The 57671-nt window shown below is 52.8% G+C and carries 53 protein-coding genes, 3 tRNA genes, 2 pseudogenes and 1 other annotated feature (1 of these 59 running past the window's edge); of the genes and pseudogenes, 23 read left to right on the top strand and 35 right to left on the bottom strand.

What is annotated here, in order from left to right; genetic code table 11:
* Together tssC and tssB are read right to left on the bottom strand one after the other, a co-directional pair.
* Window positions 1-1115, bottom strand: the 5' portion of a protein-coding gene (gene tssC, locus IM304_RS07980) for a type VI secretion system contractile sheath large subunit (protein WP_193355819.1). The gene continues 421 nt to the left of window position 1, outside the view; the window shows 1115 of its 1536 coding nt (coding positions 1-1115); it begins with the start codon at window positions 1113-1115; its stop codon lies off the left edge, out of view.
* Between the two features lie 42 nt (window positions 1116-1157).
* On the bottom strand, window positions 1158-1649 hold the full coding sequence (gene tssB / locus IM304_RS07975; protein WP_193355820.1) for a type VI secretion system contractile sheath small subunit: 492 nt from the start codon (window positions 1647-1649) through the stop codon (window positions 1158-1160).
* 638 nt (window positions 1650-2287) lie between these two features.
* On the opposite strand from tssB, the gene IM304_RS07970 reads away from it, so the two are divergent.
* The 5 genes and pseudogenes from IM304_RS07970 (at window position 2288) to IM304_RS07950 (ending at window position 4496) form a co-directional block, all read left to right on the top strand.
* Complete coding sequence (locus IM304_RS07970) at window positions 2288-2509, top strand: AlpA family transcriptional regulator (protein WP_193355821.1); 222 nt, start codon at window positions 2288-2290, stop codon at window positions 2507-2509.
* Window positions 2502-3182 carry a ParB family protein gene (locus IM304_RS07965; protein ID WP_193355822.1) on the top strand — a complete coding sequence of 227 codons (681 nt, stop codon included), beginning with the start codon at window positions 2502-2504 and terminating at the stop codon, window positions 3180-3182. Before IM304_RS07970 ends, IM304_RS07965 begins: the two co-directional genes overlap by 8 nt.
* Window positions 3183-3504: 322 nt before the next feature.
* Window positions 3505-3933 carry a hypothetical protein gene (locus IM304_RS07960; protein WP_193355823.1) on the top strand — a complete coding sequence of 143 codons (429 nt, stop codon included), beginning with the start codon at window positions 3505-3507 and terminating at the stop codon, window positions 3931-3933.
* A pseudogene (locus IM304_RS07955) lies at window positions 3930-4278 on the top strand (STY4526/YPO1902 family pathogenicity island replication protein); the annotation flags it as partial. The gene IM304_RS07960 and the pseudogene IM304_RS07955, both read left to right, overlap by 4 nt.
* A 38-nt stretch (window positions 4279-4316) precedes the next feature.
* Window positions 4317-4496 carry a hypothetical protein gene (locus IM304_RS07950; protein ID WP_193355824.1) on the top strand — a complete coding sequence of 60 codons (180 nt, stop codon included), beginning with the start codon at window positions 4317-4319 and terminating at the stop codon, window positions 4494-4496.
* A 187-nt stretch (window positions 4497-4683) separates the two neighbouring features.
* On the opposite strand, the gene IM304_RS07945 is transcribed toward IM304_RS07950, so the two are convergent.
* From IM304_RS07945 to nac, 4 genes are all read right to left on the bottom strand, one after another.
* A complete protein-coding gene (locus IM304_RS07945; protein ID WP_193355825.1) occupies window positions 4684-4986 on the bottom strand; it encodes a helix-turn-helix domain-containing protein in 303 nt (100 codons plus the stop codon).
* 4 nt (window positions 4987-4990) lie between these two features.
* Complete coding sequence (locus IM304_RS07940; RefSeq protein WP_193355826.1) at window positions 4991-5344, bottom strand: type II toxin-antitoxin system RelE/ParE family toxin; 354 nt, start codon at window positions 5342-5344, stop codon at window positions 4991-4993.
* A 190-nt stretch (window positions 5345-5534) separates the two neighbouring features.
* Window positions 5535-6485 carry an HTH-type transcriptional regulator Cbl gene (cbl, locus tag IM304_RS07935; RefSeq protein WP_193355827.1) on the bottom strand — a complete coding sequence of 317 codons (951 nt, stop codon included), beginning with the start codon at window positions 6483-6485 and terminating at the stop codon, window positions 5535-5537.
* A 96-nt stretch (window positions 6486-6581) separates the two neighbouring features.
* Window positions 6582-7499 (bottom strand): nitrogen assimilation transcriptional regulator NAC, encoded by a 918-nt coding sequence (nac, locus tag IM304_RS07930; protein WP_148418189.1) that lies wholly within the window; start codon window positions 7497-7499, stop codon window positions 6582-6584.
* A 320-nt stretch (window positions 7500-7819) separates the two neighbouring features.
* On the opposite strand from nac, the gene IM304_RS07925 reads away from it, so the two are divergent.
* Window positions 7820-7895: transfer RNA gene (locus IM304_RS07925), tRNA-Asn, on the top strand.
* A 78-nt stretch (window positions 7896-7973) separates the two neighbouring features.
* On the opposite strand, the gene ldtA is transcribed toward IM304_RS07925, so the two are convergent.
* From ldtA to IM304_RS07910, 3 genes are all read right to left on the bottom strand, one after another.
* A complete protein-coding gene (ldtA, locus tag IM304_RS07920; RefSeq protein ID WP_193355828.1) occupies window positions 7974-8870 on the bottom strand; it encodes a L,D-transpeptidase in 897 nt (298 codons plus the stop codon).
* Between the two features lie 63 nt (window positions 8871-8933).
* Window positions 8934-11627 (bottom strand): cation-transporting P-type ATPase, encoded by a 2694-nt coding sequence (locus IM304_RS07915; protein WP_193355829.1) that lies wholly within the window; start codon window positions 11625-11627, stop codon window positions 8934-8936.
* A 46-nt stretch (window positions 11628-11673) separates the two neighbouring features.
* Window positions 11674-12105, bottom strand: coding sequence for a universal stress protein (locus IM304_RS07910; protein ID WP_148418192.1), 432 nt, complete (start codon window positions 12103-12105; stop codon window positions 11674-11676).
* Between the two features lie 469 nt (window positions 12106-12574).
* Between IM304_RS07910 and IM304_RS07905 the strand changes: the two genes are divergently transcribed.
* The 3 genes from IM304_RS07905 to IM304_RS07895 are packed head-to-tail and all read left to right on the top strand — an operon-like array spanning window position 12575 to window position 17684.
* Complete coding sequence (locus IM304_RS07905; RefSeq protein WP_193355830.1) at window positions 12575-13660, top strand: efflux RND transporter periplasmic adaptor subunit; 1086 nt, start codon at window positions 12575-12577, stop codon at window positions 13658-13660.
* The gene (locus tag IM304_RS07900) at window positions 13660-16722 is read left to right on the top strand and encodes an efflux RND transporter permease subunit (RefSeq protein ID WP_193355831.1); all 3063 of its coding nucleotides are present in this window, start codon (window positions 13660-13662) and stop codon (window positions 16720-16722) included. The genes IM304_RS07905 and IM304_RS07900 overlap by 1 nt, the downstream gene beginning before the upstream one ends.
* Window positions 16719-17684, top strand: coding sequence for an acyltransferase (locus IM304_RS07895; RefSeq protein ID WP_193355832.1), 966 nt, complete (start codon window positions 16719-16721; stop codon window positions 17682-17684). The genes IM304_RS07900 and IM304_RS07895 overlap by 4 nt, the downstream gene beginning before the upstream one ends.
* Here the strand turns inward: IM304_RS07895 and pagP are convergent.
* Entirely contained in the window at window positions 17681-18256 is a 576-nt protein-coding gene (gene pagP / locus IM304_RS07890; RefSeq protein ID WP_193355833.1) for a lipid IV(A) palmitoyltransferase PagP, read from the bottom strand. The genes IM304_RS07895 and pagP overlap by 4 nt on opposite strands.
* A 256-nt stretch (window positions 18257-18512) precedes the next feature.
* On the opposite strand from pagP, the gene shiA reads away from it, so the two are divergent.
* Together shiA and IM304_RS07880 are read left to right on the top strand one after the other, a co-directional pair.
* Entirely contained in the window at window positions 18513-19829 is a 1317-nt protein-coding gene (shiA, locus tag IM304_RS07885) for a shikimate transporter (RefSeq protein WP_176609964.1), read from the top strand.
* A gap of 76 nt (window positions 19830-19905) precedes the next feature.
* Window positions 19906-21360 (top strand): AMP nucleosidase, encoded by a 1455-nt coding sequence (locus tag IM304_RS07880; protein WP_148418197.1) that lies wholly within the window; start codon window positions 19906-19908, stop codon window positions 21358-21360.
* Window positions 21361-21468: 108 nt separating this feature from the next.
* Here the strand turns inward: IM304_RS07880 and IM304_RS07875 are convergent.
* Together IM304_RS07875 and emmdR are read right to left on the bottom strand one after the other, a co-directional pair.
* Window positions 21469-21544: transfer RNA gene (locus IM304_RS07875), tRNA-Asn, on the bottom strand.
* Window positions 21545-21647: 103 nt separating this feature from the next.
* Window positions 21648-23131: pseudogene (gene emmdR / locus IM304_RS07870) on the bottom strand (multidrug efflux MATE transporter EmmdR).
* Between the two features lie 161 nt (window positions 23132-23292).
* Here emmdR and IM304_RS07865 point away from each other — a divergent pair.
* Window positions 23293-23368 (top strand) — tRNA-Asn (locus IM304_RS07865).
* Window positions 23369-23505: 137 nt separating this feature from the next.
* Here IM304_RS07865 and IM304_RS07860 read toward each other — a convergent pair.
* The 4 genes from IM304_RS07860 to dacD all read right to left on the bottom strand — a co-directional run bounded on the left by IM304_RS07860 (window position 23506) and on the right by dacD (window position 26897).
* On the bottom strand, window positions 23506-23841 hold the full coding sequence (locus IM304_RS07860) for a DUF496 family protein (RefSeq protein WP_000450410.1): 336 nt from the start codon (window positions 23839-23841) through the stop codon (window positions 23506-23508).
* A 147-nt stretch (window positions 23842-23988) separates the two neighbouring features.
* Window positions 23989-25047 (bottom strand): FUSC family protein, encoded by a 1059-nt coding sequence (locus IM304_RS07855; protein WP_148418200.1) that lies wholly within the window; start codon window positions 25045-25047, stop codon window positions 23989-23991.
* 91 nt (window positions 25048-25138) lie between these two features.
* Complete coding sequence (gene sbmC / locus IM304_RS07850; protein WP_148418201.1) at window positions 25139-25612, bottom strand: DNA gyrase inhibitor SbmC; 474 nt, start codon at window positions 25610-25612, stop codon at window positions 25139-25141.
* A gap of 118 nt (window positions 25613-25730) precedes the next feature.
* On the bottom strand, window positions 25731-26897 hold the full coding sequence (gene dacD, locus IM304_RS07845) for a serine-type D-Ala-D-Ala carboxypeptidase DacD (protein ID WP_193355835.1): 1167 nt from the start codon (window positions 26895-26897) through the stop codon (window positions 25731-25733).
* Between the two features lie 197 nt (window positions 26898-27094).
* On the opposite strand from dacD, the gene sbcB reads away from it, so the two are divergent.
* Window positions 27095-28531: an exodeoxyribonuclease I gene (gene sbcB, locus IM304_RS07840; protein ID WP_370627159.1), complete on the top strand. Its 1437-nt coding sequence runs from the start codon at window positions 27095-27097 to the stop codon at window positions 28529-28531.
* Window positions 28532-28590: 59 nt separating this feature from the next.
* Here sbcB and IM304_RS07835 read toward each other — a convergent pair whose 3' ends face one another.
* The 4 genes from IM304_RS07835 to IM304_RS07820 all read right to left on the bottom strand — a co-directional run bounded on the left by IM304_RS07835 (window position 28591) and on the right by IM304_RS07820 (window position 32016).
* The gene (locus tag IM304_RS07835; RefSeq protein WP_193355836.1) at window positions 28591-29949 is read right to left on the bottom strand and encodes an APC family permease; all 1359 of its coding nucleotides are present in this window, start codon (window positions 29947-29949) and stop codon (window positions 28591-28593) included.
* Entirely contained in the window at window positions 29939-30001 is a 63-nt protein-coding gene (gene yoeI, locus IM304_RS07830) for a membrane protein YoeI (RefSeq protein WP_099458931.1), read from the bottom strand. Before yoeI ends, IM304_RS07835 begins: the two co-directional genes overlap by 11 nt.
* Before the next feature lie 219 nt (window positions 30002-30220).
* Complete coding sequence (locus IM304_RS07825) at window positions 30221-31150, bottom strand: LysR substrate-binding domain-containing protein (RefSeq protein ID WP_193355837.1); 930 nt, start codon at window positions 31148-31150, stop codon at window positions 30221-30223.
* A 41-nt stretch (window positions 31151-31191) separates the two neighbouring features.
* Window positions 31192-32016: an SDR family oxidoreductase gene (locus tag IM304_RS07820; protein ID WP_148418206.1), complete on the bottom strand. Its 825-nt coding sequence runs from the start codon at window positions 32014-32016 to the stop codon at window positions 31192-31194.
* 174 nt (window positions 32017-32190) lie between these two features.
* Here IM304_RS07820 and hisL point away from each other — a divergent pair, with 174 nt between their 5' ends.
* The 9 genes from hisL to hisIE all read left to right on the top strand — a co-directional run bounded on the left by hisL (window position 32191) and on the right by hisIE (window position 39407).
* Window positions 32191-32241 (top strand): his operon leader peptide, encoded by a 51-nt coding sequence (gene hisL, locus IM304_RS07815; RefSeq protein ID WP_099516347.1) that lies wholly within the window; start codon window positions 32191-32193, stop codon window positions 32239-32241.
* Window positions 32217-32340, top strand: a sequence feature (His leader region). (Overlaps the previous gene by 25 nt.)
* A gap of 45 nt (window positions 32341-32385) precedes the next feature.
* On the top strand, window positions 32386-33285 hold the full coding sequence (gene hisG, locus IM304_RS07810) for an ATP phosphoribosyltransferase (RefSeq protein ID WP_148418207.1): 900 nt from the start codon (window positions 32386-32388) through the stop codon (window positions 33283-33285).
* A gap of 5 nt (window positions 33286-33290) precedes the next feature.
* Entirely contained in the window at window positions 33291-34595 is a 1305-nt protein-coding gene (gene hisD, locus IM304_RS07805) for a histidinol dehydrogenase (RefSeq protein WP_193355838.1), read from the top strand.
* Window positions 34592-35653: a histidinol-phosphate transaminase gene (hisC, locus tag IM304_RS07800; RefSeq protein WP_193355839.1), complete on the top strand. Its 1062-nt coding sequence runs from the start codon at window positions 34592-34594 to the stop codon at window positions 35651-35653. The genes hisD and hisC overlap by 4 nt, the downstream gene beginning before the upstream one ends.
* The gene (gene hisB / locus IM304_RS07795) at window positions 35650-36717 is read left to right on the top strand and encodes a bifunctional histidinol-phosphatase/imidazoleglycerol-phosphate dehydratase HisB (protein WP_193355840.1); all 1068 of its coding nucleotides are present in this window, start codon (window positions 35650-35652) and stop codon (window positions 36715-36717) included. The genes hisC and hisB overlap by 4 nt, the downstream gene beginning before the upstream one ends.
* Window positions 36717-37307 carry an imidazole glycerol phosphate synthase subunit HisH gene (gene hisH, locus IM304_RS07790; RefSeq protein WP_193355841.1) on the top strand — a complete coding sequence of 197 codons (591 nt, stop codon included), beginning with the start codon at window positions 36717-36719 and terminating at the stop codon, window positions 37305-37307. Before hisB ends, hisH begins: the two co-directional genes overlap by 1 nt.
* On the top strand, window positions 37307-38044 hold the full coding sequence (hisA, locus tag IM304_RS07785; RefSeq protein ID WP_193355842.1) for a 1-(5-phosphoribosyl)-5-[(5-phosphoribosylamino)methylideneamino]imidazole-4-carboxamide isomerase: 738 nt from the start codon (window positions 37307-37309) through the stop codon (window positions 38042-38044). Before hisH ends, hisA begins: the two co-directional genes overlap by 1 nt.
* Complete coding sequence (hisF, locus tag IM304_RS07780; RefSeq protein WP_193355843.1) at window positions 38026-38802, top strand: imidazole glycerol phosphate synthase subunit HisF; 777 nt, start codon at window positions 38026-38028, stop codon at window positions 38800-38802. Before hisA ends, hisF begins: the two co-directional genes overlap by 19 nt.
* Window positions 38796-39407 carry a bifunctional phosphoribosyl-AMP cyclohydrolase/phosphoribosyl-ATP diphosphatase HisIE gene (gene hisIE, locus IM304_RS07775; protein ID WP_176609952.1) on the top strand — a complete coding sequence of 204 codons (612 nt, stop codon included), beginning with the start codon at window positions 38796-38798 and terminating at the stop codon, window positions 39405-39407. The genes hisF and hisIE overlap by 7 nt, the downstream gene beginning before the upstream one ends.
* Window positions 39408-39445: 38 nt before the next feature.
* Here the strand turns inward: hisIE and wzzB are convergent, their stop codons facing one another.
* Entirely contained in the window at window positions 39446-40426 is a 981-nt protein-coding gene (gene wzzB / locus IM304_RS07770) for an LPS O-antigen chain length determinant protein WzzB (protein ID WP_193355844.1), read from the bottom strand.
* Window positions 40427-40621: 195 nt separating this feature from the next.
* On the opposite strand from wzzB, the gene IM304_RS07765 reads away from it, so the two are divergent.
* Window positions 40622-41626, top strand: coding sequence for an NAD-dependent epimerase (locus IM304_RS07765; protein ID WP_193355845.1), 1005 nt, complete (start codon window positions 40622-40624; stop codon window positions 41624-41626).
* Between the two features lie 50 nt (window positions 41627-41676).
* Here IM304_RS07765 and ugd read toward each other — a convergent pair whose 3' ends face one another.
* The 14 genes from ugd to cpsG all read right to left on the bottom strand — a co-directional run.
* Window positions 41677-42843 (bottom strand): UDP-glucose 6-dehydrogenase, encoded by a 1167-nt coding sequence (gene ugd / locus IM304_RS07760; RefSeq protein ID WP_148418217.1) that lies wholly within the window; start codon window positions 42841-42843, stop codon window positions 41677-41679.
* Between the two features lie 239 nt (window positions 42844-43082).
* Window positions 43083-43964: a glucose-1-phosphate thymidylyltransferase RfbA gene (gene rfbA, locus IM304_RS07755; RefSeq protein ID WP_193355846.1), complete on the bottom strand. Its 882-nt coding sequence runs from the start codon at window positions 43962-43964 to the stop codon at window positions 43083-43085.
* Window positions 43965-45050 carry a dTDP-glucose 4,6-dehydratase gene (gene rfbB / locus IM304_RS07750; RefSeq protein WP_193355847.1) on the bottom strand — a complete coding sequence of 362 codons (1086 nt, stop codon included), beginning with the start codon at window positions 45048-45050 and terminating at the stop codon, window positions 43965-43967.
* 91 nt (window positions 45051-45141) lie between these two features.
* Window positions 45142-46548, bottom strand: coding sequence for an NADP-dependent phosphogluconate dehydrogenase (gene gndA, locus IM304_RS07745; protein ID WP_006811221.1), 1407 nt, complete (start codon window positions 46546-46548; stop codon window positions 45142-45144).
* Window positions 46549-46660: 112 nt separating this feature from the next.
* Window positions 46661-47059, bottom strand: coding sequence for a WbuC family cupin fold metalloprotein (locus IM304_RS07740; protein ID WP_193355848.1), 399 nt, complete (start codon window positions 47057-47059; stop codon window positions 46661-46663).
* Window positions 47046-48257: a glycosyltransferase family 4 protein gene (locus IM304_RS07735; RefSeq protein ID WP_193355849.1), complete on the bottom strand. Its 1212-nt coding sequence runs from the start codon at window positions 48255-48257 to the stop codon at window positions 47046-47048. The genes IM304_RS07740 and IM304_RS07735 overlap by 14 nt, the downstream gene beginning before the upstream one ends.
* On the bottom strand, window positions 48257-49387 hold the full coding sequence (gene wecB, locus IM304_RS07730; RefSeq protein ID WP_193355850.1) for a non-hydrolyzing UDP-N-acetylglucosamine 2-epimerase: 1131 nt from the start codon (window positions 49385-49387) through the stop codon (window positions 48257-48259). The genes IM304_RS07735 and wecB overlap by 1 nt, the downstream gene beginning before the upstream one ends.
* Window positions 49387-50490, bottom strand: coding sequence for an NAD-dependent epimerase/dehydratase family protein (locus tag IM304_RS07725; RefSeq protein WP_193355851.1), 1104 nt, complete (start codon window positions 50488-50490; stop codon window positions 49387-49389). Before IM304_RS07725 ends, wecB begins: the two co-directional genes overlap by 1 nt.
* Before the next feature lies 1 nt (window position 50491).
* Window positions 50492-51526, bottom strand: a complete 1035-nt coding sequence (fnlA, locus tag IM304_RS07720; RefSeq protein WP_193355852.1) for a UDP-N-acetylglucosamine 4,6-dehydratase/5-epimerase — start codon at window positions 51524-51526, stop codon at window positions 50492-50494.
* 182 nt (window positions 51527-51708) lie between these two features.
* Window positions 51709-52812 carry a glycosyltransferase gene (locus IM304_RS07715; protein WP_193355853.1) on the bottom strand — a complete coding sequence of 368 codons (1104 nt, stop codon included), beginning with the start codon at window positions 52810-52812 and terminating at the stop codon, window positions 51709-51711.
* A complete protein-coding gene (locus IM304_RS07710) occupies window positions 52809-53834 on the bottom strand; it encodes a hypothetical protein (protein ID WP_193355854.1) in 1026 nt (341 codons plus the stop codon). Before IM304_RS07710 ends, IM304_RS07715 begins: the two co-directional genes overlap by 4 nt.
* Window positions 53835-53851: 17 nt before the next feature.
* Window positions 53852-55087: an oligosaccharide repeat unit polymerase gene (gene wzy, locus IM304_RS07705; protein ID WP_193362876.1), complete on the bottom strand. Its 1236-nt coding sequence runs from the start codon at window positions 55085-55087 to the stop codon at window positions 53852-53854.
* Entirely contained in the window at window positions 55084-56337 is a 1254-nt protein-coding gene (locus IM304_RS07700; RefSeq protein WP_193356767.1) for an MATE family efflux transporter, read from the bottom strand. The genes wzy and IM304_RS07700 overlap by 4 nt, the downstream gene beginning before the upstream one ends.
* A 13-nt stretch (window positions 56338-56350) precedes the next feature.
* On the bottom strand, window positions 56351-57671 hold a 1321-nt coding region (gene cpsG, locus IM304_RS07695; protein WP_193362875.1), incomplete at its 5' end, for a phosphomannomutase CpsG.

Here is a 57671-nt window from a genome sequence, read left to right as displayed (position 1 = left end):
TTGTAATACGAGAGCGGGATAAAGCCGAGGTTCGCGAATTCAAATTCGCGGGTTTCCGGGATCATCACCTCAGACGGGATTTTCACCTGATTGCCGGTGCCGAGATCGTACAGATGGATAGGCAGGTCTTTCACCGCCCCGCCCGCCTGCGGGCCACGGATCTGCACGCACCAGCCGTTGTTGATGAAGCTCTTCACCATGTTGGACGCGAAGGCAAACGATGCGCTGGTCCACAGGTATTTTTCATGATCCGTGCCTTTCACCTGCTCGACGTAGTTGAAGCTGCGCACCGGTACGGTGTCCGGGCCATACGGCAGGCGGCCGAGCACGCGCGGCATCACCAGGCCGATATAGCGGGCATCGTCGGTATCACGGAAGGATTTCCACTTGATATATTCGGCGCGGTCGAAGTAGTTGCCGATATCCTTAATTGCCGCAACCTCTTCCATAGAGTCTTTCAGGAAGAATTTCGGACCCACGGCACCGATAAACGGCATATGCGCGGCGGCGGAGACTTTCGAGATATTGCGCAGCAGCGCCACGTCCTGTGCAGACGCATCAAACTCATACGCCGAAATCACCGAGCCAATCGGCTCACCGCCCGGGGTGTCGTACTCGGCAGTGTAGGTGTGCCAGTAGAGGCCGCTCTGGATAAGCTCCGGCGCATCCTCAAAGTCCTGACGCAGGTCGTCCTTGGAGACATCCAGAATCTCGGTTTTCACGTTCTGGCGGTAGTCGGTGTTATCCACCAGCTGCTTCAGGCCACGCCACAGGGATTCCACCTTCTGGAACTCCGGATGATGCATTACCGCATCCAGCTGGCGGCTGATCTGGAAATCCAGTTCAGCAATATGGTGGTCAATCAGGGTCTTGTCGAGTTTTTCCACGGGCTGGCCAGACTTGCGGATGCAGTCCATAAACACCTGCATCGCCGCCGTCAGGCGCTCGCCCGCCGTGGCGTCCGCCATCGCGGCATCGTCCAGAAACGCATTAATATCGCCCAGGCTGGATGCCGGGGTCAGGTTGATTTTGTCGAACAGGGAGGTGTAGACGCTCTCTTTTTCCAGTACAGTGGTCTGCCCCTGCGCGGAGCCATTTTCAGTATTAACAGACATCAGCATTCTCTCGTTTAATCCATTAAAAGACGCGCCCGGGTTTTATTTCGGGGCCAGGGCACTCATTTCGTCGCGTAATTCCTGAGACAGCGCCGGATCCCTGAGAATTTTCTCAAGCTCTTTTCTGAAAGTGGCGTTATCAAGGAGATTGGATTTGAGGTCGCGTAATAAATTACGCATGGCCAGCATGGCACGGAGTTGAGGGATCTGGCGGGCCACCTGTTCAGGTTCGAAATCTTTAATATCGGAGAAATTCAGTTTCACGCGTTCTTCCGAACCATCACCGGCCATGGTGTTCGGAACCGTCAGGTTCACTTCCGGGTTAAATTCCGAAAGTACGCTGTTGAAGTTATTTTTATTGACGTTGATTTTCTCTCTTTCAGATAATGGGCGGTCTTCTTTGCCATTACTGAAATCACCGACGGTGAGTAGCTTAAGCGGTAATTCAACTTTCTTCTGCGCGCCACCTGTGTGCAATGCAAGCTTTAAATTAATGCGTGCCTTAGGCACCTCGTTCTGGAACGTATCGGCCATAGTGATCCCTTTCCTTTTAAGGAATGATTGTTAAGTGAACGACATTTCTTTACAAAAACATGTTAGTGTAAAATGCCACTCAAGATCAACTATTCAGATCAAAATTCCAATATTGGACTTTATTAAGTGTTTTAATCTAAAATTAAGTAGCAAACAACACTGTTTTTGATACAGCCTTACGTCGCGCTGACCATTCTATGAAGGAAAAGAAAGCGGAGATCCTGATGACAGGAGAAATGCTGGATGATTGTTTTGTTTTCCGTTTCTAATTGATCCAAATCATTGCCATCCTGGCATGACAGGAATGCATTCCGCGTGTGTCATGTTTCTGGATGAAATAGATCAAAAATGAATTCTTTATTTACAACTTACTTCCTGCAACACAGTCCTTTTCTGGACAAGTTCCCTTTCAAAAAATGTGATGTATATATCATAACTATTTATAACAATAATGTATTCACCAACCAGCCATATAGTCAGAAACTTATTTTTAGCTACAAATCATTCATCACATAAATAAGTATCAAGACTGAAAACATCCCGACGTAATTTTCATACTGAAAATGTATTTAAACCTGTTATCAGCGCTGACTGACAGGTAATAAAGCTCTCCCCGTCCGACTAAACCGAAGAGACTGATGGCACCGTACCATTTACTGCGCATAAAAAAGGTTGAGGCCAGAACCGGGCTCCATCGCTCACAAATCTATCCCTTGATGAAAGAAGGCCATTTTCCCCAGTCCATAAAAATAGGACCCGCCAGTGTAGCATGGCTTGAAAAGGAGATTGACGAATGGGTTGAGAAAAAATTAAACCTGCGACAGTTGCGCCCATCGCACAGGAGCAACAACCATGAATAACAATATACATACGCTGATTACCCTCCCCCTGAAAGATCTGCACCCGTTTAATATGAATCCGCGCCTCACCCGCAACCCGGACTATGAGGAAATCAAAGCCTCAATACGTTTACGCGGCCTTGACCACCCTCCGCACATCACTCAGCGCCCGGGCGAGTTGTTCTATATTATCGCCAACGGCGGCAACACCCGGCTGGCCATACTCAATGAACTGTGGCAGGAAACCCGTGAGGAGAGATACCGTAACATCGCCTGTCTCTTTCACCCCTGGCAGACAGAAAAAAGTGTCGGGGAAGGAAACCTGCACTGCCTGCTGGGCCACCTCATCGAAAACGAAATGCGCGGCTCACTGACGTTCATTGAACGTGCGCTTAGGGTGTGTCGCGCCAGGGAGTGTACCAGCAGTCCTCTCCCGCGCCCCTGTCGCAAACCCGACTGGCGCAACTGTTGCGTGATGACGGTTTCCCGGTCACACAATCCGGTATCAGTAAAATGGAATCCGCTGTCGAATGGCTGCTGCCCCATATCCCCGACGTGCTGTACGGTGGTCTTTCCCGCCTGGGCGTTGAAAAAATCCTGCTGTTACGCAGTAACGCTGAACAGTTCTGGCATCAGCACGCCGCGGATAAAACAGGGTTGCCTTTTTTTGACGATATTTTTGCTCTTGCCCTGACGTCCTTTAACGGGTCGCCGGCAACATGAGCATCTCCGGGATGAACTGACGGGCCTGATGAGCCAGGCGCTGAACATTGATTACAAGACCATCGCGCTGGTGACAGACAGCCGGAACCAGAAATGCCAGCTGTTGTTCGGTGCAGCCGTTCCGACGCTTCCCGACGTCACACAGCAACGAACCTGTCAGCCGCCTTCGGAGGAAAAAAAAAGCCCGTCAGTCCGACGACGTCCCAGAGAAGAGCGACACCACCGCTCACAATGCCTCTGATAAGCCCGCCAGGACAGAGGAGCGCGATCCCCGCCCCGTTTCCGGGGCCTCTGTGGATAACAATGCGGATACCCCGACACCGCCACCGCAAAGCCGTGGCAGGCATAGCGATCCCTATATGATCTGGGCAATTGATCCCCTGAATGACACGCCTGAATGTCTGGCGTCGGTTGCTGACCAGACGGCGTGGGAACTGGCTGCCACCGCCGGTCTGGAACACCTTGTCGCGCCTTCAGAAAGTAACGGGTTTGATATTGCCAGCCCGGAAGAAAATATCTCCACGGATGTCAGGCTTCTGTTCCGCTTACTGCCGTTTCTCGCCGGAAAGTTGCCCGGCAACGCAACGGTCTGGCATCAGTTGCTGATTGGCACACCTGCTCAGCCCGCCCTGCTTAATGACACGGTCGTGATCCCGCTGTTCCGGCTGATACGCATATTGCGCCGCCTGCATGAAAAACAGCAGAAAGGAGAATTACCATGATTCCGGCCCTGAATTTTGTCGTACTGACCAATGCCCTGCACGCCCTGAAAAAAGGCAATATCCATCACTGTGAAGCGCTGGGGTTCACCTATGATGAACTCAACGCCATCAATGAACTGTCGCTGGATGAGCTGTTCGCGCTGAGCCGCGCCTCCGCACAGTTTATGAACATCACAATCCATCATGAAAATCTGCGCCCGCCGCCGGTTACAGGGGATCTCGCTCCCGCAGGGACGAACCCAGATACCGGATGAAGATATTGACACCCGGATATGGCGGCGCTGGAAACAACTGCGCCCGGACAATCTCCTTTCCATGGAGGCGCTTGACGCCATGTTGCGCATGTAGGCGATGAGATTTTGCGGCCAGGTCGATGCATCAACATGGCAACAGGGCTCAGTCATCCATGTGATAAAGACATGGCAAAACGAATTTTTTCTGATCTAAAAAAGCAAGGATTCAGAGCAACTGATGAGGCAATCAGACAGTTTGCAGTCAATAACGGCTGGGAACCTGCCAGGGCGAAAGAGTTGGCGAGTTTTGCTAAGAAATATATGGAGTAGTTGAATCTACAAGGCTTACTCATTGTGTGTTCGGTGTTGGCAAAATTGGTGGTCATTCTGGTGGTCTTGACCACCCTGATTTTTAGGTTTAGCTTACCAATCAGCCAGTTAATGGCAAAGGCGATCCCAGTCAGAGGAGCCAAATTTGAAAAGCCTGCGTTTAAAGCAGGCTTTTTGCTTTTCTGGGCTACAGCAAAAAATCGTAATGCGAGCCATCCGGCAGTTCAACATCCAGCCGTAGCTTTCCTCCGGCAGCCTCAACGTAGCGTTTCAGAGAAGAGAGCTTAATATCGCGTCCTGGCTTTTCCATGACGGCGACGGTAGGCTGTTTAATTCCCAACGCCTTAGCCATATCTACCTGCGTTTTTTGCACTTTTTCACGTAGCTCAGCCAGATGGATATTGAGCAAAATATCCGTTGCCATTGCCTGTGCGCTGGCAACAACCTCGGGTTTCTCATCTGCAATTAGCTGCTCCAGGGTTCTGCCCATCGCGTTACTTCCTCTCTTCCAGTGTGTTTAGCCAGCGAGTGTATTCCCGATCCGCAACGAGGAGCATCTCATCGTAAAATCGCCTTTCATTACCGACCTTATTGCCTGCACAAAGCACAATACCCGTACGGTTCGGGTCGAAAGCGAAAAACGCCCGCAGCGGATCGCCCTTATTCTGGATACGCAGCTCTTTCATATTGCTGTGCCGCGAGCCTTTAAGCGTATCGGCATACGGCCTGGACAGGCCGGGCCCCTTCTCCCGTAAAACGAGTAGCGCGGCGAGTACGCTGGCCCTCTCGCTGTCATTTAATGAGGTGAACCAGTCGTCAAACCTGTCCGTCGTTTTAATAGCCCACACGGGACCTCCTTGTGCAATATAGATCAAACGCTATATAGATGCAAAACTATAGTGCCGATTATGCAGACAGATTGGCTGGCATGCAGGTTAAGGATGCAAAATATGGAAGCCGTCTTCAGAAATAAAGGAGAACAGGGTAAAGGAGGAATAACATGCCCGGAAAGCTCGGCGCCACCGGGCAAACGCGTAGTTAAATCTGATAATCAATCGCCACTTCTTCCGGCTCCATCACCTGACGTTTGATCTCGTCTACCGAGAGCCCGGCGTTGCACAACTCAATAAATCGCCAGACGTAGTTGCGCTGGAGCTGCCCGCGTTTCAGGCCCAGCCAGACGGTATTAGCGTCGAACAGATGGCGCGTGTCCAGACGCACCAGGTTCCCGGCTTCACGCTCGCCGCCGGACTGTTCCGCCACCAGGCCAATCCCCAGCCCTAACTCGACGTAGGTTTTGATCACGTCGGAATCCTGCGCGCTCAACACCACGTCAGGCGTGAGCCCTTTACGCTTGAACGCCTCATCAATGCGCGAGCGGCCGGTTATGCCCTGCCGGTAGGTGATGAGCGGCCATTTGCCGATCTCTTCCAGCGTCAGCGGCGAAACCTGAATCAGCGGGTGATCGTCAGGCAACAGCAGGCTGTGATGCCAGCGGAACCACGGGAAAGCCACCAGCAGCGGGTCGTTGCTCAGCCGTTCACTGGCAATGCCGATATCGGCCCCACCGTTATGCAGCAGCACTTCGATTTCCTGCGGCGTGCCCTGGATCAGCTCGAGACGGACGTCCGGGAAGATCTCACGAAAGGCTTTGATCACCGTCGGGAGGCTGTAGCGCGCCTGCGTATGGGTGGTGGCGATGGTCAGCACGCCGGAGGCATCGCTGGTAAAGAGATCCGCCAGCCGGCGCACGTTGCTGGCCTCGTTGAGTATGCGCTCGGCGATGGTCAGCAGCGCCTTGCCGGGCTCCGTCATGCCGAGCAGGCGCTTGCCGCGGCGGATGAAGATCTCAATGCCTAACTCCTCTTCCAGCTCGCGGATGTGTCGGCTGACGCCCGACTGGGAGGTGTAAAGCATGTTGGCGACTTCGGTCAGGTTGTAATCCCGCCTGGCCGCCTCACGAATAATTTTAAGCTGCTGGAAATTCACGATTCACTCCGGCGCATCTGACATAACGCTATTGTTAGAGTCAGCCGGGCTGTAAAACAAATAATAAAAACCAGCATCTTATGCTTATCTGGAATATCAGCTTACGAGCTGCAGTTCGCGATTTTCCAGCGATGGCTTGCTGACCAGAGACATCAGGATCTCTTTCACCGCCTGCGCCTGCGGAGAAAGCGAACCGCGCGCGGACATGTTCAGGGACAGCGGCAGGCTCATGGACGGCGTGGTGATGCGGGCCATCCAGCCGTTCGCCGCGCTGCACAGCGAACGTGCGGCGGACTCGGGCAGTACCGTCACGCCCATCCCGCTGGCAATGGCGGCAGTCAGCGTGGAGATGGAATCAATCTCACCGATAATTTTCGCCGTGAGGCGGCGCAGCGAGAACGCTTCATCGACGCGCACGCGCACCGCGCTGTAGTCACGCGGCAGGAACAGGTTCATCTCCGCCACGGCCGTTAAATCAATGCTCTGCCCCGGGCAGTCACGGGTACCGACCAGATAGAGGTCTTCCTTCAGCAGCGGCTGGCTGGTGATCCCGGCAACCGGTGAGCGATCGTAGAGTACCGCCATGTCCAGCTGGCCGCTGAGCAGTTTGTCATTCAGGACGGCGCCGCTGTTCTCATGCAGGTAAACCAGCACTTCCGGCAGCTCTGCGCGCACCGCCTGAAGCAGCGGCATGGTGACGGACGATGCGGCCGTACCCGGTGCCAGCCCGATGGAGACATGCCCGCTCAGGGTCTGACCAACGTTGTGAACGGCCAGCTGCGCCTGTTCACACTGGCGCAGGATGGTGCGGGCGTGGGTATATAAAATTTTACCTGCTTCGGTAGGCGTTACGCCGCGCTTGGTGCGGATCAACAGCTGCTGGTTCATTTCGCCTTCCAGAGTCGCGACCTGCTGGCTCAGCGCAGGCTGCGCGATGTGCAGCACTTCAGCTGCCTGCGTCAGGCTGCCGATATCGACGATTTTTACGAAGTATTTCAGTCGTCTTAAGTTCATGTTGCCCCCTGTTCGAAAATACCGTGCCGCTAACGGCTGTGTTGTTGAACAGGTTTTGCAATATGAATGCCAGTTTTTGCTGATGGCCCGATATCATCGCTAAGCGGCTGAAAATAAGGAAAGCCAATCGCTGAAGCCCTGTTTCAGGCGCAGGCAACGGTTTCCGATCTGCCCCATTCGGGGTATATCTGCACAATAATGGTGCATTACGTTGGCAAAATCGTCACTTTGCTGTTTTTGTCAGCAAACGAGCGAAAGACGACGATCCATCCTTTGACAAGGCGTACGCGGGTCGATAATATGCGCCCCGTTCACACGATTCCTCTGTAGTTCAGTCGGTAGAACGGCGGACTGTTAATCCGTATGTCACTGGTTCGAGTCCAGTCAGAGGAGCCAAATTTGAAAAGCCTGCTTTTAAAGCAGGCTTTTTGCTTTTCTGCATTTGCGCTGTCGCAGCCGCCCCTCTAAATATCCTCACATGCCGATCTTCACCGGCATCCCCGACCGCCGCTCCAGTTCGGCCTGCGCGCCATCGCTAACGAGCTGCGCCCGCAGCGCGGCGGTTATGGGCAGCGGAACCTTATTCGTGGACTCAAATTCGGCGCGATTGCGCGAAAGCGGCTCGTGCACTTCTACCCAGCGGCTGCCGTCCGGCTCCGCGGTGACCTTTACGGGCATATCGATAAGCTGCACCCGCGTGCCCACCGGGACGTTATCAAACAGGTACTTGATGTCGTCATTGCGCAGGCGAATGCATCCCTGGCTGACGCGCAGCCCGATTCCGAAATTCGAGTTGGTGCCGTGAATGGCATACAGCCTGCCAATATAGATGGCATACAGCCCCATCGGGTTATCCGGCCCCGCGGGTACGAACGCGGGCAGGGTTTTGCCCTCTTTCGCGTAAGCGCGACGCGTGTTGGGCGTAGGTGACCAGGTTGGGCCTTCCTGCTTACGCTCCACGGCGGTTACCCAGTTACGCGGCGTTTCGCGTCCGGCCTGGCCGATGCCGACAGGCAGCACCTCCACCGTATTGCCATCGGGTGGATAATAGTAAAGGCGCATTTCCGCCACGTTCACCACGATCCCCTCACGCACCGTTGGCGGCAGAATCAGCTGCTGCGGCACCACCAGCCGCGTTCCGGCTCGGGGCAGAAACGGATCGACCCCGGGGTTAGCTTCCAGCATATTGCTCAGCCCCTGCCCGTGCTGCGCCGCGAAGGCTTCTAGCGGCAGGGTATTGCCCTCGGGCACGGTAACGGTGACGGGTGCCCCCACCAGCCGGCTTCCTTCTGGGGGGAGCGGATAGGTGACGGCAAACGCCGCGGGCGCCAGGGAACAAAGCGTAAAAACGAACGTGGCAAATCGAATCATAATGTTCTGTGCTCGGTTAAAAGAGAAAGCCTGCCGGTGGGCAGGCTTATCATACTTGCATAGCTATGCTTTTGGCGTGCGCCACTTCCGGGTGAGGACTTTTTCCGCTTCGACAATCATGAACATCGCAAACCCAATCAGGAAGGTAATGATCCAGTAGCGGAAAGGCAGCGCTTCGGTACCGAACAGCATCTGCATGAACGGTGCATAGACGATCAGAAGCTGAAGCATCAGCAGCACGCCGCTGACAATCCATATTCCCTTATTGGCCAGCAGACCTTTGCTCAGGGAGAAACCGTCGGTGGCGCGGCAGTTGAGCATGTAGAACCACTGGGCCGTCACCAGCATCTGCAGCAGCACGGTGCGGATGAATTCCGGCGAGTAACCCCGCGGCTGCAGCCAGGCCTCCAGCACAAAGGCGCTGATGGCAATCATCAGGCCGACAAACGCCACCCGCCAGATGGCGAAACCGTCCATGACGTGCAGATTCGACTTCCGCGGCGGCCGGTGCATGATGTCCTTCTCGCCTGCTTCAAACGCCAGGCCAAACGACAGCGTTGCCGACGTCGCCATGTTCATCCAGAGGATAAGCACGGGCGTTAACGGGATCAGGTTCCCCGCCAGCAGGGCAATAATGATCAGCAACGCCTGGGCGATGTTGCTTGGGATCACAAACAGAATGGTCTTCTTCAGGTTGTCGTAGACCCGCCGCCCCTCGTGCACCGCACTGGCGATGGTGGCGAAGTTATCATCCGTTAGCACCATGTCGGCGGCTTCTTTGGTGACCTCGGTACCTTTGATGCCCATTGCGATGCCGACATCCGCCCGCTTCAGCGCCGGAGCATCGTTCACGCCGTCCCCGGTCATCCCCACCACTTCCTGCTTACTTTGCAGCGCCTGCACCAGGCGGAATTTATCTTCCGGGCTGGTGCGCGCAAAAATATCGTATTTCTGCGCCGCCTCGCTCAGCTGCTGGTCGTCCATTGCCTCCAGCTCGCGTCCCGTGATGGCGCTCGCGGCGTTACCGATACCCAGCATCTGGCCAATACTCATTGCCGTTTGCGGATGATCGCCGGTAATCATCTTCACGCGAATCCCCGCCTGCAGGCAGTCGGCAATGGCCGTAATGGCCTCCGGACGCGGCGGATCCATCATGCCGGCGATACCGAGCAGAATAACGCCCTCCTGCAAATCCGCATGCTCCAGCTCGCGCTGGCCGCTGGCGGCAGGTTTCCAGGCCGCCGCCACCATGCGCAGCCCTTCACGGGCATACGCTTCAATTTTCTCTTCCCAGTAGGGCTGATTGAACGGCTCCAGCCCGCCGTTCGTCTGCTGCTGCTGGCAAAGGCGGAAAAGCACGTCCGGCGCGCCGGTGATCAGTATCACCTCTTCGTCGCCAAGACGATAAAGGGTGGACATGTACTTGTACTGCGAATCAAAGGGGATTTTACCGCGCAGCTCAGAATCGACGGCAGGCAGCGGGATTTTCGCCGCCAGCACCTTCAGCGCACCCTCGGTCGGGCCACCCGTGATTTTCCAAAGCCCCTGCTCATCTTTGATCAGCTGGCTGTCATTACAGAGATCGACGGTGCGCAGATAGCGCTCCAGCACCGAGCCCTGGTCCACGCTCGCTGGCGTCGGGTCGTCAACAGGGTGAATATTCCCTACCGGCTCGTAGCTGTCCCCCTCCACGCGATAGGTGGTATCGGCGGTGATGACCGCTTTTACCGTCATTTCGTTCATCGTCAGGGTGCCGGTTTTGTCCGAGCAGATAACCGTCATCGCCCCCAGCGTTTCCACGGTGGGCAGCTTGCGAATAATCGCCTTGCGCCGCGCCATCGCCTGGACGCCCAGCGAGAGGATGATCGAGATAATGGCCGGTAATCCTTCCGGCACCGCCGCCACCGCCAGGCTTATCAGCGACAGCACCAGCTCTGAAACGGGCATATCCCTGAAGATGAGGCTGAAAACAAACAGCGCCACCATCATCACCAGAATGGTGATGAAAATGGTCTTGCCGAGCCTGTCCATTTGCACCATCAGCGGGGTACGATGCTTTTCAATGTCCGACATCATCTGGTTGATGTGGCCGAGCTCGGTCTCGCCGCCGGTCGCCACCACCAGCCCTTTCCCCCCGCCGGAGCTGACCGTGGTGCCGGAATAAAGCAGGTTGTAACGGTCGCCTAACGGCAGTTCGCCGCTGAGCGCATCGCTGCTTTTCTCCACGACGGTGGATTCGCCGGTGAGGATAGCCTCTTCCACCCGCAGGTTGTGGGCCTCTATCACGCGAAGGTCGGCGGGAATGCGGTCCCCGGCGCGTATCACCACAACGTCTCCCGGTACCAGCGCCGTGGTGGGAATGGTTTCATGGCTGCCCTGCCTGATGACCACCGCCTCGCTGGAGAGCATATTGCGAATGCTTTGCAGCGATTTCTCCGCGTTGCTCTCCTGAATATGGCCGATCAGGGCGTTAATGACGGCGACCCCGAGAATGACAAACATATCCACCCAGTGTCCCATTATCAGCTTCAGCAGCGCCGCCGCCAGCAGAACATAAATAAGGACATCGTTAAAATGGGCTAAAAAGCGCAGCCAGCCGGGTTTACCCGCTTTTTGCGGCAACGCGTTTTCACCATATTGTTCCAGCCTGGCGGTGGCTTCCGTACGGCTAAGTCCGTCGGGGCTGGATTGTATATTTGTCAGGGTTTCTTCAACGGTCTGTTGATAATACGGACGGTGAGGTTTTTCTGTTTTCATCGTGCCTTCCTCGGGTTCTTTTCAGAAATCACCTTGCTTCACGCCATTAACGAATAACGAAAACAGGAACATGCGCGTAACGAACGATACTCGCCGCCTCCGATCCTAATAAGTGGGTTTGAATATTAGGATTGCGCGACCCCACAATTATCGCTCCGGCGTTAAGTTCATCCGCCAGCTTTATTACCTCATCACGAATATTTCCGCTGCGAACGTGGAGATGGACGTGGGCCTCCGGCAGGTTGACTTTTTTTACCAGCGCGGCAAGCTTTTCTTTAGCGTTATTAATCATATATTCATCCATCTTTCTTGCGTCTGCAATAAAGCCGCGCGTCAGTTCAGCGGAGAACTTTGGCATAACGTGCAGCAGGTGGATTTCACCCGACGCGCTTTGCGCCAGGAACTGAGCGTGCTGAAGCGCTTTGTCAGAGAGGGTTGTCTCATAGACGTCCACCGGAACCAGAATATTTTTATACATACCGAGCATCCTTTTTATGACCAACACGACGGTGTGTGAACCAGGAGAGATCGCATAACGCGCAGGGGTATACGCGTGAATGACGTTTAGAGAAAAAAGGGATGAATGCTATTAAACGTAGCACAGGAATATCAGGATGTTATTCAAAGCGAACCAGCTTTCGTTACTAACGTTCAGCCCGAAGGCGACACGCCGCTAATAATGGTTATTTAACATTTATTTATTCACCGACTATGCTCATAGTCAGGCACGCAACGCGCTCACTGATATTTATCCCGCGCCACCTTCCACCTCATGGAGGAATGCATGTACGGTTTAAGCCTGATTCGACTTGGTTTGTTTATCGCGCTTGCCATTATCGCCAGCACGGCAATCGGCTTATTTACCTATGCGGTCGTCTCGGCCCTGGCAGAATAGCGCCGCCTCAGCATTGATGACGAAATAAAATAATTATTTTCAGGGGAATACCGTGAAACGTTACGTCTCTTTTCTGCCCGTCGCTTTACTGCTGCTGACGGCGTGCGACTCCAGACCCGATCCCGCCGCTCCCCTGCCCAAAATGGTAAAAGTCGCGGAGGTGGCTGAAGCCGGCAGCGCGCAGCAGCGGGTTTTCCCCGCCCGCATCGAATCCGGCGACGCCACGGATCTGGCCTTCAAGCGTCCCGGGCAGATTGAGGCGCTCGATATTCGCCAGAGCGCCGTCATCAGGCAGGGGCAACCGCTCGCCAGGCTCAACGCCCGCGAGGCGCAGCAGCGCCTGAACGACAGGCAAACGGCGGCGACGCTGGCCCAGCGGCAGTTCGACCGCTTCCAGACGCTGGCGGGACGCCAGGCCATTTCGAAGGCCGAGATGGACGTTCAGCGCGCGCAGCGCGACTCCGCAAACGCCGCGCTACAGATTGCCCGCGAAGAATTAAGCCAGATGACGCTCGTCGCCCCCTTTAGCGGGACTGCGGCCAGCGTGCACGTGCGAAACCATCAGGTCGTTTCAGCAGGCCAGCCCGTCGTCACGCTGACCCGCACGGACACGCTGGACGTGGTGTTCAGCATTCCTGAGAATCTGTTCAGAACCTTCGATATCCGCAATATGCAGTATCGCCCGGTCGTGAGGATTAACGCCCTGCCCGACCGCGAATTTACCGCCGTCTACAAAGAGCACTCGGGCAGCAGCGACAGCAATACCCTGACCTGGCAGGTAATTTTAACCATGCCCAGGCCGGACGATTTTCCCGCCGTGGGGGGCGTCAGCGGGACGGTCACCGTCAATCTAACCAACCTTCCCGCGGGGGTGGGCACTCAGGCGCTGGTGGTGCCGGTTGAGGCGGTCTTTAACCCCGATAACAGCCCGCGCAATGAGCCGCACGTCTGGGTGGTCAAGGGTGAGGGCGATGCGTTGCACCTGGAAGATCGCAAGGTCAGCGTGGGCCAGGTCAGCACCGAGGGAGTGGTGATCACGCGCGGACTTCATGCCGGCGAGCGCGTGGTGGCCGCGGGCGTGGGGGAATTGCATGCCAACCAGCCGGTTCGCATCTGGACGCGTGAACGGGGACTGTAATGGATATCACTCGTCAGTTTATCAACAACCCGGTTCGCGTCTGGCTGACTATTCTGCTGCTGGGCGTTGGCGGCGTGTTTGCCCTGCTGAATATCGGCAGGCTGGAAGATCCCGCCTTTACCATCAAAACGGCGGTTGTGGTCACCCACTATCCGGGCGCGTCGGCGCAGCAGGTTGAGGAAGAGGTCACCCTGCCGCTGGAAAACGCGCTTCAGCAGCTACCGTACCTGGATAACGTCAGCTCCATCTCCTCCAGCGGCCTGTCGCAAATCACCGTGAATATCGCGTCGCGCTACCATTCAAACGATCTGCCGCAGATCTGGGATGAACTGCGCCGCCGCGTGGGGGATGCCGCGCGCCAGTTTCCGCCGGGCGTAGTGACCCCGTTTGTGAATGACGATTTTGGCGACGTGTTCGGCTTTTTCTTTGCCATTTCCGGAGATGAATTTAGCAATCCGGAACTGGTGCGCTATGCCGAGCAGCTGCGCCGGGAGCTGGTCCTGGTGCCGGGCGTCGGTAAGGTCGCCATCGGCGGGGCCATCAGCCAGCAGATCAACGTGGATATTTCTCTGAGCAAAATGGCCGCGCGCGGAATCACGCTAAACCAGCTCTCCGCGCTGCTGGGCAGGCTGAACGTGGTCTCCAGCGCGGGGGACATTCCCGCCGGAACCGAGTCGATCCGCCTGCATCCTACCGGTGAGTTCGAGAATATTGACGAGCTTGCCGATCTCATCATCTCCCCGTCCGGCACCGGGGCAACTACCCGCCTAAGGGATATCGCCACCCTGTCGCGCGGGCTGAATGCCTCACCGCCCGGCATCTACCATGCCAACGGCAGAAAGGCCGTCACCATGGGCGTCTCTTTTATCCCCGGCGTGAATGTGATCGACGTGGGGCATGCGCTGGAGGTGAAGCTTCAGCAGATGTCCGCTGAAAAACCGGCGGGGATCCATATCGACCTGTTTTACGATCAGGCCGCGGAAGTGGGCCATTCCGTGAACGGGTTTATCGTTAATTTCCTGATGGCGCTGGCAATCGTCGTCGGCGTGCTGCTGATTTTTATGGGCCTGCGCAGCGGGATTATCATCGCCTTCTCCCTCGCGCTCAACGTGCTGGGTACGCTGCTTTTCATGTATCTCTGGGGAATTGAACTGCAGCGCATTTCCCTGGGGGCGCTGATCATCGCCCTCAGTATGCTGGTGGACAACGCCATCGTGATTGTCGAAGGGGTACTTATTGCCCGGCAGCAGGGTTCGCCCCTGTACGGGGCCATTAATCACATTATCCGCCGCTCTGCCCTGCCGCTGCTGGGCGCGACGGTGATCGCTATTCTGGCCTTTGCGCCCGTAGGGCTGTCGCAGGACTCCACCGGCGAGTACTGTAAATCGCTGTTTCAGGTGCTGCTGATTTCGCTCATGCTGAGCTGGTTCTCAGCCCTCACCATTACGCCGGTGCTGATTAAGTGGTGGCTGTTTAAGCATGACGCAGGGCCGCCGAAGGCCGACGAAACGGATCCTTACGACAAACGCATCTATCGGCTCTATCAGGGCTTGCTGAGCGCGCTACTGCGGCGTAAGGCACCGACGCTGATCGTCATGGCCGCCCTGCTGGCCGCTGCGGTCTGGGGCTTTGGTTCGGTCCGCCAGAACTTCTTTCCCTCCTCCAGTACGCCGATTTTCTTTGTCGACCTCTGGCTTCCTTACGGAACCGACATCAAATGGACCGAGAAGATGACCGGGGATATTGAGAAAACCATTAACGGCCAGCCCGGCGTGGAGACCACGGTCTCAACGATTGGTCAGGGAAGTATGCGTTTTATTCTGACCTACAGCGGGCAGCGCCAGTACAGCAACTACGCGCAAATCATGGTGCGGATGGACGATCGGCGTACTATTCCGGCGCTGGCACGCCACGTGGATGAGTACATTGCCCGCCACTACCCGCAGGTTAACGCCAGCACGAAGCGGGTAATGTTTGGCCCCTCCGGCGACAGCGCCATTGAGGTACGCATTAAAGGGCCCGATCCCGACAGGCTGCGCCTGATAGCCAGCCAGGTGGATGATATCCTCGCGCGCGATCCGGCCACCGACAGCGTCAGGAACGACTGGCAAAACCGCAGCAAGGTGATCCGTCCCCAGTACGTTGCCGCGCTCGGCCGCGAGCTTGGCGTGGATAAGCAGGACGTCGATAACGCCCTGGAGATGAATTTCTCCGGCAGCCGGGCGGGACTGTACCGGGAAGGGAGCGACCTGTTACCCGTGGTGGTGCGCCCCCCGGAAAGCGAGCGTCTGGACGCCAATCACCTGAACAACGTGCTGGTCTGGAGCCAGACCCGGCAGCAGTATATTCCGCTGAGTAACGTCGTCAGCAGCTTCTCGCTGGAGTGGGAAGACCCGCTGATCCTGCGTCGCGACCGCTCGCGGGTGCTGACCGTGCAGACCGACCCCGACCCGCTGAGCCAGCAGACCTCCGGCGATATTCTCGCCCGCGTGAAGCCGCACGTTGATGCGCTTCCCCTGCCCCACGGCTACAGCATCGAGTGGGGCGGAGATGCAGAAAACTCCAGCGAAGCGCAGCAGGGCCTGTTCACCACGCTGCCGCTGGGGTATCTGGTGATGTTTGCCATCACGGTTCTGATGTTCAGTTCGCTGAAAAACGCCGTTGCCATCTGGCTGACCGTACCGCTGGCGCTGATCGGCGTCACGCCGGGATTCTTGATCACCGGTATTCCGTTTGGCTTTATGGCGCTGATAGGCCTGCTGAGCCTGAGCGGGATGCTGATCCGCAACGGCATTGTGCTGGTGGAAGAGATCGAGCAGCAGAAAGCGCATAAGGATCAGCACGACGCGATCGTCTGTGCCGCCACCTCGCGCCTGCGCCCTATCCTGCTGACCGCCTTTACCACCGTGCTTGGCCTCGCTCCCCTGCTGCTGGATGTGTTCTTCCAGAGCATGGCCGTTGTGATTATGTTTGGACTTGGGTTTGCTACAATCCTTACGCTTTTGGTACTCCCGGTAATTTATGCGTGTTTTCATCGTAAGGACAAAGCTGAACAACAATGAATGCGACAGGGCTGAACATCATCAAGACGCTGGGCTGTATGACGGCGGTAACCTTTTTCACCATCTACAACACCTGGGATCGTTATGATTATGACTACCACTGGATCCTGGGCTTTTTAACGTTTATTTCGACCATCGCCACGCCGCTGTTTTTTGTGGTTGCAGGTTATCTGGACGGGCAATCCCGTCACGGCACAAGCTGGCAGCTTAATAAGATCAAAAGCCTGGTTATCGTCTTTCTGTTCTGGATAACCATCTACTACCTGTGGGAGCCCTATCAGCGCGGCTATCTGATCCAGCCCTGGTTCGTGTTCGCGTTTGTCGTGATTTACACGTTTCATCCGGCGGTGGAGTGGCTCAGCCAGCGGCGCAGGCTGTTTTGCGGGGTGATTGCCGGCCTGCTGCTTTTCTCGTACGGGTACGATTTGCTGTCAGCGCTCTATCCTGAGGCCCATGTTCTTTCGCTGTCGCCCCAGTACCGGCTGTGGACGTGGCTGCTGTTTTATCTGACGGGGCAGCTTTTTTGCGATCCGCAAATCGCAGCGTGGATCGGCCGCAAAAGCGTGGTCAGGGCAGCGGTAATTGCCATTCCGTTTATCTATCTCTTCACGTGGTTTTACGAGCGCCACTTCTTTTTCGCGCTGTTTAAAGCCGACAGAAACGCCTTTATTCTCACCGGATCGCAAATCTACATTCTGATTATCGCGCTGGTGATTGCGGCAAATGGCGTACGCTTTCGCCGCAATGCGGAGTTTAAGGAGTCCGTGCTGGCCGCCATCAGCAAAACGATGACCGGGGTATATATTATGCACTACTCGGTGTTTCACCTGCTGACGGCCCTTATTCCGGTGACCTCGCTGAGCATCAAGCTTGCCCTGATCGTGCTCACCTTTATAACGTCGGTCCTGTTTTCTCTGCTGATCCTCTCCAACGCGGTGGCTAAAAAAGTGATCACCCTTTAAAAGCCCAGCCGCAGCCAGGCAAACAGCACGTTGCCGTTGTTGTAGGTTCCGGGAATATAGGTGAACTGAACGGTAACGCGCTTGTACCCGGCGGAGAACAGGGGAAAGATAAACGGAAGCGGAACATAGTTAGCAAAGTCGTCGCGGGCCGTGATGCCCGCCGCGGCGCCCAGCCCCAGGCGGAAATCTTTCGCGTTATCGAGATACCACCCTTTTTCCCAGCCGTAGCCCATCGCGGGCTGCCACTCGTTGTGGGAATCTTTAAACATCATGGCAAAGAGCGCGCTCCAGTTGCCCTCGTCGCTGTAGCGAGATATGCCCAGCCCCCCGCCCCACGGCATTTCGTTGTAATTGTCGGTTTTTTCTTTATCGTACATAAAGCGAGCGTGCCAGCTCAGAAACGGCAGATAGAGATCGTAACGATCCGGCTGCTCCCAGGTCTGAGAAATATCGTCCGTCAGCGCGTCCCACCAGCGGTGAATGCGCTGCTCGCCATAAACTTTAGGCTCCGCATGCAGCGGCGAAACCACTAAAAACAGAACGACCCAGAGTGCAGGAAAGAGGCGTTGCATGGTTATTCCCTCAGCTTACGTCACGTTGCGATCGTTATTACTGTAAACCATCCAGACCTAACCGGAGCCAAACAGGCTGATTTATGTTGGGGCGGGGTAAGATGAAATATATTTATTTAGCGCTTTCAGGAAAGATAAAAACGTTTTCTCAGGCCGCCCGTCGCGGTAGTCTCATACGTTCCGTCACTACGACGGCCGCAGTGTGAGTGACCTTTTCTTATACCAATAATTAAAAATCAGTACGGACAGGACAACTATGGACTCAACCCTCATCTCCGCTCGCCCTGACGAGGAGACACCTTCGCTTAACCGCGCCCGCCGCGCCGCTTTAGGGAGCTTCGCAGGCGCCGTCGTCGACTGGTATGACTTTCTGCTCTACGGCATCACCGCCGCGCTGGTGTTCAACCGTGAATTCTTTCCCCAGATCGGCCCCGCCATGGGCACGCTGGCCGCCTTTGCCACCTTCGGCGTCGGCTTCCTGTTTCGCCCTCTCGGCGGGGTGATCTTCGGCCACTTCGGCGACCGCCTGGGCCGCAAGCGCATGCTGATGCTCACCGTGTGGATGATGGGCATTGCCACCGCGCTAATTGGCATATTACCGTCCTTTGACTCCATCGGCTGGTGGGCACCGGTGCTGCTGGTGACGCTGCGCGCCATTCAGGGCTTTGCCGTAGGCGGCGAATGGGGCGGCGCGGCGTTGCTCTCCGTGGAAAGCGCGCCAAAAAACAGGAAAGCCTTTTACAGCAGCGGCGTGCAGGTGGGGTATGGCGTGGGCCTGCTGCTCTCCACCGGGCTGGTGTCGCTGATAAGCCAGCTCACCACCGACGAGCAGTTCCTGAGCTGGGGCTGGCGTATACCGTTTATCTTCAGCATTGTGCTGGTCGTGGTGGCCCTCTGGATCCGCAACGGCATGGAGGAGTCGGCCGAATTTGAACAGCAGCAGCGGGAAAAGCCGGCGGCGAAAAAACGGCTGCCGGTGATGGAAGCGCTGGTGCAGCACCCTGGCGCTTTTCTGAAAATTATCGCCCTGCGCCTGTGTGAACTGTTGACCATGTATATCGTCACCGCTTTTGCCCTGAACTATTCGACGCAAAACCTCGGCCTGCCGCGGGAGCTGTTCCTGAACATTGGCCTGGTGGTCGGCGGAATAAGCTGCCTGACCATCCCCTGCTTCGCCTGGCTCGCCGACCGGTTTGGCCGTCGGCGGGTTTACATCACCGGGGCATTAATCGGCACCCTGAGCGCGTGGCCGTTCTTTATGGCGCTGGAGGCGCAGTCGGTCTTCTGGATCGTCTTCTTCGCCATCATGCTGGCCAATGTCGCCCACGATATGGTGGTATGCGTGCAGCAACCGATGTTTACCGAGCTGTTCGGCGCAAGCTACCGATACAGCGGCGCGGGCGTGGGATATCAGGTTGCAAGCGTGGTCGGCGGCGGGTTTACGCCGTTTATCGCCGCCGCGCTGGTGACCTTCTCCGGCGGCGACTGGCACAGCGTGGCGATTTACCTGCTGGCGGGCTGCCTGCTCTCCGCCGCGACCGCCCTGTTTATGAAGGAAACCGCGCGCGGCTGATCTCCTCACTTTTGTTTCACAGGCGTGTGACATACTATCGGGTATCGCCGCACACCTGTGGAACAAGGAGACAGACATGAATAATAAGGGCTCCAGCCTGACCCCGGCTCAGGCGCTGGAAAAACTCGACGCGCTGTATGAACAGTCCGTCAACGCGCTGCGTAACGCCATCGGCGACTATATCGAAACCGGGAAACTTCCCGATGAAAAGGCCAGAACCCAGGGCCTTTTTGTTTATCCATCGCTCTCTGTCACCTGGGACGGCAGCGCCAGCAGTAATCCGAAAACCCGCGCCTATGCCCGCTTCACCCACTCGGGCTGTTACAGCACGACCATCACCCGTCCAGGGCTGTTTCGGCCCTATCTGGAAGAGCAGCTCACGCTGCTGTACCAGGACTACGGCGCGCATATCAGCGTCGAACCGTCCCTGCACGAGATCCCCTACCCCTACGTGATAGACGGCTCGGCGCTGACGCTGGACCGCTCCATGAGCGCGGGGCTGACGCGCCACTTCCCGACGACCGAGCTGTCGCAGATTGGCGATGAAACGGCTGACGGCATCTACCACCCGGCAGAATTTTCACCGCTGTCGCACTTTGATGCCCGCCGGGTGGATTTCTCGCTGGCGCGCCTGCGCCATTACACCGGCACGCCGGCCGAACACTTCCAGCCGTTCGTGCTGTTTACCAACTACACGCGCTATGTGGACGAATTTGTCCGCTGGGGCTGTAGCCAGATCCTCGACCCGGACAGCCCTTACATCGCCCTCTCCTGCGCGGGCGGGATCTGGATCACCGCCGAAACCGAAGCGCCGGAGGAGGCCATCTCCGACCTGGCGTGGAAAAAGCACCAGATGCCGGCCTGGCACCTGATCACCGCCGACGGCCAGGGCATTACGCTGATTAACATCGGCGTTGGCCCGTCTAACGCGAAAACCATCTGTGACCACCTGGCGGTGCTGCGCCCGGACGTCTGGCTGATGATCGGCCACTGCGGCGGCCTGCGCGAAAGCCAGCTGATTGGCGATTACGTCCTGGCCCACGCCTACCTGCGCGACGACCACGTTCTCGACGCGGTTCTGCCGCCGGACATTCCAATCCCAAGCATCGCCGAAGTGCAGCGCGCCCTGTACGACGCCACGAAAGAGGTGAGCGGTATGCCGGGTGAAGAGGTGAAGCAGCGCCTGCGTACCGGTACGGTCGTCACCACGGATGACCGCAACTGGGAGCTGCGTTATTCCGCCTCCGCGCTGCGCTTCAACCTCAGCCGCGCGGTGGCCATCGACATGGAAAGCGCCACGATTGCAGCGCAGGGCTACCGCTTCCGCGTGCCTTACGGCACGCTGCTGTGCGTGTCCGATAAGCCGCTTCACGGGGAAATCAAGCTGCCGGGTCAGGCGAACCGTTTTTACGAGGGGGCAATTTCTGAACATTTGCAAATCGGCATTCGCGCCATCGATTTGCTGCGCGCGGAAGGCGACAGGCTGCATTCCCGCAAGCTGCGCACCTTCAACGAGCCGCCGTTCCGCTGATAGCAGGGCTTCGCCTTCCCGTCTCTGGGTAAGGCGAAGCCGCTTCCCGACAGGTTTACAGAACGCAGAAAAGCAAAAAGCCTGCTTTAAAAGCAGGCTTCTTAAATTTGGCTCCTCTGACTGGACTCGAACCAGTGACATACGGATTAACAGTCCGCCGTTCTACCGACTGAACTACAGAGGAATCGTGTGAACGGGGCGCATATTATCGATGCGCCCTGAGGATGTCAAAGGGTGAATGCAGATTTTCAATCGTTTGCCGATTTATTCTCCACTTCGCGCATTTGTCAGGCGTTTGCGGTTTCCGAAACCGCCTGTTCCGTTTTTTTGCGCGGGTATTTCCACAGCCAGCGTCCGCTCACCATACGCCAGTAGAACAGCGCGCCGCGCACGGCCCAGTCAAGGAACATCCCCAGCCAGACGCCGACCACGCCCATGCCCAGCATCACCCCCAGCGTGTAGCCCGCCACGACGCGACAGCCCCACATGCCGAGCATGGACACCCACATGGCGAAGCGGGCGTCGCGCGCCCCTTTCAGCCCGGCAGGCAGCACCCACGAGGCAGCCCAAATCGGCATAAACGCCGCGTTGAGCCAAATCAGCACCTTTACCACCTCTTTTACGTCATTTTCATGCGTGTAGAACGAGGCCATCAGCCCTGCAAACGGCGCGGTACCCCACGCGATTGCCATCAGCCCAATGGTTGAAAGCCAGAAGACGTGGCGAAGCTGCCGTTCCGCCTGCCCTATCTGCCCTTTTCCGAGGCGCCTGCCGGTGATGATCGTCGACGCTGACCCCAGCGCGTTACCGGGCAGGTTAATGAGCGAGGCGATGGAGAAGGCAATAAAGTTACCGGCGATTACGTCCGTCCCCATCCCGGCAACAAACATTTGCGTTAACAGCTTCCCGCCGTTGAACAGCACGGATTCAATACTGGCCGGAATACCAATCCCCATCACTTCCCAGATAATGGCGAAGTTAAGCGGACGGAAATAGCTTTTCAGCGTCAGGCGTAGCGATGGCGCGATCCCCGCCATCAGAACGCCGATAATGGCCGCCGCGCCGATATAGCGGGAAATGGTCAGCCCTAGCCCCGCGCCGACAAAACCCAGCCCATCCCAGGAGAAGACGCCGTAGATCAAGATAGTGCTGATGATGATGTTCAGGATGTTCATCCCGCCGTTTATCAGCAGCGGAATTTTGGTATTGCCGGCCCCGCGCAGCGCGCCGCTGCCAATCAGCGCGATGGCTGCCGCCGGATAGCTCAGCACCGTCATTTCCAGATAGGTGAGCGCGAGCGCCTTCACCTCACCGGTCGCTTCACCCGCCACCACGTCGATGATCTCTTTGCCGTAGTAATGGATAACCGCCGCGAGAACGATCGAAAAGAGCGTCATGATCATCAGCGACTGTCTGGCCGCTTCCCGGGCGCGTTTCGGATCGAGCTTGCCGAGGCTGAACGCCACCACCACCGTCGTCCCGAGATCGATAGCGGCGAAGAACGACATCACAACCATGTTGAAGCTGTCCGCCAGCCCTACCCCTGCCATCGCTTCTTTGCCAAGCCAGCTCACCAGGAAGGTGCTCAGCACCCCCATTAACAGGACGCAGGTATTCTCCAGAAAGATGGGCACAGCAAGGGGGGTGATTTCACGCCAGAACAGAACTCGATAGCTTTTACGTTTGGCATACCAGGGCGTGCGCATTATCGCCTGGCGTATGGGGGCGGTGACGTTCAAAATGGACCTTAGCGAGAAAGTTGAAACTCCATTTCAAATGATGGGGCAGAAATGCGTATCCTGCAAAGTATTTTCCATAAAATTATGTCTGGATTAGCAACAAAACGACGACAGAATCATCAATCAGTCACTTTTACCTAAGATCAGGTTTGACAAAAGTTTTTTCGCCGCTAAGATAAGCCTCCACAACGATTCCTCTGTAGTTCAGTCGGTAGAACGGCGGACTGTTAATCCGTATGTCACTGGTTCGAGTCCAGTCAGAGGAGCCAAATTTAAAAAGCCTGCTTTCGAGCAGGCTTTTTGCTTTTCTGCGTTCGCTAAATCTGTAGGAAGCAACCAGGCCTTACCCGACCACGGAACCGCAGGCCCGGCAGGCGAAGCCGCCACCGGGCAGTAAATTGCGCGATTACTCGCCCTTAGCGTCGACGTTTTTAATTTCGCCCATCACCTTCAGCTTCTTGGAGATGTCGCGACGCTCTTTGGACAGCTCGGCGTTTTTGATGATGTAGTCATCAACGCGATCTTCATAGTCGCTCTTCATGCTGGCAATGATGCCCTGAATAGCTTCAACGCTCATGCCCGGCTTGATGTAGTCGCTCAGGTTGTCCAGCAGCAGGACACGTTTCTGGTTGTCACGGATCTTCTTCTCAACGTCCTGGATTTCGCGCTGCAGTTTGTTTTTGCGGCGGAACAGGCGAACGAACTCCAGAACATCCTGGAACGAAGGCTTAGTAGTTTCCATTTTTACACCCCTGATAATGTGAGATTCGGATTCGTTAAGGCAACCGTTTTAACAGACAGCGGCTGCGAATGACAATGAGTATATCGTTTAAAACCATCATAACCCTAATTGTTGCTGAATCGAAGCAGCAGGCGTCACATACGCTTTTTATTTGCGCAGTGCCCGGCAGATCAGCTGCGATAACAGCTCCAGCTGCCGCGCCAGCTCCATGCTCAGCCAGACGTAGCCATGGATGGGCGTTTCCGCCACGCTGTCGACATGCCGTTCATTCATCAGCTGTTTCAGCTCGGCGACGATTTCATTCAGGCGCTCGCTGTTGGCCCGAATCGGCTGGGGGTTCCCTTCGTAGAGCGCGTGGGCAATGGTCAGCAGGGTTTGCTGCGTCATCTGCTGCGTCTCTTTCAGCGTATGCGCGTTGAGCATCAGGAAGTGGCTGGGACGGGAAGCCCAGTGGGCATTGATTTGCAGCTCAAGCATGCAGACCAGATTGCGGCTGACCGTCTGAATGGCCTCAAAAATGGCTTTCTGAATGTGCGTTTCTTTGCTTGCCGGAGTAATCAGCCCGCGCATTTTGACCACATCATTGAGGATTTTTTGCAGGTGCTTTTCCAGCCGCGGACGTTCGATCAGGTTTGGAGAAAAACCGGCCTGGTAAACGCGGTTAAACGCGGTGACGTAGCTGGCCATCTGAATGCGCCAGTGCAGGAAAGCGCGCTGCGGCCAGATGCCGGTAAACAGCATGGCGAGCAGCGAGCCGAGAATAACGTCCCCGCTTCGCCATAGTGCGGTAGTCATGTCCCCCGCCGGGGCACCGACCACGACCGCGAGCGTAATGCCAATCAGCAGGGCCTGGTACGGCCTCTTGCCCAGCGCCAGCCAGCCGCAAAGAAACATCGCCACCGCGCACCACAGCAGCATGACCGGGAAGGAAATCAGCTCCAGCTTGAGGGCGATAAGCCCAAGCGCAGAGCCTAAAACGGTGCCGCCAATGCGTTCGAATGCACGCGGGACAACGTTACCCCAAAAGGAGATAGGCCCCATCACCACCACCAGCGTGATCAGCGGCCACGTTCCTTCCGGAATATTCAGCAAACGAACCAGAACGAAGGTCAGAACAAACGCCAGCGCAATGCGGCAACCGTGCACCACGCGATAATGTTTGTATAACCGAATTTCAAAAGGCGTTAATGATTTGTCGGGGCGCACACCCGTCTCCAGCTTCACGGCAAACCACAATTGTACTGTGTTTTCAGCCGGATTGTTTACATCCGGCTGAAAAACCCTGCATTCCGCAGGCTTAACCCACCTTATGCTCTACCGGAACAAACATCTCAATATCCCAGTAGCCGTCGGCATTGCCATCGTTCAGATAGCGTTCGAAACAGGGCTTTGGCGCAATCTGGAATTTGCTGTCCTCCAGCAGGGAGTTGAAGAACTGATACCACGGGGTGGCGAAGTCATCGTTTTCCACACGCGCGGTGGCGATGGCATAATCACCGGCAGCAATTTCGGTCATCATTACCCCTTCGCTGTTCTCAGGAATGGTGAAATCGTCAGCTACCGTTACGGCGGTATCGCAGCGGAGTTTTTCTGCCGGCACTTGATCCGGATTATCGTAATAAACGGCCACCCACTCCTGCGGCTGGATATGACGTCCGTCTACCCACATGACCAGCTGTTCAAATCCCTGCTTGACCGTTTTCTCCCACGGCCCTACGAGATGAAAGCCTGCGATCGTGCGTTTCTGCTGCTGCCTGATGCTGTAGTCCATGCTGCCTCCGTTTATTACTGTGTATTTATACACTATAAAGCAGAGTAAATATTATCGGCAAACGAGAAGTGTTAATTATGCGAGCAGACTCGCAACGCTGCCAGTCTGCTCGAAAAGGTCAGAATGTATGGTGGAGATAATCACCAAGGCGGGAGAAAACGCCGCCCTTCTCAACGCCTTCCAGCGTAACCAGCGGCCAGTGCGCCACCACCTTGTCCCGATCGTACAGCTGGATTTCCCCTACCCGCTGGTGCGCGGCAATCGGCGCTTCCAGCTCTTTTTTATCCAGCACGTATTTGGCCTTAATGTTCGGTATTTCCGCTTTCGGTAGCGACAGCCAGAAGTCCCGATCCGTGCCCAGCGCGATCTGCTCTTTATTACCGTACCAGACGCGCTCGGTGCCCACCTTCTTCCCGTTATGCAGAATCTGCACCGTATCGAAATTCTGCTGTCCCCAGTGCAGCAGCTTGCGTGCCTGATCCTCGCGCCCTTTCGGGCTGTCTGCCCCCATCACAACGGCAATCAGCCGGCGCTGGCCGTCCACCGCAGAAGCAATCAGGTTGAAGCCCGCGCCCGACGTATGCCCGGTCTTCAGGCCGTCGACGTTCATCGTTTTATCCCACAGCAGGCCGTTGCGGTTCTGCTGGGTGATGCCGTTCCAGGTCAGGCTCTTTTCGCTGTACATATGGTAGAACTCTGGTTCACCGTGAATGATGGCCCTCGACAGCACCGCAAGATCGTAAGCAGAGCTGTGCTGGCCCGGCGCATCCAGGCCATGCACGGTTTCGAAGTGGGTATCGCGCAGGTGCAGCTTTTCCACATAGTCGTTCATCAGTTTGACGAACTGCGGCTGACCGCCCGCGACGTGATCGGCCAGCGCCACGCAGGCGTCGTTGCCGGAGTCAACAATTAGGCCGCGGCTGAGATCGCGTACGGAAACCCTGTCGCCCTCTTTGAGAAACATCAGCGATGAGCCGTCAAAGACCGGGTTGCCTTTTGCCCAGGCGTCACGCCCTACCGTCACAATGTCGTCCGGGCTGATGCGGTGGCTGTCAATAGCGCGATCGACAACGTATCCCGTCATCAGCTTGGTCAGACTCGCCGGATTGCGCTGCTGATGTTCGTTGCCCGCCGTTAAGATTTGACCCGTGGTGTAATCCATCAGTACCCACGATCCTGCCTGGATGGCAGGAGGCTGCGGTGAAAAATCCAGCGGATCGGCAGCCAGCGCGGATGAAATACTCGAAGCGAGTAAAGAAACAGCAATAAACAGACGGCGTTTCAACGGTATATCCTCAGGTCATTAAAAATCGATGACCTTTTTACGGGAGTTCTGATGTCGTTACCTGCCTTAATTGCAAAAAAATGTGACAACGCGCAGGTTTTATCGGAACAGATCTCGCAAATTTCTTGCCCGAGCGTGCTTTTTATTCGGACTGCTCACCCCAATCGTTTACCATAGAGACGTCAATTTTTAACAGGATGAGATTACTGGTGTCTGACTCTGCCGCGCGCCCGACTTTTTTGTTCCACGATTACGAAACCTTTGGCACCCATCCGGCGCTGGACCGACCGGCGCAGTTTGCGGCTATCCGTACCGATGACGAGTTTAATATCATCGGCGAGCCCGAGGTGTTTTACTGCAGGCCCGCCGATGACTACCTGCCGCAGCCTGGCGCGGTGATGGTGACAGGCATTACGCCCCAGGAAGCGCGGGAGAAAGGCGTCAGCGAAGCGGAATTTGCCCGCCGTATTCACGATCTGTTTACCGTGCCCCATACCTGCGTGGTGGGCTACAACAACATCCGTTTCGACGATGAAGTGACGCGCAATATCTTCTACCGCAACTTCTACGATCCCTATGCCTGGAGCTGGCAGAACCGCAATTCGCGCTGGGATTTGCTGGATATCATGCGCGCCTGCTATGCGCTGCGCCCGGAGGGGATTACCTGGCCGGAAAACGACGACGGCCTGCCGAGCTTCAGGCTGGAGCACCTGACTAAGGCCAACGGCATCGAGCACAGCAACGCCCACGACGCGATGGCGGACGTCTACGCGACCATCGCCATGGCGAAGCTGGTGAAAACCGCGCAGCCGCGCCTGTTTGATTACCTGCTGAGCCATCGCAGCAAGCAGAAGCTGATGACGCTGATTGATGTACCGCAGATGAAGCCGCTGGTGCATATTTCGGGAATGTTCGGCGCGTGGCGCGGAAACACGAGCTGGGTGGCGCCACTCGCCTGGCATCCGGACAACCGTAACGCCGTTATCATGGTGGATCTCGCCGGAGATATTTCGCCGCTGCTTGAGCACGACAGCGACACCTTACGCGAGCGGCTGTATACGCCGAAAGAGGCGCTGGGTGACCTGCCCGCTGTGCCGGTTAAGCTGGTGCATATCAACAAATGCCCTGTACTGGCGCAGGCCAACACGCTGCGCCCGGAAGACGCCGACCGGCTGGGGATTAACCGCCAGCACTGCCTCGATAACCTGAAGGTGCTGCGCGACAACCCGCAGGTGCGCGAGAAAGTCGTCGCCATTTTTGCTGAAGCGGAGCCGTTTGTGCCGTCTGAAAACGTGGATGCACAGCTGTACAACGGCTTCTTTAGCGATGCCGATCGGGCGGCGATGAATATCGTGCTGCAAACCGACCCGCGTAACCTGCCCGCGCTGGATATCACCTTTGCGGATAAGCGTATCGAGAAGCTGATGTTTAACTATCGGGCACGTAACTACCCCGGCACGCTGGATGAAGCAGAGCAGGAGCGCTGGTTACAGCATCGTCGTAACGTCTTTACGCCGGAGTATCTGCACAGCTATGCCCAGGAGCTGGAGATGCTGTACGGCCAGTATGAAGGTGATGCCGAGAAGCAGGCGTTGCTGAAGGCGCTGTACCAGTATGCGCAGGAGATTGTCTGAATCGCAGATATAAAAAAGCCGGAGACGATGTCTCCGGCTTTTTTTTAACGCGTTAAAACTTACGCTACGTCTTCGTACTGAGGAACCGGGTTGCGGAAGCTCTTCGTTACGCAGGCCAGGTAAACCAGACCGATACCGCCCCAGATCAGACCCAGAACCATTGAGCTCTCTTCCAGGTTAATCCACAGCGCGCCCACCGTCAGCGCACCGCACACCGGCAGCACCAGGTAGTTGATGTGATCCTTCAGCGTCTTGTTGCGCTTCTCACGGATCCAGAACTGCGAAATCACCGAGAGGTTAACGAAGGTGAACGCGACCAGCGCACCGAAGTTGATAAGCGCAGTTGCTGTAACCAGGTCGAACTTAATCGCCAACAGCGCAATTGCGCCAACCAGCAGCACGTTCCACGCTGGGGTACGCCATTTTGGATGCACGTAACCGAAGAAGCGGGTTGGGAACACACCGTCACGGCCCATCACGTACATCAGACGCGATACGCCCGCATGAGCCGCCATACCGGAAGCCAGTACTGTTACGCTGGAGAAGATCAGCACGCCCCACTGGAAGGTTTTACCCGCCACGTACAGCATGATTTCAGGCTGTGATGCATCCGGATCTTTAAAGCGAGAGATGTCCGGGAAGTACAGCTGCAGGAAGTATGACGCGCCGATGAAGATCAGGCCGCCAATCAGCGCTGTCAGGAAAATCGCTTTCGGGATCACGCGCTCGGCGTCTTTGGTCTCTTCAGACAGAGAAGAGATACCGTCGAAGCCCAGGAACGAGAAGCACAGGATAGTCGCGCCGGTGATCATCGGCACCACGTGCGCGCCTTCAGACCAGAACGGACGGGTGCTGGTCAGCGTACCTGCGCCTTCACCGTGGGAAACGCCGTAGATAATCAGCCCAACGATAACCGCCACAATACCCATCTGAAGAATAACGATCAGGGTATTGAAGTTAGCCACGGTCTTGATGCTGCGCAGGTTAGAGATGGTCATAAAGGCCACCAGCGCCACAACGAAGATCCACGACGGCACGGAAGGCACCAGCGCTTCGAAGTAAATTTTTGCCAGCAGAATGTTGATCATCGGCATGAACAGGTAGTCCAGCAGGGATGACCAGCCCACCATAAAGCCAACCGCCGGGCTAATGGATTTCTGAGCATAGGTGTACGCAGAGCCTGCGGACGGGAAACGGCGAACCAGTTTACCGTAGCTCAGCGCCGTAAAGAGAATGGCGACCAGCGCAAAGGCGTACGCCGTTGCAACGTGACCGTCAGTAAGGCCTGATACGATACCGAATGTATCGAACAGCGTCATCGGTTGCATATAGGCCAGGCCCATCATGACAACCGGAATCAACGTAAGCGTTTTACGTAATTCCACGCGAGAGGTGTTTGGAGTTGCGTTATGCGACATAGTTATTCTCCTTTACGGTGATAACCGCCACGTAAGCGAAAAATTGCCCCATTTCTTTCTTCCTCAGCGACAACAACTGTCGGATTTTAGTAAATATCTATCCGGTACGAAGCCCGGCCTCTTGGTTTTTAGTTTCGTTTCGTACATGCAAAAAAAAATAACCGACGCCTTTTATATCGTCGATTATTCATTTGTTTGCAGCGGCGGCATTTTGCCCTATTCCAGATACAAAACGCAATACATTGAGAAACAAGCCCATAAATTAATTTTTCTAACTGGTTGATTTCCCATCATCTGCCTGAGTGTAAACGGCGGCGATAGCACTATTTGCTAAAATTTCGTCTCGCCACCAGGCGCTGGCAAGCCCTGCGGTTTGTTCATTCCAGCCCACCCAAACCGATTCGTTACTGCGCTGCGCTAAAACCTGTTTTTCCACCAGCGCTCCGCTTTCAATAAACCGCTGCGCTAAATAGCGGGGAAGATAACCGCACCCCAGGCCGCTAATTTGCAGTTCGAGCTTGGTTTTAAAATCAAAAACGGTGATGGCCTCCTGCTCGTCTAGTAGCTGCGATGATATGCCGCACTCCGGACGCGCGCTGTCGCCTACCACAATGGCGCGATGGTTTTTAATCACGCGTCGGGTAACGGGCTCAGGTTCATTTGCCAGCGGGTGATGAGGTGCTACGGCGAAAATCTGCTCCAGAACGCCCAGGCGGGCATAGCCAAATTCACTCAGCTGGGGCGGTTCATGCAGCGCCCCAACGATGATATCCGCCCTGCCCTGCGTTAAGGCGTCCCACGAGCCGCCCAGCACGCCGTTGATAAAAATCAGCCGCGTGACGCTGTGGCGCTGATAAAACGCCTCGATGAGCGGCGTAAGCAGCGAAAAAGGGAACGTGTCATCTACCCCAATGACCAGCTCATTTTCCCAGCCCTGGTGGAGCTTAACGGCCTGTTTTTCCAGCTTGCGCACCGAATGCAGCACGTCACGCCCCTTTTCCAGCAGCATCTGCCCTGTGCGGGTAAAGCGCGCGCGATGCCCGGTACGGTCAAGGATTTGGATATTAAGATCGCTCTCGAGCTTTTGCACGGCATAGCTCAGGGCCGAAGGCGTTTTGTAGAGCTTTGCCGAAGCGGCGGCAAAGCTCCCCTCTTTTTCCAGCGCATCCAGAATAACGAGAACATCCAGCAGCGGTTTCATCTTCGCCCCCTTGCGGTGTGCGATTGTCTCCGCCGGTGCAGTTATTCCATCGGCATAACCAGCGGATCGGGATACTGATACTCAAACCCCAGCTCATGGCAAATGCGATTGCCATCAATAATTTTGCCTTTGCGATCGCCCTGCGCATCGCTGAATACCGGCGGAGCCAGGCCAAGCTGGCGCGCCATCAGCGGATAAAAGGTACTGCGCGGCGGATGCGAAGGCGCACATATATTATAGATGTGCCCCCCTTTTGGAGCCTGTAAAAGCAGCTCTATCGCGCTGACAACGTCCGCCAGATGCACCAGATTGACGCCGTGCTGGCCGTCCGGCGCCGATTTTCCGGCAAAGAAGCGTCCCGGATGACGCCCCGGCCCCACCAGCCCGGCGAGGCGTAAAATATCCACCTGCGTGCCGGGCAGGTTATGCAGCCAGTCCTCCAGCTCTTTCAGCACCCGGCCGCTGGCGGTCACCGGACGGCGCTCGGTGCTCTCCTTCGCCGTGCCGTCGATGTCGCCATAAACCGACGTGGAGCTGGTAAAGATGATGCGCGGAATATGGTGCGCCAGCGCGCTGTCCACAATCTCCTGTACGGCCTGCAGGTAAAACGTCTCTCCCGGCCCGCTGCGCCGCGCCGGCAGGGTAATCACCAGCGCATCCACATTCATCAGCTCATCCAGCTCGTCCGTATCGCAAATAAGCTCGGGTTCGAGACGCAGCTCGACGCCCTCAATGCCGCACATGCGCGCCGCTTCAACCCCGTCCCGCGTGGTCTTACTCCCCGTCACCTGCCAGCCTTTCGCGGCTAATGACATCGCCAGCGGCATTCCTAACCACCCTAAACCGACAATCGCGACCTTTTTCATGTACATTCTCCGCTTAACTCCGCCTTTTATAAGGCTACGCCAGCCTGATGGAACGCACAATTCATAGCATCAATATGAAATGAATTAATGATCAAAAAAAAGCCCTTGCTTTCTGGCGTACAACTGGTTTAGGTTAAAAGACATCAAATGCATAAGCATTCAACGAGAATTTATATGACACGCGTTCCATTTAAAAACCACCATCATCACCATCATCCTGACTAGTCTTTCAGGCGATGTGTGCTGGAAGACGTTTGGATCTTCCAGTGGTGCATGAACGCATGAAAAAGCCCCCGGAAGATCGCCTTCCGGGGGCTTTTTTTTGGACCGCATTCAGACAGGTTATTACAGGTTAATGAGGAACACAGAATGTTAGATAACGCACGTTTACGCATAGCTATTCAAAAATCAGGCCGTTTAAGCGACGATTCACGCGAACTGCTGGCCCGCTGCGGGATTAAAATTAACCTGCACACCCAGCGCCTAATCGCCCTGGCTGAAAATATGCCGATCGATATTCTGCGCGTGCGTGATGACGATATTCCTGGCCTGGTGATGGACGGCGTCGTTGACCTCGGCATCATCGGCGAAAACGTGCTGGAAGAAGAGCTGCTCACCCGCCGCGCTCAGGGTGAAGATCCGCGCTACTTTACCCTGCGCCGCCTGGACTTCGGCGGGTGCCGCCTGTCGCTGGCGACGCCGGTTGATGAAGCGTGGGACGGCCCGGCCGCGCTGAACGGGAAACGTATCGCCACCTCTTACCCTCACCTGCTGAAGCGTTACCTCGATCAAAAAGGCGTTCAGTTCAAATCCTGCCTGCTGAACGGCTCCGTGGAAGTAGCTCCGCGTGCGGGCCTGGCCGATGCCATCTGTGACCTCGTCTCCACCGGCGCCACGCTGGAAGCGAACGGCCTGCGCGAAGTGGAGGTTATCTACCGCTCCAAAGCGTGCCTTATCCAGCGCGACGGCGACATGGCCGACGCCAAACAGCAGCTCATCGACAAACTGCTGACCCGCATTCAGGGCGTGATTCAGGCGCGTGAGTCCAAATACATCATGATGCACGCCCCAACCGAACGTCTGGATGAGGTAATTGCCCTGCTGCCGGGCGCCGAGCGCCCAACCATCCTGCCGCTGGCGGGCGACCAGCAGCGCGTGGCGATGCACATGGTCAGCAGCGAAACCCTGTTCTGGGAAACCATGGAAAAACTGAAGGCGCTGGGGGCAAGCTCTATTCTGGTGCTGCCAATTGAGAAGATGATGGAGTAACGGCCATGCGTTTTAACACAATCATCGACTGGAATACGTGCAGCGACGCGCAGCAGCGCGAGCTGCTGATGCGTCCGGCCATTTCCGCCTCTGAAAGCATCACCCGCACCGTGGCGGAGATCCTCGACAACGTCAAAGCCCGCGGGGACGATGCCCTGCGCGAGTACTGCGCAACGTTTGATAAAACCGAGGTTAACGAGTTACGGGTTACCGCCCAGGAGATCGCCGAGGCGGAAAGCCGCCTTGGGGACGAGATCAAACAGGCGATGGCCGTCGCGGTGAAAAATATTGATACCTTCCACACCGCGCAGTTACTGCAGGCCGTGGACGTGGAAACCCTGCCCGGCGTGCGCTGCCAGCAGGTGACGCGCCCGGTGGCCTCCGTCGGCCTCTATATTCCCGGCGGCTCTGCTCCGCTGTTTTCGACCGTACTGATGCTGGCAACCCCGGCACGCATTGCCGGCTGCCAGAAAGTGGTGCTGTGCTCTCCCCCACCGATTGCCGATGAGATCCTCTACGCGGCAAAACTGTGCGGCGTGCAGGCGGTATATAAGGTGGGCGGAGCGCAGGCGATTTCCGCCATGGCGTTCGGAACGGAGTCTGTTCCCAAGGTCGACAAAATTTTTGGCCCGGGCAACGCGTACGTTACCGAAGCAAAGCGCCAGGTCAGCCAGCGTCTGGATGGCGCCGCGATTGATATGCCTGCCGGGCCGTCTGAATTACTGGTGATCGCCGACAGCGGCGCCACGCCAGACTTCGTGGCCTCTGACCTGCTCTCGCAGGCCGAGCACGGCCCAGATTCGCAGGTGATTTTACTGACGCCGGATGCCGATATGGCAAAACGCGTGGGCGAGGCCATTGAGCGCCAGCTTGCCGACCTGCCGCGCGCGGAAACGGCGCGTCAGGCGCTATCGGCCAGCCGACTGATTGTGGCTCGCGATCTCGACCAGTGTATTGCCATCTCCAACCAGTACGGCCCGGAGCACCTGATTATTCAGACCCGCAACGCGCGCGAGCTGGTTGACGGCATTACCAGCGCCGGCTCGGTGTTCCTCGGCGACTGGTCTCCGGAGTCCGCCGGGGATTACGCCTCCGGCACCAATCACGTGCTGCCGACGTACGGCTATACCTCAACCTGCTCAAGCCTGGGGCTGGCAGATTTCCAGAAGCGCATGACCGTGCAGGAACTCTCCCGCGAGGGGTTTGCCTCGCTCGCGTCGACCATTGAAACCCTGGCCGCCGCCGAGCGCCTGACCGCCCACAAAAATGCCGTGACGCTGCGCGTTGCCGCCCTGAAGGAGCAAGCATGAACATTGAAGAATTAGCCCGCGAAAATGTCCGCCGCCTGACGCCCTATCAGTCCGCGCGCCGTCTGGGCGGAAACGGCGACGTCTGGCTGAACGCTAACGAGTATCCAACGGCGGTGGCCTTCGAGCTGTCGCAGCAGACGCTGAACCGCTACCCGGAGTGTCAGCCGAAAGCGGTGATCGAAAACTACGCGCAGTACGCGGGCGTGAAGCCTGAGCAGGTGCTGGTCAGCCGCGGGGCTGACGAAGGCATTGAGCTGCTGATCCGCGCCTTCTGCGAGCCGGGTAAAGACGCGGTGATGTACTGCCAGCCCACCTACGGGATGTACAGCGTCAGCGCCGAAACCTTCGGCGTGGCCTGCCGCAACGTGCAGGCGCTGGAAAACTGGCAGCTCGACCTGCTGGGCATCGCCGATAACCTCGACGGCGTGAAGGTGGTGTTTGTCTGTAGCCCAAATAACCCGACCGGACAGATTATAGATCCGCAGGACGTTCGCGCCCTGCTGGAGATGACCCGCGGCAAAGCGCTGGTGGTGGCTGACGAAGCGTACATTGAGTTTTGCCCGCAGGCGACGCTGGCGGGCTGGCTTGAAGAATATCCGCATCTCGTCGTGCTGCGCACCCTGTCCAAAGCCTTTGCCCTCGCCGGCCTCCGCTGCGGGTTTACGCTGGCGAATAAGGCGGTTATCGACCTTCTGCTGAAAGTGATCGCCCCTTACCCGCTTTCAACGCCGGTTGCCGACATCGCGGCACAGGCGCTGGCCCCGCAGGGGATTAAAGCGATGCGCGAGCGCGTGGCGCAGATCCTTGAAGAGCGCCAGTATCTGGTCGACGCCCTGAAGGCTATTCCGTGCGTGGAGCAGGTGTTCGATTCGGAAACCAACTACGTCCTCGCGCGCTTCACCGCCTCCAGCGCGATATTTAAATCGTTGTGGGATCAGGGCATTATCTTACGAGACCAGAATAAACAACCTTCCCTGAGCGGCTGCCTGCGTATTACCGTCGGCACCCGTGCAGAGAGCCAGCGCGTGATTGACGCCCTGAAAGCGGAGAAAGTATGAGCCAGAAAACCCTCTTTATCGATCGTGACGGCACCATCATATCGGAGCCACCCAGCGATTTTCAGGTCGACCGCTTCGACAAGCTGGCGTTTGAACCCGACGTGATCCCGGTGCTGCTGAAGCTTCAGAAAGCGGGCTATAGGCTGGTGATGATCACCAATCAGGACGGTCTGGGTACCGCGAGCTTCCCGCAGGCGGACTTCGACGGCCCGCATAACCTGATGATGCAGGTGCTGACCTCGCAGGGCGTGGTGTTTGAAGAGGTGCTGATCTGCCCGCACATGCCTGCCGACGAGTGCGACTGCCGTAAGCCAAAAGTGAAGCTCGTCGAGCGCTATCTGGCGGAAGAAGCGCTTGATAAAGCGAACAGCTACGTCATCGGCGATCGCGTCACGGATATCACCCTGGCGGAAAACATGGGCATCGCGGGCCTGCGCTACAGCCGTGACGCGCTTAACTGGACGATGATTGGCGAACAGCTGACCAGACGCGACCGATACTCACACGTTGAGCGTAACACCAAAGAGACGCAGATCGACGTTAAGGTCTGGCTCGATCGCGAAGGCGGGAGCAAGATCCACACTGGCGTCGGCTTCTTCGACCATATGCTGGACCAGATCGCGACCCACGGCGGCTTCCGGATGGAAATCACCGTTAAGGGCGATCTCTATATTGACGATCACCACACCGTGGAAGACACGGGACTGGCGCTGGGCGAAGCCCTGAAGCTGGCGCTGGGCGACAAGCGCGGCATCAACCGTTTTGGCTTTGTCCTGCCGATGGACGAATGCCTGGCGCGCTGCGCGATGGATATTTCCGGTCGTCCACACCTGGAATACAAAGCCGACTTCACCTACCAGCGCGTGGGCGATCTCAGCACCGAGATGGTGGAGCACTTCTTCCGCTCGCTGACTTACACGATGGGCCTGACGCTGCACCTGAAAACCAAAGGTAAAAACGATCACCACCGCGTGGAGAGCCTGTTCAAAGCCTTTGGCCGTACCCTGCGCCAGGCGATCCGCGTTGACGGTGACGCCCTTCCCTCGTCGAAAGGAGTGCTGTAATGAACGTGGTGATTCTGGATACCGGCTGCGCCAACCTGAACTCCGTGCGCTCGGCAATTATGCGCCACGGCTATGAGCCGGCGGTGAGCCGCGACCCGGACGTGGTTCTGCGCGCGGATAAACTCTTTTTGCCGGGCGTAGGCACCGCCCAGGCGGCGATGGATCAGATCCACGAGCGCGAGCTGGTTGAGCTCATCAAAGCCTGTACCCAGCCGGTGCTGGGCATTTGCCTGGGCATGCAGCTGCTCGGGCGCCGCAGCGACGAGAGCAACGGTGTCGACCTGCTGGGGATTATTGAAGAAGATGTGCCGAAAATGACCGACCACGGCCTGCCGCTGCCACACATGGGCTGGAATCGCGTCTATCCGAAGGCGGGCAACAGGCTGTTTCAGGGTATCGAAGACGGCGCGTACTTCTACTTCGTCCACAGCTACGCGATGCCCGTCAATACGTACACCATTGCCCAGTGCAGTTACGGCGAGGCGTTCACCGCCGCGGTACAGAAAGATAATTTTTACGGCGTGCAGTTTCACCCGGAGCGCTCCGGCGCCGCCGGCGCACAGCTGCTGAAAAACTTCCTGGAGATGTGATGATTATTCCCGCTTTAGATTTAATTGACGGCACGGTGGTTCGCCTCCATCAGGGCGACTACGGCCAGCAGCGCGACTACGGCAACGACCCGCTGCCGCGTCTCCAGGCGTATGCGGCACAGGGGGCTGAGGTGCTGCACCTCGTCGATTTAACCGGCGCGAAAGATCCGGCGAAACGCCAGATCCCGCTGCTGAAAAAACTGGTGGCTGGCGTGGACATTCCCGTGCAGGTTGGCGGCGGCGTGCGTACGGAAGACGACGTTGCGGCACTGCTGGACGCTGGCGTAGCGCGGGTGGTGGTCGGTTCGACCGCCGTAAAAGATCCTGAGACGGTCAAGGGCTGGTTCCGCCGCTTCGGCGCGGATGCGCTGGTGCTGGCGCTGGACGTGCGCATCGACGAGCAGGGTAACAAGCAGGTCGCGGTCAGCGGCTGGCAGGAGAACTCTGGCGTTACCCTGGAGGAACTGGTGGATATTTATCTTCCCGTTGGCCTGAAGCACGTGCTGTGCACAGATATCTCCCGCGACGGCACGCTGGCAGGCTCTAACGTTTCGCTGTACGAAGAGGTCTGCGCGCGTTATCCGCAGGTGGCATTCCAGTCTTCTGGGGGTATCGGTGATATTGGCGACGTGGCCGCGCTTCGCGGGACCGGCGTGAAGGGTGTGATTGTGGGTCGGGCCCTGCTGGAAGGAAAATTTACTGTAACGGAGGCGATTCAATGCTGGCAAAACGGATAATTCCCTGCCTGGACGTGCGCGACGGTCAGGTGGTTAAGGGCGTGCAGTTCCGCAACCACGAAATCATTGGCGACATCGTTCCGCTGGCTAAACGCTATGCCGACGAAGGCGCAGACGAGCTGGTATTTTATGATATCACCGCCTCCAGCGACGGCCGCGTGGTGGATAAAAGCTGGGTAGCGCGCGTGGCGGAGGTGATCGATATCCCCTTCTGCGTGGCGGGCGGGATCAAATCCGCTGACGACGCGGCCAAAATTCTCTCTTTCGGTGCGGACAAAATTTCCATCAACTCCCCTGCGCTGGCAGACCCCGAGCTGATCACCCGTCTGGCCGATCGCTTTGGCGTGCAGTGTATTGTAGTAGGTATCGACACCTTGCATGACGCCGCAACGGGCAAGTATCACGTCAACCAGTACACCGGCGATGAAAGCCGCACGCGCGTGACGCAGTGGGAGACGCTGGACTGGGTGCAGGAAGTGCAGAAACGCGGCGCGGGTGAGATCGTGCTGAACATGATGAACCAGGACGGGGTGCGTAACGGTTACGATCTGGAACAGTTGAAAAAAGTGCGCGCCGTGTGCCGGGTTCCGCTGATTGCCTCCGGCGGCGCGGGCACCATGGAACACTTCCTGGATGCCTTCCGCGATGCAAACGTGGACGGCGCGCTGGCCGCGTCCGTGTTCCACAAGCAGATTATCAATATTGGTGAGTTAAAAACGTACCTGGCCGACCAGGGCGTGGAGATCAGGGTATGTTAACAGAGCAACAACGGGCGCAGCTGGACTGGGAAAAAACTGACGGATTACTGCCGGTGGTTGTACAACATGCTGTATCAGGCGAAGTGCTGATGCTGGGATATATGAACCAGGAGGCACTGGCGAAAACGATCGACAGCGGTAAGGTGACGTTTTTCTCGCGCACCAAACAGCGCCTGTGGACCAAAGGTGAAACCTCCGGTCATTTCCTGAACGCGGTAAGCATTACGCCGGATTGTGATAACGACACCCTGCTGGTGCTGGCAAACCCCATTGGGCCAACGTGCCACAAAGGGACCAGCAGTTGCTTTGGCGAGGCGAGCCACCAGTGGCTGTTCCTGTATCAGCTGGAACAATTGCTGGCTGAGCGTAAAACGGCGGATCCCGAGAGCTCGTATACCGCGAAGCTGTACGCCAGCGGCACCAAGCGCATTGCGCAGAAGGTGGGTGAGGAAGGCGTTGAGACCGCGCTGGCTGCCACCGTGAATGACCGGGAGGAGCTGACGAACGAAGCGTCGGATTTAATGTATCACCTGCTGGTGCTGCTTCAGGATCAGGAGCTGGATTTAACGGCGGTGATTGAGAATTTACGTAAGAGACACAAATAAAAAAGACCGGGGAAACCCGGTCTTTTTTTGTCTGCTAATCAGGCTTTCGGCCTGTAGTTTCTCAGCGCGTTACGGCCAAGAACAACACCAGAACCGATAATCCCACCGAGGAGTACGGCGAGGATCAGGGTGATTGCTTTTTTCGGGCTGTCGCGACGGACAGGCAAATCAGGTTTCATAACGTAACGGTAGACATGGATGGTTTCCGGATTTACGTTCAAGTTCTGAATATCCAGTAAGTTTTGCTTGGTCTGGTAGTAGGTACCTGAGAAAACGAGCGGACGGGATGCCTCGTTATCAATCATTGACTTCAGCGCTACCGTGCCCAGCAGGAACATGGTTTCCTGAGTAACGTCCTGAGTTTGCTGGAGCTGCGGAGTGCTAATTTTCGCGGCTTCCGCGTTTTTATACGCCTCAGTAATCTGCTTAATACGCAGATCTTTTTGCTCCTGAGCCACTTTCTCCTGATTCTGAAGAGAGTCGTTCAGGGTAGTGATCTGCTGCTTAAGGTTATCCTTAAGATCAAGAGTCAGTTCTTTAGCCGTCTGCTCGTCAACCTGCTGAATATACTGTGCAAGTTGCTTTTGCGCCGCTTCTGCCGATTCGGCCTGGTAGCTGACGGTTAATGGCAGCGCCTGTCCTTTAACGGTAGGCTCGATGGACAGTTTTTCAGGAACATCCTGGTTTTCAAGCGCCTGCGCTAAGGCTGAAAAAGAAGAATTGAAACGGCCAATAGCGCGACCTTGAATATCCTGCATTGAGGGTGCGGCACTACCATAGAGAATATTCAATGCATTCGCGTAGGTTGCAATTTGCGCTGCGTCAGGCTGGGCGATAATCGCCGACGAGGTCCACTTTTCTTTTGCAATGGTGATATAAACGCCAGCAAGAACGATAAAAACAGCAATAAACGCTCCAATTACCCACTTGCCGCGCCACAGCTGTAGTACTAAATCCAGTAAATCAATTTGCTCCGGGTCATTGCTGCGAGTGACCAGGCTATTGTTGTTTTGCGTCATACAATCCCTAACAGATCAAAAAAGGGCAAAAAGAAACATGTCTACCTAGTGTATCTGTTGCTACGGATTTTTCTATAAGAATCCGATGAGTTATATCGGAAAGATGGGTTATGTATGTGAAGAACAACGCGCTATCATAGCCGGAATCTGATGTCTTGTGGCATCAACAAGAACACTGTTTTAATGAGGGAAGCTATGAAATTTCTGGTTACGGGCGCAGCGGGGTTTATCGGTTCTCACGTCAGCAAGCGCTTGCTTGATGCGGGGCATGAGGTCGTTGGCATTGATAACCTCAATGATTATTATGACGTCAATCTTAAGCTGGCACGCCTGGACTTACTGAAATCCGAGCGTTTCACTTTCCTCAAGCTGGATTTAGCGGACCGTGAGGGCATGGCTGCGCTCTTCGCTGATGAGAAATTTGACCGCGTCATTCATCTGGCCGCACAGGCGGGCGTCCGTTATTCTCTGGAAAACCCCCACGCCTATGCCGATGCCAACCTTGTGGGACATCTTAACGTGCTTGAAGGCTGTCGCCACAATAAGGTTCAGCATCTTCTGTATGCATCATCCAGCTCCGTTTACGGCCTTAACCGTAAGATGCCGTTTTCCACTGATGATTCCGTGGACCACCCGGTATCCCTGTATGCGGCCACCAAAAAAGCTAACGAGCTGATGTCGCATACCTATTCGCATCTGTACAACCTGCCAACCACTGGCCTGCGCTTCTTCACCGTGTATGGTCCGTGGGGACGCCCGGACATGGCGCTGTTCAAATTCACCAAAGCTATGATTGAAGGTAACAGCATCGACGTATATAACTACGGCAAGATGAAACGTGACTTCACCTATATCGATGATATCGCCGAGGCGATTATTCGCCTGCAGGACGTCATTCCCGAGGCCAATGCCGACTGGACGGTCGAAGCGGGTTCACCTGCAACCAGTTCTGCTCCATACCGCGTATACAACATCGGCAACAGCTCTCCGGTAGAGCTGATGGACTACATCACAGCGCTGGAAGAGGCTCTGGGCAAAGAAGCGGTAAAAAATATGATGCCAATCCAGCCGGGTGACGTGCTGGAGACCAGTGCAGACACCAGGGCGCTGTATGACGTCATTGGGTTTAAACCGCAGACCTCCGTCAAGGAGGGCGTGAAAAACTTCGTCGACTGGTACCGTAGTTTCTATAAGGTTTAAAACAGAAAACCCGGCAAGATGCCGGGTTTTTTATGCGCGACAGTTAGCGCTTAGTCACTACCAAACAGGTCACGGGTATAGACTTTATCTTTGACGTCAGCCAGCTCTTCCGCCATGCGGTTAGAGATAATCACGTCCGCTTCTTTCTTAAACGCATCCAGATCGCGAATTACGCGCGAGTGGAAGAACTCGTCTTCCTGCATGGCCGGTTCATAAATGATGACCTGCACGCCTTTTGCTTTGATACGCTTCATGATCCCCTGAATGGAAGAGGCGCGGAAGTTATCCGAACCGCTCTTCATGATCAGTCGATACACCCCCACCACTTTCGGCTGGCGCGCCAGGATGGAATCCGAGATGAAGTCTTTACGCGTACGGTTAGCATCCACAATTGCGGAAATCAGGTTGTTTGGCACCGCCTGATAGTTTGCGAGCAGCTGCTTGGTGTCTTTTGGCAGACAGTAACCGCCGTAACCGAATGACGGGTTGTTGTAGTGGTTGCCGATACGCGGGTCGAGGCACACGCCTTCAATGATCTGACGTGTGTTCAGGCCTAAGCTCTCTGCATAGCTGTCCAGCTCGTTGAAGTAAGCCACGCGCATTGCCAGATAGGTGTTAGCGAAAAGCTTAATCGCCTCCGCTTCAGTTGAGTCGGTGAACAGAACCGGAATATCTTGCTTGATGGCGCCTTCCTGGAGCAGCGCCGCAAAACGCTCCGCACGTTCGGAACGCTCACCGATCACGATACGGGATGGGTGCAGGTTATCGTATAACGCCCTGCCCTCGCGCAGAAACTCTGGCGAGAAGAAGACATTATCAATACCCAACTCTTCTTTAATCGATTTGGTGAAGCCTACCGGAATGGTCGATTTGATAACCATTACTGCGTTAGGGTTGATCGCTACCACGTCTTTAATAACTGCCTCAACGGTAGAGGTGTTGAAGTAGTTGGTTTTCGGATCGTAGTCGGTTGGCGTGGCGATGATGACGTAATCCGCATCACGATACGCATCTTCTTTATCCGTGGTAGCTCGGAAGTTCAGCGTTTTGTTCGCAAGATATTCCTGGATTTCTTTATCGACAATTGGAGACTGCTTCTGGTTGAGCATATCCACTTTGGCCTGCACGATATCCAGCGCAACCACTTCATGGTTTTGCGCAATCAGGATACCGTTTGAGAGACCAACATAGCCTGTTCCGGAGATGGTTATTTTCATTTATTTGACTTCTACATGTTTGAGTTTTAGGTAGCCTTGAAGCGGCCACCACAATGATTATCTGAGAGTTTTTTAGCGCTAATACTCATTCACTGTCAAGGTTACAGAATTTTTGAAAAATGTTTTTGCTCATCAAAACGGCTTATCACTACACTAAGCAAAGCGCCTGTTTTTCAGCGACAATAAGACCTTAAAGGGGATTCGCCAGTAAGCAGAGGAAAACTGCTTACTGCGTCAAATCAGACTAATCCCTTGGTCAGATTCAAAAGATATTGACCATATCCGGTCTTTTTCAGTGGCTCAGCAAGCACAAGAAGTTGCTCAGCATCGATAAAACCTCGACGGAATGCGATCTCTTCAGGGCAAGAAACCTTGAGCCCCTGTCGCTCTTCGATTGTGGCAATAAAATTGCTCGCCTCGATCATACTCTGGTGCGTACCGGTATCCAGCCAGGCGTAACCGCGTCTCATCATCGCGACAGACAATCGTCCCTGCTGCATATAGATGCGGTTGATGTCGGTAATTTCCAGCTCACCGCGGTCGGACGGGCTTAAACTTTTAGCCATCTCAATCACATCATTGTCGTAAAAATAGAGGCCCGTTATTGCATAATTACTTTTAGGTTTCTGAGGCTTCTCCTCAAGGCCGATTGCTGTACCGTCCTTATCAAATTCAACAACACCATAGCGTTCCGGGTCGCTAACATGATAAGCGAATACGGTCGCCCCCTCCTGCTGGCCAGCCGCGCCTTCAAGCAGTCTGGGGAGGTCGTGCCCGTAGAAAATGTTGTCGCCTAAAACCAGGGCACAGTTATCCTTACCAATGAACTCTTCACCCAGAATAAAAGCTTGCGCCAGGCCATCCGGACTCGGCTGCACTTTGTACTGAATATGTAACCCCCACTGGCTACCATCACCAAGCAGTTGCTCGAAACGGGCAGTGTCCTGCGGGGTGCTGATAATCAGAATATCCCTAATGCCAGCCAGCATTAGCGTAGAGAGCGGATAGTAGATCATCGGTTTGTCGTAAATCGGCAGCAATTGCTTACTTACCGCCATCGTTACGGGGTAGAGGCGTGTACCCGATCCGCCCGCGAGAATAATACCTTTACGGTTCGTCATTTACTTACGTTCCCCATAATTCTGTTCAATCCAGGATTTATAAGCGCCACTTTTGACATTAGAAACCCATTCCTGGTTGTTCAGATACCACTCAACGGTTTTACGAATACCGCTTTCGAACGTTTCCAGAGGTGTCCACCCTAACTCGGCGCTAATTTTGTGAGCGTCTATCGCATAGCGTCTGTCATGCCCAGGCCTGTCCGCTACGTAAGTAATCTGTTCCCGATAGGATGTTTCCTTCGGTACTATTTCATCCAGAAGGTCACAAATGGCGTGCACAACTTCAATATTCTTTTTCTCGTTATGACCACCAATATTATACGTTTCACCGGGTTTACCGGATTTCAAAACGGTATACAGCGCGCGAGCATGATCTTCAACGTACAGCCAGTCACGGATCTGGTCTCCCTTACCGTAAATAGGTAATGCTTTGTTTTCCAGAGCGTTAAGTATGACAAGCGGGATCAATTTTTCTGGGAAATGATACGGTCCGTAGTTATTTGAACAATTTGTCACAATGCCCGGCAGTCCGTACGTTCGGATCCACGCACGAACCAGGTGATCGCTTGACGCTTTCGAGGCTGAATAGGGGCTGCTTGGATGATATGCCGTTTTTTCAGTAAAAAGGGGCAATGGCGTGGATTCATGATATTCATCAGGGTGAGGTAAATCTCCATATACCTCATCGGTTGAAATATGATGAAAACGGAAGGCCAGTTTCCCCGCGTTATCCAGTGCAGACCAGTAGGCACGGCTAGCTTCTAACAGGATATACGTGCCAACGATATTGGTTTCAATAAACGCAGCGGGTCCGGTAATAGATCGATCAACATGGCTCTCTGCTGCCAAATGCATTACAGCATCCGGTTTATGCGTGGCGAAAATACGCGCCATTGCCTCTTTATCACATATATCAGCGTGCTCAAAGTCATAGCGCTCGCTATCGCTTACCTCACGTAAGGATTCCAGATTACCGGCATAGGTCAATTTATCAACGTTTACGACGCTATCCCGAGTATTGCTGATGATATGTCGGATAACTGCAGAACCGATAAAGCCGGCGCCGCCAGTAACAAGAATTTTCACGCAATCTATTCCGTTATAAAGTAAGGAGATTAAATATGATAAAAAAGCCCGGTATCGCTACCGGGCTTGTTGGAATGGCAATACGAGGAAATTAATCCAGCCATTCGGTGTGGAACACACCTTCTTTATCCGTACGCTTATAGGTATGTGCACCGAAGTAGTCACGCTGCGCCTGAATCAGGTTCGCAGGCAGAACGGCAGCACGGTAGCTGTCGTAGTACGCCACAGCGGCGGAGAACGTCGGAACCGGAATACCGTTTTGCACGGCGTAAGCAACTACATCACGCAGCGCCTGCTGGTATTCGTCAGCAATTTGTTTGAAGTAAGGCGCCAGCAGAAGGTTGGCAATACCCGCATTTTCAGCATAGGCATCGGTGATTTTCTGCAGGAACTGAGCGCGAATGATGCAGCCAGCACGGAAAATCTTCGCGATCTCGCCGTAGTTCAGGTCCCAGTTGTTTTCATCTGAAGCTGCACGCAGCTGAGAGAAGCCCTGCGCGTAAGAGACGATTTTACCCAGGTACAGTGCACGACGTACTTTTTCAACGAATTCAGCTTTGTCGCCGGCTGGTTTTGCCTGCGGGCCGGACAGCACCTTAGATGCCGCAACGCGCTGCTCCTTAAGAGAAGAGATATAACGCGCGAATACGGATTCGGTGATCAGAGACAGCGGCTCGCCCAGATCAAGAGAGCTCTGGCTGGTCCATTTACCGGTACCTTTGTTCGCCGCTTCATCCAGAATCACATCGACCAGGTATTTACCCTCTTCATCTTTCTTAGTGAAGATATCTTTGGTGATGTCAATCAGGTAGCTGTTCAGCTCGCCTTTGTTCCACTCGGTAAAGGTCTCAGCGAGTTCTTCGTTAGAGAGGTTCAGGCCGCCTTTTAGCAGGGAGTAGGCTTCGGCGATCAGCTGCATATCGCCGTATTCGATGCCGTTATGAACCATCTTCACGTAGTGGCCAGCACCGTCAGGACCGATATAGGTCACGCATGGCTCACCGTCTTCAGCAACGGCTGCGATTTTGGTCAGGATTGGCGCGACCAGTTCGTACGCTTCTTTCTGGCCACCAGGCATGATAGATGGACCTTTCAAAGCGCCCTCTTCACCGCCGGACACGCCGGTACCGATGAAATTAAAGCCTTCAGCAGACAGTTCACGATTACGACGAATGGTGTCGTGGAAGAAGGTGTTACCACCATCAATAATGATGTCGCCTTTATCCAGATACGGCTTCAGGGAGTCGATGGCTGCATCGGTACCTGCGCCCGCTTTCACCATTAACAGGATACGACGAGGTGTTTCCAGAGACTCAACGAATTCTTTAACCGTATAGAAAGGAACCAGTTTTTTGCCTGGATTCTCAGCGATGACTTCTTCGGTCTTATCACGGGAGCGGTTGAAAACGGAGACGGTATAACCACGGCTTTCGATGTTGAGCGCCAGGTTGCGCCCCATCACTGCCATACCGACAACGCCGATCTGTTGCTTGGACATTACATACTCCTGTCAGGTGTGGTCGCCGCGACTTTTGCGGCTTGAAATGTGGCCTAGATGTTAACTCAGGATGAGCTCTGGTAGATAGCGGAAGATGCGATTCACAGGGGCTTTAAATGAAAGCCTTTGCAAAAGTAGGATCAAATGGCCCCTCTTTAACTTCCATCATTAATGCTCTTGGAGAGAGGCATTCGACACTGTGTATATCTCCCGGAGAAAACTCGACTATGTTTATTGTTGTATTCTCTCCGGCTACAAATTTATTAATAATTTCGCCATCTTTGCCATACAAACAGACCTGCACCTGTCCCTGCATAACGATAAACATCTCCCATTGATGAGGAAGCTCATGGTAATGCGGGTCGACATAACTACCCTTAACCAGGGCTATAAGCAGTCGTTGCACCTTATCCTGGTGGGATTCGTGTAATAACAGGTGAGAACGCAACCGTTCAGATTGCCCGGCTTGATCGTATAAAGTCTCAAGCTGATTCTTATCAATTAATCGCACGGCTCGCCTCCAGTCTCATTTCTATTGTTTGTGCCGCAGATTCAACGGAAAATTGTTCTCTTAATAATGCATTAGCACCCGAGCCGAATTGTTGGCGCGCAGCAACGTCATAGAGCATTAAAAGTGCAGATTCAAGCAGCTTGTCATCCTCGCCATTGATATGAATTAATCCTGCATTATTTTGATTGACGATATCGAGCAAATCGTTACCAGCATTCACACTGCCGAGGATAGGCAAAGACTGAACCATATATCCTAGCAATTTCCCTGGGAAGTTGTGTGAAGAGTGTTTAGCTGAAAGTGAAAATAGACCAACATCCATTTCCGACAGAATAAATTTAAATTCATCCTGATTAACTGAAGCCAAATACGTAAAATTGGGCAACGTCCAATCGGCAGCCAATGTATTGATCAATTCAACTTCATCCCCCTGACCGATAAAAAGAAAGTGGGCATTAGGATGCTTTACCATATTCCGTGCGAGACGCATAAGATTGGCCATATCCTGCGCATGGCCGATATTCCCTCCATAGAAAAAAATGACTTTATCTTCAAGCCTTAGGCGTTGACGCAATGGCACATAGCCTGTGGGTAACACAGCAGGCATGAGGGAAGCCCAGTTACGAAGGACTTCACAAGGATAGCCCTTGTTTGTCATACGAAAGACCTCCAGATTCTTATCAGACATTAGCCCAATACGATTTGCCTGACGATAAGAGGATCTTTCGAAGAGACGGAAATAGCGGTCAACGGGCGAACCCGCTTTAAGCATGCCAGCGTCAATCACCCACTGCGGAAACATATCCCTCAAAATCAGATAGGCTGGGCACTGACAGCGAGATTTAATTTTCTTTACTAAAGATCCCCAAAAAATGGAGGGTGAATAGTAAACCACTCCATCAAATGTTTCTCTTTTTATCTGGCCTTTAATGGAATTCCAGGCACGATGGGAAAGAAGTGTTTCATTAATGGCTCGCTGGATTTTACCTACATCTTTGAGCGGCCCGCTTTTGAAACGCCATGTTTTGACTCCCTGAAAGGTGTCAAAAGACACCTCTTCCTGTAGATGGGTGTCCGGCGTGATAACCGTAACATCATGCCCCCGGCGAATAAACTCCTGAGCCAACTCATGAAACATTTTTGCACCAACACGGGTACTATTGGGCAGGTAATCATCTATGATTAAAGCAAGTTTCATCAGTATTCTTTCCAGACGACTCTCTTGACGTAATCTGTATAAGAGTGAACGATTCTAACGACTTTATCTGATACGTTTGGCATGCTGTAGTCACTAACTTGTCGTAAAAGACGAGTTTCACCACGAGGTTGAGTTGCCAGGATATCCAGCGCCTGCAGAACGCGCTCACACTCCAGTCCCACCATCATGACGGATGCTTCTTCAAAGCCCTCAGGGCGTTCGTGCGCTTCACGAATATTTACCGCCGGGAAATTCATAATGGAGGATTCTTCAGTGATTGTGCCACTGTCAGACAGCACAGCTCGCGAGTTTTTCTGCAAATGATTGTAATCATGGAAACCTAACGGTTTCAGTAGCTTAATATTCGGATGGAATTCAATACCTTGCTCGTTAATTCGGTTACGCGTGCGCGGATGTGTAGATACAATAACCGGCAAATCATATTTTTCAGCAATGGTATTGAGTGTGGTCGCAAGCTTGACAAGCTGTTTGGGAGAATCAACATTCTCTTCACGATGCGCGCTAACGACGAAAAATTCTCCCGGACGCAGGTTCAGTCGCGAGAGTACATCCGAATTATCGATTTGAGGCATATAATGCGTAAGTACCTCAAACATTGGGCTACCGGTTTTAATAATTCGATCCGCTGGGATGCCTTCAGCCAGAAGATATTCACGTGCAATATCACTGTAGGTCATATTGATGTCAGCGGTATGGTCGACGATGCGCCGATTGGTCTCTTCAGGAACGCGCTGATCGAAACACCGGTTTCCTGCCTCCATATGGAAGATTGGCACTTTACGGCGTTTGGCAGGGATAGCAGAAATACAAGAGTTGGTGTCGCCCAACACCAGCATTGCTTCGGGCTTTTCAGATTCAAGCACCTCATCAACTTTGATAATAACCTGACCAATAGTTTCTGCTGCATTTTTCCCTGCTGCATTTAAAAAATAGTCAGGTTTTCTTACACCGAGATCGTTAAAGAACACTTCGTTTAATTCATAATCATAGTTTTGACCAGTATGGACAAGAATATGCTCGCAGTGTTCATCAAGCTTAGCGAGAACGCGTGAAAGACGGATAATCTCAGGACGCGTACCAACAACAGACATAATTTTTAGTTTTTTCATTACAGAGGTCTCGCAATAGTATCGGGCTCATCACGATTGAAAATTTCATTTGCCCAGAGCATAACAATCAATTCGTCATCACCAATATTCGTCACGTCATGTGTCCAGCCAGGTACTGTTTCAACAATTTTGAACTGATCAGATGACACATTCAGTTCATACCTCTCACCTGTAATCACATGTTCAAATTTAAAGTTCGCCTGACCTCGAATGACAAGAAACTTCTCATTTTTGCTGTGATGGTAATGCCCACCACGTGTGATGCCAGGATGCGCTGTGAAAAATGAAAACTGTCCCGTAGAGGGGGTTTTCAACATCTCACAAAACACGCCACGGTCGTCGCCATAAGACGGTACCGTATACGCAAATTTATCTGCTGGTAAATAACTCAACCATGTTGAATACAGCGCGCGAGTGAACCCAGTCCCCACATCTTCTGTGACGAGGGTGGAACGGCTTTCCTTAAAGCGATAAAGTAATTCCGCCACCTCACCTACTGTCGTCGAATAAACTGGTTTAACAGTTTTGAACCCGTTTTCAACCGTATCAGACAAGAGTTTTATTGCATCAGAACAAACATCATCGATATATACAAGATTCACCGGAGCAGATGGATCATTGATTGTAATATCAATATTGTTGGCAAGGTTATGGCAGAAGGTCGCCACGAACGAGTTGTAATTAGGCTTACACCATTTACCAAAAACATTCGGATAACGATAAATAAAGTATGCTGCACCGCTTTCAGCTGCATAGCGTTCAATTTGTTTTTCAGCTGCAGCTTTACTTTGACCATAAGCATTATCCAGTTCTGCCTGAATGGAAGAACTGATCATAATAGGAATGCTTTTATGCTTGGCTAAAAGAGAATCCACTATCTGTTGAGTCAGATTGCTATTCCCCTCGGCAAACTCTTCGACGTTTTTAGGTCGATTGATACCCGCGAGATGATAGACAAATTCAGCTTCTTGAAGGCCATTTTCCAGCTCAGCCGCACTTGAACCGCGGTCAATCTTAACAAGGTCACTGTACCCTGCTTCCTGAAGGCGTAAGCATAGGTTACGTCCGATAAAGCCATCAGCTCCAGTAATCAGGATTTTCATGTCAGGCGTCCAGATCGTAATGTTCACCCGCGCGCAGTGCGCGAATAAAAGGTAATTTCAAAAGAAGTGTTTTCATCCCTTCAACATCCAGTCTCTGCGTATTGTGGGAGTTATAATCCTCTACAACAGAGATACGGCTATCACCTTGTTCTACATATTTTCCATAGTTAAGATCCCGCAGGTCAGGGGGAACACGGTAATAATCCCCCATGTCGATGGCAGCAATCATCTCTTCACGGCTGAGCAGCGCTTCATAAAGCTTTTCGCCATGGCGCGTTCCGATGACATTGATGGGATGTTGCTCTACGTTTAGAAGCTCTTTCAGAGCAATGGCTAATGTTTCAATCGTTGCAGCAGGCGCTTTTTGAACAAAAATATCACCATTATTGCCATGCTCAAACGCATAAAGGACCAGATCGACAGCATCTTCAAGGGTCATCATGAAACGAGTCATATTTGGATCAGTGATCGTCAGCGCTTTACCAGTCTTGATCAAATCAACAAACAAGGGAATGACCGAACCACGGGAAGCCATCACGTTTCCATAACGAGTACCGCAAATTACTGTTTTGTCGCTATTAATATTACGTGACTTTGCGACCATCACCTTTTCCATCATTGCCTTCGAAATACCCATAGCATTGATAGGATAAACTGCTTTATCGGTGCTTAAGCAAACAACCCGTTTTACTTCGTTGGCAATCGCAGCTTCGAGAACATTTTCAGTGCCGAGGACGTTAGTCTTAACAGCCTCCATCGGATGGAACTCGCAAGATGGCACTTGCTTAAGCGCCGCAGCGTGGTAGATGAAGTCAACACCACGACTGGCATTGAGAATACTGCGATAATCCCTAACATCGCCTATGTAAAATTTAAGCTTCTCGTTATTATATTTCTTGCGCATATCGTCTTGCTTTTTTTCGTCGCGCGAGAAAACTCGAATTTCTTTAATATCTGTTTCAAGGAATCGATTAAGCACCGCATTTCCGAAAGAACCAGTACCACCAGTAATAAGTAAAACTTTATCTTTAAACATACCAATTCCTCTAGCGTAAGCAATTATATGAAGTTTTTTATATGGGGAAAGCGAACAATTAAAAGCTCAACCTATTGCCACATTGAATATAATTTTCGACTGATATCAACTAATAAAATACTGCTTATCGAGATATACCACTTTCTGTGCTATGTGAATAAAACCGGATACATTAATCGGCACTAAACATCAAATAAAGCGGACATTTTATGTTCATCCTTAACTAAAGTATTTAGTGCATAATTATAAACCTGTCGCGATTTATTGTTGAATTGATATTCATCTAAGCTCATACATTCTGTGATATATTTCTCAAACGTATCAATGTCATTATACCCTGCGACATAACCACCATTATGTTGCACATCGGACCAAGGAGTTTGATCGGATATAAGCACAACATTTGAGTTAATCATGGACTCAACAATGGCATGTCCATAATTTTCATTTAATGTTGGTAAGAAAAACAAATGCGAAATTTTGAGCAAGTCAGCAACTTGGGCTGGCTTGATCCCACCAAGGCATTCCACTTTAACATTCTGTGGTAATTGATTTATTATCAGCTTACATTCTTCCCAATACTTTTCATCCTCAACATTGCCTGCAATACTGAGGTAAACATCTCCTTGCCTAATATTTAAAAGAGACAATAAAACTGCCTTAAGATTTTTCTTTGGCGAAATCCGCGAAACAAAAGAAATATGTATCTCACCTTCTTTTTTGTTTTTATTTATATAAGATGGGATCGTGTCATGCATATTAGGAATGACACTACTAGAAAACTCTTGCTTTAAGGATATAAAAGATTCTTTTTTTTCTTCAATGGACGTAAAATGAAAGTAAACCTTATTTGGCCTAGCAAAGAAATTAAATAACTTTATGTATATTTTCTTTTTGAATGGCTTAAACGTTAATGCTCCTGTAGTTAGTTCTCCTCGCGGAGCCAATAGAATTTTTGCATCGCTCTTTTTAAGCACTAATGCAGGAAGAGTTGTTCTCTTTGAAAAAAAACTGTTCAGATAGATTATGTCGACCGTTTTAGAAAGCTTCAAATAAAATTTAGTGAAATCTAACATGCTTTTGGCATAATAAACAGTAACATTATTTTCAAATAATTCTGTTCCAGATTCATTTATAACCTGACCATCAATATCATGATTATAGGTCAACACAGTAATGCAATGCGTTTTATTAAAATTCTTGGCTATATTCACGAGGCTTTTGATAGGCCCTCCAGCCTTGAAAGCCGGGTAAAAATAATCACAAACTATAAGTATTTTTTTCATTTTATGCTTCGTTTATTTTGAACCAGATTTTGATAAACTTCAGAATGTGCATCTTTTATGCGTTTGTTATATGTATAGAAATCGACTTTATTACATTTATCTAAAGTCGTGTTACTGAAATTCAGTATATCAACTGTATCCAGCGGTGGCTCATAGAATACAGCACCTTGGTATTTAAGAGAATGAATCACCTCTTCGGTATATTTGATACGAGGCAATAATACGTTTACACCCGAAGTTATCGCTCGATATAGCACACCAGAATTCATTATGTCAGAATATGGTATTATAACACCTTTACATTCATTTAGTTCTTGCTGGAGTTTCTTTTCGTCATAGCGCCCAAATTTAAATTTTATGCGATCTTTAAAATCAATTCTTTCCTTTAAGCTCACTAGCTCAGAAGCCAGTATATCAGAACACCCCCCCATGATTATTAAAGCAGAATCAGCATCATTTTTAATAAATTCTCTCATTAACAATCCCACATTTTTATATGGGCGAATCAAACCAAAAAAAAGAAATTTATTTTCGAGTGAGGAGTGTTTATCTTCGGAATTATTAGAGAAATTTTCTTCGATTTTATACAGCGGATGGTGTATTACAGTTAATTTAGACTCATTGACGTCATAAATCTTCAAGAACTCATGTTTACTAACATCGGTTAAAAAAATAAATTTATCGACCAGTCGAACCAGGAGTGTCCGATATATTTCTGATATCCTAACATTATGGTTTTCATGAGGTTTAAAATTATGGACTGTCCATACGATTTTTTTTGATAAAATTTTGCATACAATCAAATATAAGAGTACAAGAAAAGTCCCTATCAATCGCTGATAAAACTTAGGTAAGTTTAAATAAGTTTCGGGCCAATGCATATGAAAAACATCGAACTTAAAATCCAAGATATTTTTTATATTCCATACATGTGGCTTATATTCTACCCCATCATGGAGGATTAATGATGTATACTGGTTTGTCGTAGATTCTTTTTGAAGTGGCCACATTTTAACTATCATAATAGCACAATCTCGAATTAATTTTTTACAGAACGTACTTTCTTAATTCCACCTAAGAAATAATATATTACGAAACTGAAAATATAAGGAATGAAGTTTTGCCCGAACACATTTTCCAAACTCACGGTATAAAATGTATAGAACAATACGAAAAAGAATAAAATATCATACTGTCCAGGATATACGCTAATTGAGTCAAAAAATATTTTTGCGATTAACAAAAGTATAAATGTCATTATTAAACTTAATATGAAATCAGGATAGCTTGCATTAAGTAATATTGAATAATACATTATAATACCAAAATCTGAACTCGTAAATTGATTCAAATCAGGAGTATATGATGTCATGACATTATTATTTATATTCCTGAAACTTTTATCTACTAAACCACCGGGAACAATTGGACGAAGTAATGCTTTTGATTCTTTAAATATAAGGCCTTCTTGCTGATATAAATCTATAACCTTGGAGTAATTTTGATAAGCTCCAAGTGAGTTTGGGTTCATCGATAGCCGAGATGCCAAGTGTTCCACCCCCTCTAGATACGTTATACTATCAACTTTCGCTCCTCTGATTTCGTTTTTTATTACATAAGCATATTGATAAATCCAACCACCAAAAAAAATAATAATCAAAGGTATGAGCAATATATACCTTAATCTTTTTTTTGTTAGATACAGTCGAGCATGAACTTCAAGAAAGAAAAGTAGAAGTAAAAAACTTGTCCATCCTTGAAAGAATTTAAAAGCGATAAACAACAATATATTAAAAACGAATTTCTTGTTTTTAATAAATGCAAACCCCGGCTTCGTCCTATAATATAAAAAATAGAAAAAAATAAATGGCTCGGGTTTTAACATTGCAAATAAAGCACTAAATGATGAAGTACTACGCTGTTCAACATTTACAGTAACTTTGCCAACGCCTGTGTAGTAGAGAAAAGCAAGCTGCGATATTAACACTGCAAAAATTATGAAATGTATGCGACTTTCATTCAATTCATAATGATGGTTTTTACTTAAATGTATTCTAAAATTCTGAAATAAAAGAAAAATAATATAACAGACTATGAATGATATGATATTCAGAGATGTTATGATAACAACTTCGTCATCAGTAATAGTTCTTACATATCGCTGAAGCTCACCAGGGAAAAACTCTTGGTTTAAAGTTTGATACCCAGATATAAGGCTGGTGAGGATATATAACATCATAAATGACAAGACTGCAACATTCCTTTTTTTTGTCATGATATATATGCCCTATTATATTTTATCATTGGCAATGAAATTACACCCGTTTTTTTATACGCAACATACATAATAATCAAATTTTGCAAACAAATTGTGAAAGAAACTGCACAACAGTACAAAAAAACACTATTGAATCTTAAGGTTATTATCGATAAAAGAACCATTAACAATATGAACGAGACAAGTGTGATCATCATCAAATATCTTCCATGACCTGTATGACTTAGCAAATAATCACAGGGTCCAGTTGCAGCATTGATCATCTGTCCAAATGAGAAAATTAACAAAACATACCAAGTTAATTCATAACCATTGCCATAAATTAGCCCAATAAAGAAGTTTCCAAATAGGACTATCCCACTTAATATTGCAAAACTTACTAAAAAGGAAAAAAGGCAACTAAGGGATATGTCTTTTTGTAATGCCTGAATATTGCTCATCAATTTTGGGATCCTTGCGGCAGCTATTGCTCTAACTGACAAAGTTGAGAAACTCAACACCGCAGTCAATCTAATTGCCAATCCATATTGAGCAACCACTTCATTATCAAATAAACGAGATACAAACCATAGATCTATTTGTGAGAACATATATACAATTACAGTTGATATAAATATCGGCATTATAATTGAATAAGTAATGATATTTTCTGTTAAGCTTCTCGCCTCATTTTCCTTATATTTAATAAATAAATATATAGCGCCGGTTATTATAATGCACACATAAGCTAAAGCATAAAATGCAATAATTTCCTCAAAGTCTACTTCTTTTTTATTTTGTATAAGAATGACTATAAACCCGAGAAAGAGAAGATTATTTAAACCACCATTGAAAACTTGAGAAAGAATAAACATTCCTTGCCCCTTCATTATTTCACAAATAATCAAGAGTACGCCTGAAAGAAGCGAAAGCAGAATTAAGCTTGAATAGTCTACTCTAGCAAAGAAAAACAATAGAATCAACCCACACAAAAGCATACATAACGCGGATATTATATTTTTCTTAGTTACCTCTAATATTATTTTTTTTAACTGAGCGCCTCTGGATGACATTATATTTAAGGCTGGGGCCATACCAAACAAAAATACTTGGGCTAATACGGTTGAATAACTGGTTAACAAAAAAAAATCCCCAACAATATCTTTTGTATACAACCGTACAATTACCACGCTAAGAAGAAGAGAAATTAATGATACTAATATCCTAGCTACAAACGAGCTAGACTGCTGAATTAATTGACTAAACATTCTTACATAGTCCCTAAGAGTAATTATTATCTAATAGAGCCATTATCTCTTTAGTTTTCATTTCCATCAGCGCGGTGTCCGCGCGGGATTCGACGTTCAGGCGCACCACCGGCTCGGTGTTTGAGGAGCGCAGGTTGAAGCGCCACTGCGGGAACGACATGCTGATACCGTCGGTACGGTCAATCTCCAGCGCGTGAAGGGCAAAGTGGTGTTCAACGCGGGCGATGGCCTCGGCGGGCTGCGCCAGCTTGCTGTTGATCTCGCCGCTGGCCGGGAATGCCGCCATGCGGTCGCGCACCAGCTCGCCCAGGCTCTGCCCTTTCAGGCACAGCAGCTCGGTCACCAGCAGCCACGGGATCATCCCGCTGTCGCAGTAGGCAAAATCGCGGAAGTAGTGGTGCGCGCTCATCTCCCCGCCGTAAATGGCGTCTTCTTCACGCATGCGCTCCTTGATAAACGCGTGGCCGGTTTTGGACATCACCGGCGTACCGCCCGCGGCGCCCACCACGTCGACGGTGTTCCAGGAGAGGCGCGGGTCGTGGATGATCTTCGCGCCCGGGTTTTTCTCGAGGAACGCTTCCGCCAGCAGGCCGACAATGTAGTAGCCCTCGATAAACTGGCCTTTCTCGTCGAACAGGAAGCAGCGGTCGAAGTCGCCGTCAAAGGCGATGCCCATATCGGCGCCGTGCTCGATTACCGCGTTGCGGGTGTCGTCGCGGCACTCCGGCAGCAGCGGGTTAGGAATACCGTTCGGGAAGTTGCCGTCAGGCGTGTTGTGCACCTTGACGAAGGTCACCGGCACGTTCAGCGCCTTAAAGCGGGCCTCAAGTGCATCGACAACCGGGCCTGCCGCGCCGTTGCCGGAGTTGATCACCAGCTTCAGCGGCTTAAGGTTCGCCACGTTGATGTAGCCCAGCAGGTGGTCGATGTACTCTTTTTGCAGGTTAATCTGCTTATAGCTGCCGCGTTTTGCGTCGTTAACCGGCGGGAAGTCGTTGGCCTCTGCCAGACGCTGCACGTCGCGCAGCCCGGTGTCGCCGCTGATAGGACGTGCGCCCTTGCGCACCAGCTTCATGCCGTTGTAGTCCATCGGGTTATGGCTGGCGGTGACTTCGATACCGCCGTCCACGCCGAGGTGGAAGGTGGCAAAGTAGATCTCTTCGGTACCGGAAAGGCCGATATCCAGCACGTCCACGCCCGCGTCCTGCAGCCCTTTCGCCAGCGCCAGCTTCAGGGATTCGCTGGTCAGACGCACGTCCCCGCCCAGCACGATGGTTTTTGGCTTGAGATATTCGCCGTACGCGCGGCCGATGCGCCACGCAATGTCTTCGTTC

It is taken from the genome of Enterobacter cloacae complex sp. P40C2 (genome assembly GCF_014930695.1).
GTDB lineage: Bacteria > Pseudomonadota > Gammaproteobacteria > Enterobacterales > Enterobacteriaceae > Enterobacter > Enterobacter pasteurii.
Note: the sequence above shows the minus strand (reverse complement) of the source record. Positions and strands in the feature narration are given on the sequence as shown.

Excerpts from the sequence above, each read along its gene's own strand:
- tssB (WP_193355820.1), bottom strand. The coding sequence starts at position 1,649 with ATGGCCGATACGTTCCAGAACGAGGTGCCTAAGGCACGCATTAATTTA.
- IM304_RS07970 (WP_193355821.1), top strand. The coding sequence starts at position 2,288 with ATGGCACCGTACCATTTACTGCGCATAAAAAAGGTTGAGGCCAGAACC.
- IM304_RS07965 (WP_193355822.1), top strand. The coding sequence starts at position 2,502 with ATGAATAACAATATACATACGCTGATTACCCTCCCCCTGAAAGATCTG.
- IM304_RS07950 (WP_193355824.1), top strand. The coding sequence starts at position 4,317 with ATGGCAACAGGGCTCAGTCATCCATGTGATAAAGACATGGCAAAACGA.
- IM304_RS07945 (WP_193355825.1), bottom strand. The coding sequence starts at position 4,986 with ATGGGCAGAACCCTGGAGCAGCTAATTGCAGATGAGAAACCCGAGGTT.
- nac (WP_148418189.1), bottom strand. The coding sequence starts at position 7,499 with ATGAACTTAAGACGACTGAAATACTTCGTAAAAATCGTCGATATCGGC.
- ldtA (WP_193355828.1), bottom strand. The coding sequence starts at position 8,870 with ATGATTCGATTTGCCACGTTCGTTTTTACGCTTTGTTCCCTGGCGCCC.
- IM304_RS07915 (WP_193355829.1), bottom strand. The coding sequence starts at position 11,627 with ATGAAAACAGAAAAACCTCACCGTCCGTATTATCAACAGACCGTTGAA.
- IM304_RS07910 (WP_148418192.1), bottom strand. The coding sequence starts at position 12,105 with ATGTATAAAAATATTCTGGTTCCGGTGGACGTCTATGAGACAACCCTC.
- IM304_RS07900 (WP_193355831.1), top strand. The coding sequence starts at position 13,660 with ATGGATATCACTCGTCAGTTTATCAACAACCCGGTTCGCGTCTGGCTG.
- IM304_RS07895 (WP_193355832.1), top strand. The coding sequence starts at position 16,719 with ATGAATGCGACAGGGCTGAACATCATCAAGACGCTGGGCTGTATGACG.
- pagP (WP_193355833.1), bottom strand. The coding sequence starts at position 18,256 with ATGCAACGCCTCTTTCCTGCACTCTGGGTCGTTCTGTTTTTAGTGGTT.
- shiA (WP_176609964.1), top strand. The coding sequence starts at position 18,513 with ATGGACTCAACCCTCATCTCCGCTCGCCCTGACGAGGAGACACCTTCG.
- IM304_RS07880 (WP_148418197.1), top strand. The coding sequence starts at position 19,906 with ATGAATAATAAGGGCTCCAGCCTGACCCCGGCTCAGGCGCTGGAAAAA.
- IM304_RS07860 (WP_000450410.1), bottom strand. The coding sequence starts at position 23,841 with ATGGAAACTACTAAGCCTTCGTTCCAGGATGTTCTGGAGTTCGTTCGC.
- sbmC (WP_148418201.1), bottom strand. The coding sequence starts at position 25,612 with ATGGACTACAGCATCAGGCAGCAGCAGAAACGCACGATCGCAGGCTTT.
- sbcB (WP_370627159.1), top strand. The coding sequence starts at position 27,095 with ATGAGATTACTGGTGTCTGACTCTGCCGCGCGCCCGACTTTTTTGTTC.
- IM304_RS07835 (WP_193355836.1), bottom strand. The coding sequence starts at position 29,949 with ATGTCGCATAACGCAACTCCAAACACCTCTCGCGTGGAATTACGTAAA.
- IM304_RS07825 (WP_193355837.1), bottom strand. The coding sequence starts at position 31,150 with ATGAAACCGCTGCTGGATGTTCTCGTTATTCTGGATGCGCTGGAAAAA.
- IM304_RS07820 (WP_148418206.1), bottom strand. The coding sequence starts at position 32,016 with ATGAAAAAGGTCGCGATTGTCGGTTTAGGGTGGTTAGGAATGCCGCTG.
- hisG (WP_148418207.1), top strand. The coding sequence starts at position 32,386 with ATGTTAGATAACGCACGTTTACGCATAGCTATTCAAAAATCAGGCCGT.
- hisD (WP_193355838.1), top strand. The coding sequence starts at position 33,291 with ATGCGTTTTAACACAATCATCGACTGGAATACGTGCAGCGACGCGCAG.
- hisC (WP_193355839.1), top strand. The coding sequence starts at position 34,592 with ATGAACATTGAAGAATTAGCCCGCGAAAATGTCCGCCGCCTGACGCCC.
- hisB (WP_193355840.1), top strand. The coding sequence starts at position 35,650 with ATGAGCCAGAAAACCCTCTTTATCGATCGTGACGGCACCATCATATCG.
- hisH (WP_193355841.1), top strand. The coding sequence starts at position 36,717 with ATGAACGTGGTGATTCTGGATACCGGCTGCGCCAACCTGAACTCCGTG.
- hisA (WP_193355842.1), top strand. The coding sequence starts at position 37,307 with ATGATTATTCCCGCTTTAGATTTAATTGACGGCACGGTGGTTCGCCTC.
- hisF (WP_193355843.1), top strand. The coding sequence starts at position 38,026 with ATGCTGGCAAAACGGATAATTCCCTGCCTGGACGTGCGCGACGGTCAG.
- hisIE (WP_176609952.1), top strand. The coding sequence starts at position 38,796 with ATGTTAACAGAGCAACAACGGGCGCAGCTGGACTGGGAAAAAACTGAC.
- wzzB (WP_193355844.1), bottom strand. The coding sequence starts at position 40,426 with ATGACGCAAAACAACAATAGCCTGGTCACTCGCAGCAATGACCCGGAG.
- IM304_RS07765 (WP_193355845.1), top strand. The coding sequence starts at position 40,622 with ATGAAATTTCTGGTTACGGGCGCAGCGGGGTTTATCGGTTCTCACGTC.
- ugd (WP_148418217.1), bottom strand. The coding sequence starts at position 42,843 with ATGAAAATAACCATCTCCGGAACAGGCTATGTTGGTCTCTCAAACGGT.
- rfbA (WP_193355846.1), bottom strand. The coding sequence starts at position 43,964 with ATGACGAACCGTAAAGGTATTATTCTCGCGGGCGGATCGGGTACACGC.
- gndA (WP_006811221.1), bottom strand. The coding sequence starts at position 46,548 with ATGTCCAAGCAACAGATCGGCGTTGTCGGTATGGCAGTGATGGGGCGC.
- IM304_RS07735 (WP_193355849.1), bottom strand. The coding sequence starts at position 48,257 with ATGAAACTTGCTTTAATCATAGATGATTACCTGCCCAATAGTACCCGT.
- wecB (WP_193355850.1), bottom strand. The coding sequence starts at position 49,387 with ATGAAAAAACTAAAAATTATGTCTGTTGTTGGTACGCGTCCTGAGATT.
- IM304_RS07725 (WP_193355851.1), bottom strand. The coding sequence starts at position 50,490 with ATGAAAATCCTGATTACTGGAGCTGATGGCTTTATCGGACGTAACCTA.
- fnlA (WP_193355852.1), bottom strand. The coding sequence starts at position 51,526 with ATGTTTAAAGATAAAGTTTTACTTATTACTGGTGGTACTGGTTCTTTC.
- IM304_RS07715 (WP_193355853.1), bottom strand. The coding sequence starts at position 52,812 with ATGAAAAAAATACTTATAGTTTGTGATTATTTTTACCCGGCTTTCAAG.
- IM304_RS07710 (WP_193355854.1), bottom strand. The coding sequence starts at position 53,834 with ATGATAGTTAAAATGTGGCCACTTCAAAAAGAATCTACGACAAACCAG.
- wzy (WP_193362876.1), bottom strand. The coding sequence starts at position 55,087 with ATGACAAAAAAAAGGAATGTTGCAGTCTTGTCATTTATGATGTTATAT.
- IM304_RS07700 (WP_193356767.1), bottom strand. The coding sequence starts at position 56,337 with ATGTTTAGTCAATTAATTCAGCAGTCTAGCTCGTTTGTAGCTAGGATA.